Source organism: Pigmentiphaga daeguensis, from assembly GCF_039523035.1.
GTDB classification, from domain to species: Bacteria; Pseudomonadota; Gammaproteobacteria; order Burkholderiales; family Burkholderiaceae_B; genus Pigmentiphaga; species Pigmentiphaga daeguensis.
The window spans coordinates 110991-166867 of the sequence record NZ_BAAAEN010000012.1; the positions used below are offsets into that span (position 1 = coordinate 110991).

Sequence of the window (55877 nt, forward strand, 5' to 3'; positions counted from 1 at the left end):
GCCCTATCATGCCGGTGGCCCCGGGCCGGTTCTCGACCACCACGGGCTGGTGCCAGGCCGCCTGCAGGCGTTCGCCCACCAGGCGCGCCAGCACGTCGGGCGGGCTGCCCGGCGGCAGGGGGACGATGATGCGCATCGGCCGGGACGGGTAGTCCTGGGCACAGGCCGGGCCCGAGGCCAGGGCGGTCGTCAGCAGGGCCGCGAATACGCTACGTAACGGGGGCATGGCTGGACACTCCGTGGAAGAGGCAACCGGGCGGTCTCAGGCGGCGGCCGAGACCGGGGGCAGGAAGACGACGCCGTACTCGCGCGCCGTCTGCACGACCTCGGCGGGGTTCGACATATTGTGGATGCGCTGGTAGAGCTCGACCAGCCTGCCCGACGGGGCGGCCCAGAACAGCGCCGTCGCGGGAGCGCCGGAGTTGTTGTAGAAGGCATGCGGGATGCCGCGCGGCATGCGCACCAGGTCGCCCGCGCCGGCGCTCTGCTGCCGGCCGTCCAGGATGAGATCGATGCGGCCCGACAGCACGAAGATGTACTCGTCCTGGTGGGGATGCACGTGCGGCGGCACGAAGGTCTCGATCGGGAAGGTGGCGTGCCACGAGAAGCTGTCCTCGGACATCTGCTTGGGCACGTACACCTGGCCAAGGATGTTCCACGACACGCCGTCGATGCCGGTATGGGCGCGGGTGATGTCGGGCGTTTCGTTCCTCATTGCGGGACTCCTTGCTTGCCCGTCAGGCGATCGAGGGTCGATTTGACGAGCGGGTTGGTGGACGAGAACCGGGGCTTGAAGGATTGCCGGGCGCGGGCCAGGTCGTCCTCGTCCCAGTAGCCGATCAGGATGCCGCCCTCGGAGATGCGCGGCTGGACTTCCACCGATTCGATCGCGGCGTCCGGCACGGTCACGCGCTGGCGGGGCCGCAGCGCCCAGCGGAACAGGGCCTCGTGCAGGCGCCGCCGCGCCTGCTCGTGCTCGGGCGCCTGGGAGGCGCCCAGGTCCACGAACTCGTCGGGGTCGGACGCGAGATCGAACAGCATGGGCCGGTAGCCCTCGAACAGCACGTATTTCCAGCGCCCGTCGAAGATCATGCGCATCCAGGCGTCGCGCGGAGCGGTGCCCAGTTCGATGCGGGCGTCCTGGAATGCGTAGTCGTACTCGCACACCACTTCCCGCCGCCAGTCGGCCGGGCGCCGGCCGAACAGCAGCGGGCGCAGCGAGCGGCCGTCCATGACGTGCGGCACCGGCGCGCCGCCGCAGACATCGAGGAAAGTGGGCGCGATATCCACCGCCTCGATCAGGTCGGTGCAGCGCGAGCCGCGGGTGGCGTCGGCGCGCGCGTCGGGATCGTAGACGATGAGCGGAACCCGGATGACGGGCTCGTGGAAGAGATCCTTTTCCCCCATCCAGTGGTCGCCCAGGTAGTCGCCGTGGTCGGAGGTGAACACGATCATGGTCGTATCCATCAGGCCGGCTGCTTCCATGAACGAGAACAGCACCCCCATCTGGTCGTCGATCTGCTTGATCAATCCCATGTAGGCGGGAATCACCGCCTCGCGCACGCCGTCCTGCGAGAAGGTCCGCGACACCCGGTGCCTCATCATGGCGGCATATACCGGATGCGGATCCTGGCGCTCGGCCTCGCTGCGCACCACCGGCGCCACATCCTCCGGACCGTACATCGAAGCGTAGGGCTTGGGCACGATGTAGGGCCAGTGCGGCTTGATGTACGACAGGTGCAGGCACCAGGGCTGGTCGCCGGCCTCCCGCATGAAGTCCATGGCCCGCCGGGTCATGTAGGGGGTTTCGGAGTGCTGCTCGGGCACGCGCGCGGGCAGCCGCGAGTACTTCAGGAACCAGCCCGAGCGCGCCTGTCCGTCGCTGTCGGTGCCGGTGTTGGCCCAGGCCTCCCAGGGGTTGTCGCCGTCGCAGCCGTTGCGCCGCAGGTAGTCGTTGTAGGCGGGGTCGGGGTCGTGGCCCGAGTAGGGGTGGATGCCGTCATCGCGTTCGTAGGGGTCGAAGCCGCATTCGCCGATCCGCACGCCTACCGTCGAATCGGGGTCTATGCCCAGGCGGGACATGCCGGCAAGGTCGGCCCGCATGTGCGTCTTCCCGACCAGCACCGAGCGCACGCCCAGCGGCCGCAGGTGATCGCCTATGGTCATCTCGCCGGCCTTGAGCGGCACGAAGTTCCAGCTGGCGCCGTGGGCCTGGACATAGCGTCCGGTGTAGTAGCTCATGCGCGACGGGCCGCAGACCGGCGACTGCACGTAGGCCCGCTCGAACAGCACGCCGCGCGCGGCGAGGCGGTCCAGGTAGGGGGTCATCAGGCGTGGGTGCCCATAGCACGACAGGTAGTCGGCCCTGAGCTGGTCGCACATGATGAAGAGAATGTTCTTCACGCGCTTGGACAATTGCGCCTCCGGGAGTAAGGTTTGGCCGTGCTCGTTACGGGCAATCCTAGGCCGCGCCGCGCGGACATGCTCTTCGCTTTTTTTGATATCGATTACTTGGGGTTATCACCCTCCGGACGATGCGCCTTCAACAATTGCAGCTCCTGCTCGTGCTGGCCCAGACCGGCAGCCTGCGCGCCTCGGCCGAGATGTTGCACGTCTCGCAGCCGGCCCTGACCAAATCGCTGCGCCAGCTGGAAGACGAATTCGGGACCACGCTGGTGCTGCGCACCGCCAAGGGGGTAAGGCTGGCGCCGGCGGGCGAGATGCTGGCGGCCCGGGCGGCCACCGTGATGCGCGAACTGGGGCGGGCGCGCGAGGAGATCGCCTGGCACACCGAACATGCCCAGGCCAGCGTCACCGTGGGCCTGTCGCCGGGCGGCGCCATCCTGCTCGGGCCCGGCGCCCTGGCGCGCTTCCGGGCGCGCTGGCCGCAGGTGCGCATACGGCTGGTCGATACGCTGTATCCGCGCATGTTCGCGCAACTGCGGGCCGGGGAACTGGATCTGGCGATCGGGCCGCTGCCGGTCGAAGGCGCACGGCGCGACCTGGCCATCCAGCCCATCTTCACGAGCCGGAACCTGATCGCCGCCCGCTGCGGGCATCCGCTGGCGGACCGTACCCGGCTGGCCGACCTGGCCCAGGCCGCCTGGGTGCTGACGGGACCGGCGGGCGGGCCGGGCGACCCCCGGCGGATGGATTTCGAGTCGCGCGGGCTGCCGGCGCCCGACGTGCGCCTGGAGTGCGAGTCGTTCTCGACGCTGTTGGCGATTCTGCCGGACCTGGACATCCTGGGCGTGGTGCCCGAGGGATTCTTCCAGCGGCATGGGCCGGCGATGAATCTCGTGGCCCTGCCGATCGCGGACGACTTGCCCGCGACCACGATCCACCTGGTGGCACGGGCCGACGCGCCGCTGACCGTCCCGGCCCAGCGGCTGTACGAAGCGTTCGAGCAAGAGGCGCGCGGCCTGCGCGCCGACGTGCAGCCGGCGCGCGCCCGGCGGCGCAGGGCCTAGCGCGCCGGCGCCGGCACCCCTTCGTTCTTCGGCCACAGCACCCACAACCGGGTCGGCTGCTTCATGCGGCCGGCCATTTCCCCGGCCTCGTCGCCGAACCCCCAGAACAGGTCCACCCGGGCCGGGCCCTTGATGGCCGTGCCGGTGTCCTGGGCCAGGGCCACGACGTTCATGGGCTGGCGCGAGGCCGGCTGGGTGGTCGACAGGAACACTGGGCTGCCCAGCGGCACGATGGACGGGTCCACGGCCAGCGAGCGATGCGGCGTCAGGGGCAGCCCCATGGCGCCGCGCGGTCCCTCGGACGGGTCGGCCACGGCTTCCTCGCGGAAGAACACCACGGCCGGGTTGGCGTTGAGCATTTCCTTGACGCGCGCCGGATTGCGCTGGGCCCAGGCTCGTATGCCCTGCATCGATGCCTGCGCCGGCGTCAGTTCCCCTTTGTCGATCAGCCACTTGCCGATCGACACGTAGGGATGGCCGTTGTGGTCGGCATAGGCCACGCGGATGGTGCTGCCCTGGCCGGGGCCGTTGTCGAGCATCGCGCGGCCAGTGCCCTGCACCTGCAGGAAGAAGGCATCGACCGGATCGTTGACCCAGACGATGGCCGGCGGCTGGCGCTCGGGCCGCTCGATTTCCCCGCGCGTGTCGTAGGGAACGACGCGCTTGCCGTCGAGCTTGCCCCGCACGCGCTTGCCCACGAGTTCCGGGTACAGGCCGCCCAGGTCTATGGTCAGCAGGTCGGCCGGGACCGCGTAGAGCGGCCACTGGTAGGCGCCGCCGCGTTCGCGCGAGGCATGCACCAGCGGCTCGTAGTAGCTCGTGGCCAGGCCGGAGGCGACTTCGCCGCCCGGGCCGCGTACCGACCACGGCTGCAGCCACTGTTCCATGAAGGCACGCACCTGGTCCGCCGAGGGCGTGGCCGGCAGCTCGCGCGCGGCCGCGCAGACCTGCTGCCACGCATAGGGGTCGGCCATGGGAGGCGCGGTGTTGGAGACCGGCCGGCCCGTGCGCAGGATGATGGACCGGCAATTGGCCAGGAACGGACGCCAGATCGCCTCGACCGTATCGGTACGCCAGCCCGGCAACTGCTGCCAGGTCCCGCGCACGAAGTGCTTGCTGCTTTGCAGGGCGGGCTTGCTGGCCGGCCGGGGAACGGGCGGGGGCAGCGGCCGCGCGCTGTCGGGCACCGGCGGAGGCGCTACCGTGGCTGGCGGGGCGGTCACGGCGGGCTGGGACGGCGCCGTGCCTGTGTCCTGCGGGGCCTGGCCCGTGCCGGTCGGCTGCGCGCATCCGGCCACGGCCGCGGCCAGGGCGAGCGCGGACAGGGGGAAGCGGTTAAATTGGCGGCAATGCCAGTTCCTGGCAATGAACTCGCGAAGGGACATTATGTGGTTGCTCCTGCTGGAAGCGTTCCTGGCGCTTTCCATACTCATATTCATCGTGGTGTGGACCATGCGAGGCAGGGTCAATCCCCCCCCTACGCGCTCCGCGCGCCCCCCAGGGGGCGATGCGAACGGACCGGCAAAGCCGGATCCGCCGCATCCTGTGTCCCCACCGTTGCGTTCTGGGACAGATGCCGGCGAGGAGTAGGGGCGCTCATCAGTGCAACGTCCGGGGCATGGCCAGGACGAATTCGGGGATGTCGACCTCGAAGGGCATGCCGTTCTCGCCGACGCAGTGGTAGGTGCCGCGCATGGTGCCCACCGGCGTCGAAAGCGGGCAGCCGCTGGTGTATTCGAAGCTTTCGCCGGGCTGCAGCAGGGGTTGCTGGCCCACGACCCCCAGGCCCCGGACTTCCTGCTCCTGCTGGTTGCCGTCGGTGATGATCCAGTGGCGGCTGATCAGCTGGGCGGGTTCGGATCCGGTGTTGGTGATGCGGATGGTGTACGCAAAGACGTATTGCAGCTTGCCGGGGTCGGATTGATCGGCCAGGTAGCGGGGCTGTACGGTAACCGTCAGTTCATGAGATTTCATGCGTGCGCCATAGGGGTCTGACAAGCTTCTACAATGGGAGGCATCCGGCCGGGCCGGCATCCGCGGGCATGGCGTCCGCCGGGATGCCGGGCGGGCCTGCTCCTGCAAACGGAATATCTTATGCCAGCCTTCACCATTTCCGGGCCCGCTTCCACGCGTATCGCCCCCAGCATTCTATCCGCCGATTTCGCCCGCTTGGGGGAAGAGGTGCGCAATGTCGTGGCCGCCGGTGCGGATTGGATACATTTCGACGTGATGGACAACCATTACGTGCCCAACCTGACCATCGGCCCCATGGTCTGTGAGGCCATCCGCCCCCACGTGCAGGTGCCCATCGACGTGCACCTGATGGTGGAGCCGGTGGATGCGCTGATCCCGATGTTCGCCAAGGCCGGCGCCGACGTCATCACCTTCCACCCCGAGGCCTCGCGCCACGTCGACCGTACCCTGGCGCTGATCCGCGACCACGGCTGCCAGGCCGGGCTGGTGTTCAACCCCGCCACGCCCCTGGACTGGATGGATTACGTGATGGACAAGCTGGACATCGTGCTGCTGATGTCGGTCAACCCCGGCTTCGGGGGCCAGAGCTTCCTGCCTTCCACGCTGGACAAGCTGCGCCAGGCGCGCACGCGGCTGGATCGCTGGCAGGCGGAAACCGGCCGCGTCATCGCGCTGGAGGTCGACGGCGGGGTCAAGGCCGACAACATCGCCGCCATCCGCGCGGCGGGCGCCGATACCTTCGTCGCCGGGTCGGCCATCTTCGGCAAGCCCGACTACGCGGCGGTCATCAAGGAAATGCGTGCGCAGATCGCCAAGGGCGATGCGTCCTACGCCTGAGCCGGACCCGGCAAGCAAGGAGCCAGCATGAGTTTTCGCGCCGTACTGATCGATCTCGACGGGACCCTGGTGGATTCCGTGCCCGACCTGGCGCGCGCGGCGAACGTCATGCGGGTCGAATTCGGACTGGTGCCCCTGCGCGAGGACGTGATCGCCACCTTCGTCGGCAAGGGCATGGAGAACCTGGTGCACCGCGCGCTGTCGGGCAGCCTGGACGGCCGCGCCGGGCAGGAGCGTTTTCCGGAGGCACTGGATGTCTTCCGCCATGCCTACCAGGAGGTCAACGGCGAGACCGCCCGCATCTTCGACGGCGTGCTCGAGGGCCTGCAGGCCATGAAGGCACAGGGCCTGCGCATCGCGGTCGTGACCAACAAGCCGGCCGAGTTCACCGGCCCGCTCCTGGAGCGGATCGGGCTGCGCGCCTATTTCGACGCCGTGGTCAGCGGCGACAGCGTGGCCCGCAAGAAACCGGATCCCGACCCCGTGCTGCATGCGTGTGAACTGCTGGGCGTCACGCCGGCCGAGGCCGTGGTGGTGGGCGACTCCATGAACGATGCGTCGGCGGCCAAGGCGGCCGGTTGCCGCGTGCTGCTCGTCCCCTACGGTTACAACGAGGGGCGGGATGTGCATGCCATCGAGTCCGATGGTATAGTTTCCACGCTCGTCGACGCGGCACAATGGATTTCCCAGTCGCAGGTCCTGTCCCGCACCACGGTGGTTCCGCCGGCGTCGTTCTAGTTTCTTCCCAGGGTCTTTTCCCGCACATATGGTTGCCATGACTCGGTCGTCCGCTCAAACCTGCGCCTGGTGGCGCTGGTGGCGTTCGTCTGCCGGGTGGTGGTGATTCTCTCCGGCCGTAAGCCAGCGCGCTAAGCGGCCCCTAGCAAATCCCGATACGAATCTCCCCGCCCGAGTCCTGCCGGACCGTCGGGGCATGTCTGCTCGTGCGTTCCGGACAGGGGCCGGCGGAACTCCAACATTCCACGCGATACGAGGCAAGCATGACCGAAGTCGAATTCCAGGCCCTGGCTTCCCAGGGATACAACCGCATCCCGCTGGTGTCCGAAACCTATGCCGACCTGGATACCCCGCTCGGGCTCTATCTGAAACTGGCCCAGAGCGGGCCCCGGCGCGGCGCCATGAGCTGCCTGCTGGAGTCCGTGGTGGGCGGCGAGCGTTTCGGGCGCTACTCCTTCATCGGCCTGCCCGCGCGCACCTTCATCCGGGCGCGCGGCCGCAACGTCGAGGTGGTGACCGACGACCAGGTGGTCGAGCGCCACGAGGGCGATCCGCTCGCTTTCATCGCCGAATACCAGAAACGCTTCAAGGTGGCGCTGCGTCCCGGGATGCCCCGTTTCGTGGGCGGCCTGGCCGGCTACTTCGGCCATGACATGGTCCGCCACATCGAACCCCGGCTGGGCCCCTGCACCAAGCCCGACCCCGCCGGCATGGGCGATCCGGTGCCCGACCTGCTGCTGCTGTTGATCGACGAACTGGCCATCATCGACAACCTGAGCGGGCGGCTTTACCTGATGGTCTACGCCGACCCCGGCCAGCGCGAAGCCTATGCCCGCGCCCGCACCCGCCTGCTGGACCTGCGTGCCCAGCTGCGCCGCCCGGCCGAGATCCCGTACAGCCAGGCCAGCATGGTCACCGAGACCCGCCGCGACTTCCAGAAGCCGGACTACCTGGCGGCCGTGCGCAAGGCCAAGGAATACATCGCCGCCGGCGACCTGATGCAGGTCCAGGTGGGCCAGGTCATTGCCAAGCCCTTCCGCGATTCGCCGCTGTCGCTGTACCGGGCGCTGCGCTCGCTCAATCCCTCGCCCTACATGTACTTCTGGAATTTCGGCGACTTCCACGTCGTGGGTTCCTCGCCCGAGATCCTGGTGCGGCAGGAGGCGGTGCAGGAACAGGGCGAGACCCGCAGCCGCGTCACGATCCGGCCCCTGGCCGGCACCCGTCCGCGTGGCGGCACGCCCGAGGAAGACCTGGCGCTGGCCGAGGAACTGCGCGCCGATCCCAAGGAGATTGCCGAGCATGTCATGCTGATCGACCTGGCCCGTAACGACGTCGGCCGCATCGCCGAGATCGGCTCGGTGCAGGTGACCGACCAATTGGCGATCGAACGCTATTCGCATGTCATGCACCTGGTGTCCAACGTCACCGGGCTGCTGCGCCGGGACATGAGTTCCATGGACGTGCTGCGCGCGACCTTTCCGGCAGGCACGCTGTCCGGCGCGCCCAAGGTGCGGGCGCTGGAACTGATCGACGAACTGGAGCCGGTGCGGCGCTGCGTGTACGGCGGGGCGGCGGGCTACCTGAGCTACGGCGGCGAGATGGACCTGGCCATCGCCATCCGCACCGGCGTGATCAAGAACGGCATGCTGTACGCGCAGGCGGCCGCCGGCGTGGTGGCCGACTCCGAGCCCGAGAAGGAATGGGCGGAAACGGAGGCCAAGGCGCGGGCGGTGCTACGGGCGGCGGAGCAGGTGCAGCTGGGATTGGACGATCCGGTCTGAAGGGCGCCTGCCTCTCAATCCGCCGGCGCCACCGATACGCCCTCGATCCGGTGGCGCTCCAGGGCCTCGGCCACGAAGCCGGACGCCTTGGCCTCTTCCACATAGGTCCGCAGCACCCGGATGGCCTCGTCGCCGCGGCCCTTGGGCAGGCCCATGGCCTGACGTATTTCCATGAAGCGCCCGGGCAGGAGGCGCAGCCCGCCGCGGGCCGCCATGTCGGCCTCCAGTTGCTGGCGTACGCCGGCGGCGACGTCGGCGCCTTCCTTCACGAAGACCTCGACCACCGATGGCGACGTGGGCGCGCGCAGCAGCGTGGCGTGCTGGAGCGCGCGGGTCAGGAACAGGTCGTAGGCGCTGCCGCGGCCGACCACGACGGTGGTGCCCTCGGCGTCGACTTCGTCGTTGCTGCGCAGCGGCGAGTCATGAGGCACCAGGTAGCATCCCTCGATGATCACGTAGGGAGCGGTAAAGCCTATGCCTTGCCCACGCTCGGGATCGATGGCGAAGAAGCCGACGTCGGCCTCTTCGTCGGTGACCGCGCGCACGGATTCGCCGGCGCTCTTGAACACCTTCAGTTCGATGGGCAGGTCCAGCCGGCGCGCCAGTTCCCGCGCCAGGTCGACCGATACGCCGCGCGGGGTGTCGCTGCCCGCGTCCAGGGAGGCGAGGATGGGATTGCCGATGTTGATGGAGGCGCGCAGCACGCCGGTGGGGGCGAAGGCGGTGCGTACGTCGGGAGTGATGGGCATGGTCAAGCGTTCGCGAGTTGAGAGAAATCGAGGCGGGGCGGGCAGCACAGATCGATCTTCGTCTGCTGCAGCGTCTCGCTGAACCAGGCGCCGATTTCGGCGGCGCGTTCGCCCACGTAGACGGGGCGGCCGTCGGCGTCCAGGCGCATGCTGAGGTCGTGGCCCGGAACCAGCAATGTGCCGGGCCGCCGCTTCCAGAGCTGCCAGATCGTTTCCAGGCTGCGGGCGCTGGCCTGCGCGTCGTCGGTGTCCGCCACGCTCATGCTGAGCAGTTCGGCGCGGTTCTTGGCCGCGTCGCCGGTGAACAGCACCGGTTCCTGCGCATCGGTCAGATAGAACAGGAGATGGCCGGGCGTATGGCCCGGGGCCGCGATGGCCTGCAGCCCGGGCAGGAAGGTTTCGCCGTCGCGCACCCGCCGCACGCGCGGCGAGGCGCATAGTTCGCGTACGTAGAGTTCGGGGATGGGGTTGAAACCGGGCGGCTGGGCGGCGGCCCAGCTCAGTTCCTCGTCGCCGATCCAGACGGTGGCCTGCGGAAACAGCGTGAAGTTGACCGCATGGTCGTAGTGGGCATGGGTCAGCACCACGTCGGTGATGTCGGCCGGCTGCACGCCGCGGCCGGTGAGCGCCTTCAGGATGGGCTTGCGGGCGCCGAAGGCGCCGACGTCGACGAGGATGTTGCGGCCGTCGGCGCGAACCAGCGTCACCGTGCTCCAGCCCAGCCCGCCGTGATGGGTGGCGCGTCCAGGGTAGCCCTGGACCAGGACATCGACCGTTGTCATGTTCATTGCATCCTGATGTTCGCGTCCCGGATCAGACGCCGGTACATGCCGAGTTCGGTGGCGATCAACTGGCCGAAATCCGTCGGGGAGCCGGCGACGATCTCGTAGCCGCCCTCGTCGGCCAGCCGCTTGACCACATCGGGTTCACGCATGGCTGCGGCCACCGCATCGTTCAGTGTCCTGACGATGGCCGCATCGGTGCCGGCAGGAGCAAGAATGCCCTGGAACTGCGTGATGTGGAAGCCCTTGTAGCCGAGTTCTTCCATGGTGGGAACATCGGGCAGCGCGGGCGAGCGGGTCGGGCCGGACACCGCGAACGCGCGCAGCTTGCCGCCGTGGATATGCGGCACGGCGGTCACGATGGTGTCGAAGGTAAAGGACAACTGTCCGCCCAGGATATCGGCTAGCGCCTGAGCGTTGCCCTTGTAGGGGACGTGGGTGAGTTCGGTCTTGCTCATCAGCGCCAGGAGCTCTCCGGCCAGGTGGCCGCCGGCGCCGATGCCGGCGGAACCATAGCTGAGCTTGCCCGGCTGCGCGCGCGCCGTCCGGACCAGGTCGTCCAGGCTGCGCAGGGGCGAGGCCGCGGGCACGACCAGCGCGTATTGATAGCTGGTCAACTGGCTGACGGGCACGAGGTCCTTCACCGGGTCGTACGGCACCTTGTCGTACAAGGACGGGTTGACGACCAGCGGCCCGCTGGCATCGGCCAGCAGGGTGTAGCCGTCCGGCTTCGCCTTGGCGACGAAGTCCGTGCCTATCATGCCGTTGGCGCCCGGCTTGTTCTCGACGACGAAGCTCGCGCCCAGGCGGTCCGAGAGTTTCTGGGCGACCACCCGCGTGGTGATGTCGGCGGCGCCGCCGGCGACGTAGGGCACGATGACCCGCACGGGCCTGGATGGGTACTTGTCCGCGGCGTGCGCGTGCCCGGGCAGTGCCAGGGCCAGCATCGCCAGCGTTGCCAGTGTCTTCATGTCTTTCTCCTTGGTCTGGCCGTGGCGCTAGCGGGGCCCGGCGTAGGCGGCCAGCAGGGCGGCGGTGTCGGCATCGAGCTCGATGCCCTCCGCGCGGCTGCGCGCCAGCCGGCCCAGCTCGATTTCCCCGGGGACGATGACGGGCTGGCCGGGGTCGACCGGCGTGCTGCCATGCAGGATGGCGGCGAAGTCGTTCATCCGATCGGCCAGCCAGGCGGTGGAGCCGAGCCGCCGCGTGTCGATCAGGATGAAGAAGTGCCCCAGGTTCTGCGGTTGGTCCGGCGCCTCGACCCAGGACTTCACGTGGGTCAGGTAGGCGGCGTTGGAAAGCAGGCCGGCGAACAGGTCCACCATCAAGGCCAGGCCATAGCCCTTGTGCCCGCCTATGGGGAGCAGGAAACCGTCCAGGGCGGCGGCCGGGTCGGTGGTGGGACGGCCGGCCTGGTCGGTGGCCCAGGTGTCGGGAATGGACTGGCCCTGCTTGAGGGCGCGGCGGATCTTGGCGCGCGCCACGACGCTCATCGCCATGTCGAGCAGGAAGGGATCGCCGCCCGGGTTGGGCACTCCGAATCCGATCGGGCTGTTGCCCAGCCGGGCGTCGCTTCCGCCCCAGGGGGCGATGGTGGTGGTGGCATTGCTGCCGATGATGCTGGCGAACCCATCCTGGGCGGCGATCAGCGAATAGGGCGAGACCGGACCGAAATGGTTGCTGCCGCGTGCGAACGCGACACCCACGCCGCATTCCGTCGCGGCTTCCATGGCCGCGCGCAGGGCATGCATGCCGACCAGCGGGCCGACACCGTTGCCGCCGTCCACCAGCCGTAGCGCGGGGGCCACCGTGTGCACCGTCACCTGGGCGCGCGCGGCGATACCGCCGACCTTCAGCCGCTCGCCATACGATTCGAGGCGGCTCAGGCCGTGGGTCGACAAGCCGAACATGTCGGCCAGCACCAGCACGCGGGTGACGTCCCGGGCGTCCTGCTCGGGCAGGCCCAGCGCGCGGAACGCCAGGATGCCCAGGCGGGTCAGCTCTGCTTCGGAATATTTCGTAGGCGGGACGACGTTGGATGACATGAAGCGTTCCTGCGTAGGGGAAGAGTGGGAAATCAATCTGCCGAGATGCCGGCGGCGCGAACCACCGCACCCCAGCGCGCCTGTTCGCTGCGGATGAAGGCCGCGAATTCGGCGGGCCCCTGGCCCAGCGATTCGCTGGAGTCGTGCTGCAGGCGCTGCTGGACCGAAGGCGAATGCAGCGCCTTCAGCGCTTCCTCGTGCAGGCGGTGGACAACGGGCCGGGGCGTGCCGGCCGGCGCCAGCAGGCCGAACCACTGGGAGCTCTCGAAGTCCGGGTAGCCGAGTTCGGCCACGGTGGGAACGTCGGGCAGCACCGCCAGGCGCTTCGAGGCGCCTACGGCAAGGATGCGAATCCGGCCGGCCTGGAACGGCGGCAAGAGGCCCGGCGTGCCGGCGGCCGCGGCGTCGATGTGGCCGGCGATCAGGTCGGCGACCTGGGCGCCGGTGCCCTTGTAGGGAATGTGCGTGATGGCCGTCTTCGTCGTGGACTTGAGCATCTCGAAGGCAAGGTGTCCCGCGCTGCCGTTGCCGGCCGAGCCGTAGTTGAACTTGCCGGGCTGGGCGCGGGCCAGGCGGATGAAGGCGGGAAGGTCCGCCGCCTCCACCCGTTCGGACACCGCGAACACCATGGGCAAGCGCGCCAGCAGGGTAATGGGGGCGAAGTCCTTGTCGACCTGGTAGGGCAGGTCTTTCATCATGGCCGGGTTGACCGCCAGCGTGCCCACGTGGCCAAGCACGATGGTGTAGCCGTCGGGCCGGGCGCGGGCCACTTCGTTGGTGGCGATCGTGCCCTGGCCGCCGCCCTTGTTTTCCACCACCACCGCCTTGCCCAGGCCTTTCGCCATTTCCGTGGCGATGGCGCGGGCGATCACGTCCGAACTGCCGCCGGGACCGTAGGGCACCAGCAGGCGTACGGGCTTGGCGGGCGTCCAGGTGTCGGCCTGCGCCGGACCGGGCGAGGCGGCGGCCAGCAGCGCGCTGCCGGCAAGCAGCCGCAAGACGAGAAGGCGGGAAATCGAGCGTGGCAAGTCTGTCTCCGTATCTGGCTTCGCCCTGGAAGCAAGGCTGTGGACGCATCTTGGGCGACGACCAAACAGGAGTAAAGTGCAAAAATTGGATGGATTCTTGACGAAAACGCATGAAATTCGACCTGGCCGATCTGCGCGCCTTTCTTGCCGTGGCGGACCTGGGAAGCTTCCGGGCCGCTTCCGAGTCCCTGTACGTGTCGCAGTCCGCGCTGTCCCGGCGGGTGGACAAGCTGGAGGATGCCCTGGGCGTCAAGCTGTTCGAACGGACCACGCGCAAGGTCCAGCTGACGACCATAGGGCGCGGTTTCGTGCCGCGCGCCAGGAACGTCCTCAACGAGCTCGAGCATGCGCTGATAGGGATCCAGGATGTGGCCGAGAAACTGTCGGGCGAGGTGACCATCGCCTGCGTGCCGTCGGCGGTGGCCTACTTCCTGCCCGAGGTCATCCGCCAGTACCACCAGAAATATCCGCGCATCCGCATCCGCATCATCGACGAGTCATCGTCCGAGGTCCTGACCGCGGTGGCGCGCGGCGACGCCGACTTCGGGCTGACCTACATCGGCACGCAGGATGCCGAGATCGCGTACCAGCCCTTGCTGAACGAGCCCTTCGTGGTCGCGCTGCGGCGCGACCATCCCCTGGCCGCGCGGCGCACGCTGACCTGGGCGCAACTGGCCGATCACCATTTCATCCGGCTTGCCCAGGGCAGCGGCAACCGCTTCCTGATGGACCAGGCCCTTGCCCATAGCGAGCATCAACCGCGATGGTTCTGCGAGGTCCAGCACGTGCCCGCGCTGGTCAGCCTGGTGGAAGCGGGAGTGGGCATAGGCGTCGTGCCGCAACTGGCCATGCCCAAGGGCCGGCATGCGGCACTGGTCAGCAAGCCCTTGCGCGAGCCGGCCATCAGCCGGGACATCGGCCTGATCCACCGGCGCGGTAGGCAGCTCAGTCCGGTCGCCCAACTGCTTTACGACATGTTGATGAATACCCGGCGCACGGTTTGAGGCGCCGGTGTCATGCCAGGCCGACGCCGCGCATGATCAGTTTCAGCACGGCCGCGACGATGCCCAGCGCGGCCACGCCGCCCGCCCACAGCGCGAGCAGCCAGGCGAGGCGGCGCGGCCAGGCGCGGTGCGCGCCGGCCATCAGTGGTAGCCCTCGCCATGGCGCACCTTGCCGCGGAAGACCCAGTATCCCAGGGCGGTGTACATCAGCACGAACGGGATCACCAGCAGCGCGCCCACCAGCGTGAAGCCCATGCTTTGCGGCGGCGCGGCCGCGTCCCAGATCGAGATGCCGGGGGGAATGACGTAGGGCCACAGACTGATGCCCAGTCCGCTGTATCCCAGGAAGACCAGGGCCAGGGTCAGCAGGAAAGGCGAGGCGTGGCCGTCCCGGCGCAGGGCGCGCAACAGCCCCCAGGTCACCAGCAGCACCAGCACCGGCACCGGCGCGAACCAGACGATGTTGGGGAAGCTGAACCAGCGCTCGGCGATGGGCGGATGCGTGAGTGGCGTCCAGATGCTGATGACGCCGATCACCGCCAGCGTGATCCAGGCCAGCCGCGCGCCGATGCGCCGCATGCGGGCCTGCAGTTCGCCTTCGGTCTTCAGGACCAGCCAGGTTGCCCCGAGCAGCGCATAGGCGCACAGCAGTCCCAGCCCGGTGAACAATGGAAACGGCGAGATCCAGTCGAAGGCGCCGCCCGCGTAGTTGCCGTCGCGCACGGGCAGGCCGTTCAGGAAGGCGCCCAGCGTGACGCCCTGGCAGAACGTGGCCAGCAGCGAACCGCCCGCGAATGCGCGGTCCCACAGCCGCCGCTCATGGTCGCGGGCCTTGAAGCGGAACTCGAAGGCCACGCCGCGGAAGATCAGGCCCACCAGCATCAGGATGAGCGGCAGCGCCAGCGCGCTCAGGATGACCGAATAGGCCAGGGGAAAAGCGGCCAGCAGGCCGGCGCCGCCCAGCACCAGCCAGGTTTCGTTGCCGTCCCAGACCGGCGCCACGGTGTTCATCATCACGTCGCGCTCGTCCTTGTCCGGGAAAAACGGGAACAGGAGGCCGATGCCCAGATCGAAGCCATCCATGATGACGTACATCATGATGCCGAACAGGATGATCACGGCCCAGATCAGCGGCAGGTCAATGCCCATGGTGCGACTCCTCCGGCGCCTCGCCGTCGCCGTCTTCCTGCGCGGCCGACAGCGGCCGCATGGGTTGGCGCCGTTCGCCCGGCCCGCCGCCGGCGTCGCGCCGGTGTTCGGCGGGAGCAGGCCCCTTGGCCAGCAACCTCAGTCCGTAGGCGGTGCCCGCGCCGAACACCGCGAAGTACACGACCACGAACAGCAGCAGGGTGAAGGCCACCTGCCCGGTCGTGTGCTGCGGCGTGGCCGCGTCTGCCGTGCGCAGCAGGCCGTACACCGTCCAGGGCTGGCGACCGATCTCGGTGGTGTACCAGCCGGCAAGGATGGCGGCCAGGCCCGCCGGCGACATCGCCAGCGCGAAGCGCAGGAAGGGCCGCGACGCGTACAGCCGGGACGAGCGCCGCAGCCACAGCCCGCACAGCGCCAGCGCGATCATCAACAGGCCCAGGCCGACCATGATGCGGAAGGTCCAGAACACGATGGTCGAGTTCGGGCGGTCCTCGGGCGGGAATTCCTTCAGGGCCGGGATTTCGCCATCCCAGCTGTGGGTCAGGATCAGGCTGCCCAGGCGGGGCACGTCGACCTTGTAGCGCGTGGTCTCCGCCTTCATGTCCGGCCAGCCGAACAACGTCAGCGGCACCCCTTCGCCCGCCGGCGGGCGTTCCCAATGCCCCTCGATGGCAGCCAGCTTGGCGGGTTGGTACCGCAGCGTGTTCAGTCCGTGCTGGTCGCCCAGGATGGCCTGGATGGGCGCCGCGGCCAGCAGCATCCACATGGCCATCGACAGCATGGTGCGCACCGGCGGGCTGCCGTGCCCGCGCAGCAGGTGCCATGCGGCGGTACCGCCAACCATCAGGGCCGTCGCGAGGTAGGCCGCGGTCACCATGTGGGCCAGCCGGTAGGGAAAGGACGGGTTGAAGATGACGGCCAGCCAGTCCACCGGCACGACCCGTCCGTCGATGATCTCGTGTCCCTGCGGGGTGTGCATCCAGCTGTTCGAGGCCAGGATCCAGGTGGCCGAGATCAGCGTGCCGATCGCCACCGCCAGGGTCGAGACGAAGTGCAGGCCGGGTCCCACCCGCTTCAGGCCGAACAGCATGACGCCCAGGAAGCCCGCCTCGAGGAAGAAGGCGGTCAGGACTTCGTAGGTCAGCAGGGGGCCGGTGATGCTGCCCGCGAAGCGCGAGAAGTTGCTCCAGTTGGTGCCGAACTGGTAGGCCATCACGATGCCCGACACCACGCCCATCGCGAAGGCGACCGCGAACACCTTCAGCCAGAAGTGGTACAGGTCGATGTAGGCCTGGCGCCGGGTACGCAGCCATAGTGCTTCCAGCACGACCAGGTAGCTCGCCAGCCCGATGGTCAGGGCGGGAAAGATGATGTGGAAGGAGATCGTGAACCCGAACTGGATACGGGCGAGCAGCAGGGCGTCCATGGCATCAGGGTATGGTGGAGCGGCGTCGGCGGCGCCTCGTCAGCAGAAGGGCGGCCAGTACCACGACCAGGATCGCCACGCCTATCAGCGTCCAGACGATGAAGGGCTGGACCTTGGCGAGCAGGGGACGGGGACCGCCCTGGCGGGCGATCGCCACGTCGCGGCCGGACACGCGGGACGCGCCGTTGCCGTACTGGGCCAGCACGTAGTTCGAGATGGCGGCGATCTGCTCGTCGGACAGCGCGCTGACGTAGGACTGGCCGTCGAAGCGCGGCATCAGGGCATGTTCGCCTCCGGCGTCGCGCTCGACGCCATAGAGCATGACGGCGACGAGATTGGCGGGGTTCGGCCCGCCGGTGGCCGTGTTGTGGAACAGCGAAGGATAGCGCTGGTTGGCGCTGCCGGAGCCGTCGGCCTGGTGGCAACTGGCGCAGTGGGCGCTGTAGAGCGCCGCGCCGGTCTTCAGGCTGTCGCGCTCGTTGGGGCCATGCGTGCCGCGCAGCTCGGCCTCGCTGCTGAAGGCGCGCCCCTGGGCGTAGGCCGGCCGTGCCGGCGCGCCTTCGTCGGCGACGGGCCGGACCGTACGCAGGTAGGCCACCATGGCCTGGAGATCTTCCGGCCGCAGGTGCTGGAAACTGTTCTCGACCGCCTCGGCCATGGGGCCGGCGGCCTGGCCCTTGCCTGCGGCGTGGCCGGTACGCAGGTACCGGACCAGGTCCTCGTCGCTCCAGCCGCCTATGCCTGAAGCATGGGGCGTGATGTTGGGTGCGTACCAGGCTCCCAGTCCGCTCCCGGCCAGGAAGCGGCTTTCGCGTTCGGCCATCAGCGCGTTGCGCGGCGTATGGCAGGTGCTGCAATGGGCCAGCGCGTTGGCGAGATAGGCCCCGCGGTTGACCTCCTCGCTGGCGCCGGCGTCTGGCTGGAAGCGCTCGTCCTTCAGGAACAGCAGGTTCCAGGCGGCCATGGACAGGCGCAGGTTGAAGGGGAAAGGCAGCCGGGTCCGGGCGACCTCCGTGTCCACCGGTTCGACCCCTTGCATGAAATAGAGATAAAGCGCGTGCACGTCTTCGTCGCTGATCGCGGTATAGGCGGTGTAGGGCATGGCCGGGTAGAGATGGGCGCCGTCCGCCCGTATTCCCTGGCGCAGCGCGCGGGCGAACTGCGCCTCGGTGTAGTTGCCTATGCCGGCCGTCTTCGATGGCGTGATGTTGGTCGCATAAATGGTGCCCAGCGGGGACTCCACGCTGTAGCCGCCCGCATACGGCTTGCCGCCCTTGGCCGTGTGGCAGGCCGTGCAGTCGGCGGCGACGGCCAGATAGCGGCCGCGTTCGATCAGGGCAGCATCCGCCGGCGCGCCGGGCGCCGGTGCCGGCTGCGCGGCCACCGCCGCCGGCATGCCGAGGACCAGCGCCGCGATGGCCGTGGCGCGGCGGGCGGAACGCAACGGCCATGTCGTATGCGTGCGCATCCTAGCCTCGCCCCAGTTCCCGTTCGATGGAGGCCGCCGCCTTCAGGCCCAGGGCCACCATGGTCAGGGTGCTGTTGACCACGCTGGCCGACGGCATGGCGCCGCCGCCCGGCAGCCACAGGTTCGGATGGTCGTGGGCCCGGCAGTCGCCATCCACCACCGAGTCCCTGGGGTTCGCGCCCATGATGGTGCCGCCCATGATGTGGTTGTTGGCGTTCAGGTCCGGCGTGATGTGGAACTCCACCGCGTCGAACAGGCTGCCTATGTGTTCGAGCTGGCGGCGCGAAGCTTCGGCGCCCTTGCGCACGTAGTCGCCCACGTCGTAGTGGATGTCGGGACAGGCCAGGCCCAGCGGATCGCGCCGGGTGATGCTCAGCGTAAGCCTGTTGCTGGGATCCGGCAGCGGCTCCAGGCTGATCGACAGGTCCACGCCATAGGCGGTGCGGCGGCGGATCTCGTCGTCCAGCGCCTTGCCGACCAGGCCGAGCTTGAGGGCCTGCGTGGTGGCGGGGCCGACACGCGTGATGTTGTTCAGGATGATCTTGTTGGCCGAGTATTCCGAGCGGAAGGCCCCGTCGCGCGGACCGACTAGGCAACTGCTCTGCGCCGGCCCGCGCCCGGTCCAGATCGGTTCACGCGCGAGGAAGGTGCAGTGGAAGCCCGAGTGATCCATCATGTTGCGTCCGACCTGGTCGGACGAGTTCGCGATGCCGCGTGGGTTGCGTTCATTGGCGGCGAGCAGCAGCAGGCGAGGAGTCTCGATCCCGTTGCAGGCCAGCACGAACATCCTGCCCATGGCCTGGTGCGACTGCCGTTGCGCGTCATACCAGTGCACCGCCGTGATGCGGTTGTTCTCGTCGGTGTCCAGCCGATAGGCCACCGCCTGCTCCAGCACCTTGGCGCCCTTGCCCTCGGCGCTGGTCACGTGGTGGATGCCGTTGTACATGGCCGAGATGGGGCAGATGGGCTGGCAGTTGTTGTTGCCGCAGCAGGCGGGACGGCCATGCCAGGGCTGCGTGTTGCGCGCCTGGGGAATGGGCACGGAACGGTAGCCGTGGGCGTTGACCACTTCCGCGAAGCGCCGGTCGCCATAACCCCAGGGGATCATGTCCATCGGATAGGGCCGGCTGCGCTCGGACGGTGATTGCAGCGCGGGATCGTTGGGACCGGCCACGCCCATGCGGTCCTCGGCTTCGCAATAGAAGGGCTCCAGCTCGTCATACGAGATCGGCCAGTCGCGTCCGACCCCATAGGCGCTCCGCATGCGCAGGTCCACGGGCAGATGGCGCCAGCACGATGCGGCCCAGTGCCAGGTCGTGCCCCCCACCACGCGCAGGTAGCCCTGCTGGAAGCCGCCGCCGCTGGGGCCGGTGGTCAGCACGTAGTCGTTCTTGGGGAAGTACAGCGGCGCGGGGGCCAGCGGGGATTGGGGAAACAGTCCCTGGAAGTCGGACCCCACGCGATTGAAGAAGGGCATGTTGCGCCAGTTCTCGACCGCCTGGCCGCGATCGATCCGCGGGCCGGCCTCCAGGACCAGCACGGCATGGCCCTGGCCGGCAAGCTGGTCGGCGATCATGGCGCCGACCACGCCCGAGCCCACCACGACGATATCGGCGGAGGCATTTCCCTGGGCGTCGAAGGAGGGCGTCTTCATCGGCCTTCCCCGGACGGGGCGCCCTGGGGCGTGGAACGAGGCGGCGCCGGGGGCCGCGTGGTCGGAACGGGAAAGCCGGTCGTGGGCGCTTCGGGGCCGGGACGCTCCACCGGGGGCGAGACGCCTATCGGAGGCGGGTCGGCCACCCACCAGGCGGGACCGTAATTGCAGTAGGTCGGCACGGTCTGGGCGTCCTGGACGGGGCGGTACATCAGGGCGTCGCGATAGGCCACGACGGTGGCCCTGCTGTCCGCGCCCACCGAGCCCGTGTACCAGGCCGCGACCACGGCCAGCGCGGTCTCGCGCAGGCCGGCCTCGGTGGCGCGCTGCAGCAGCGATTCGGGTTCGGCCGCATCGCCAGCCAGGCCGGCCAGCTTCGCGGCCTGTCCCGGGAAGTCCGCGGAGGCCTGGCGCATGGCGTCGTAGATGCGTCCGGCCGTTACGGGATTCAGGTCGCCGTGTCCGGTCATGGCTTGCGAGAAGCGCAGGAAGGACTCCTGTTCGGGGGACAAGGCGGCGGGGCGGGATGCCGCGCTACCCGAGGCGGGGGCGGCGCCCGAGGCCAGGCGCAGCAGCCAGGGACCGCCCAGCAGGGCCGCCAGCGACACCGCCAACATCTGCCGGCGAGCCGTGTCGCAGCCCCGCACGCCCGGCTGCGGCGTGAAATCGGACCGGGGCCTGCCCGGCTTGGCGTCGCTCATGCCATCTCCTTCGGACTGGATGAGCGGCACCGCCGCGCCACGTCGGGACGTTCCGCGGGTTCGCTCGTAGCGGACGGCAAGCAAGCGGCATGCCGCGGCGCCGCACCGGCCCCGACCCGCGCGGCGGCCCCCGGAAAGAGCCGGGGTGCGGACCCGGCGCCGGGCCGCGCCGCGGGCCGGCCCATGCAATATTTGCCGCCGGCCCTGGAGAGGATTACACGGCAGCCGCTTCGGTCGAGCTTGCGAAACGCGCCGCCGCGCTCAGCACCGCGAGTATCGACGCCACGACGATGTTGGCGTGGCGGCCCGCGCCGTAGCGGGTCCCCGGAACGCCGGGCAGGGCGGCCTCGACGACGGCGAAGGCCTGGGCGTCGGCGCCGGCTCCCAGGCTGCGCTCTTCGTAGCCATCGATGCGCAGCGGCACGCCGAGCGCGTCCACCGTCGCCGCGATGGGCCCGTTGCCGGTGCCGCACAGGCGGCGCACGCGCCCCGTCCCGTCCGCCACTTCCAGTTCGATGCCCTGGCCTGCCTCGGCGTCGAACAGCCGGTGGCCGCGATAGACCAGCGAGCCGCCCTCGGCGGTCGGCGCCAGATAGGTGCGGCTGAACAGCGCCCACAGTTCGTCGCTGCCGAGCTCCGTTTCGCTGGCGTCCGCATGCTTTTGCACGATGGCGCCGAACTCCACCTGCATGCGGCGCGGCATGACCACGCCACGGTCGCGCTGGAGCAGGAAAGCGATGCCGCCCTTGCCCGACTGACTGTTGACGCGGACGATGCTGTCGTAGGTGCGACCCAGGTCGTGCGGATCGATGGGCAGGTAGGGAACTTCCCAGAAATCGCCTTCGCTGCGCGCCGCGAAGCCCTTGGCGATGGCGTCCTGGTGCGACCCCGAGAAAGCGGTGAAGACCAGGTCGCCGACATACGGATGGCGGGGATGGATGGGCAGGGCGGTGCATTCCTCGGCCACCCGTGCCACGGCGGCGATGTCCGAGAAATCCAGCCCGGGGTGGATGCCCTGCGTGTACAGGTTCAGTGCCAGCGTGACCAGGTCGAGATTGCCGCTGCGCTCGCCGTTGCCGAACAGGCAGCCTTCCACGCGCTCGGCGCCCGCCAGCAGGGCCTGCTCGGCGCAAGCCACGCCGGTGCCCCGGTCGTTGTGGGGGTGCACGGACAGGACCACGTGCTCGCGCCGCTCGATACGGCCGTTCATCCATTCGATCTGGTCGGCGAACACGTTGGGGGTGGCCACCTCCACGGTGGTCGGCAAGTTGATGATGACGGGCCGGCCGGGGCCCGCGTCCCAGGCGCGTATGGCCGTGTTGCACATCTGCAGCGACACCTCCAGCTCGGCCATGCAGAAGGTCTCCGGCGAATACTGCAGGACCCATTCGGTTTCCGGGCAGTCGTCGGTCAGCGTGCGCAGGAGCCGCACGTGGTGCTCGACCATCCGCCGGATCTCGGGCACGGACATGCCGAACACCACCCGGCGCCAGGCAGACGCGATGGCGTTGTAGAAATGGACGATGGCCCGCCGGGCTCCCCGGATGCTGCGGACGGTTTCGCGGATCAGGTCCTCGCGCAACTGCGTGATGACCATGGGCGTGACGTCGTCGGGAATGCGACGCTGGTCGACCAGGTGCCGGACGATGTCGAAGTCGGTGCGCGAGGCGGCGGGAAAGCCGACCTCGATTCCCTTGAATCCCAGCCGCACGAGCTCGTCGAACAACCGCAGCTTGCGGTCGCGGTTCATCGGTTCGAACAGGGCCTGGTTGCCGTCGCGCAGATCGGTCGACAGCCAGACGGGCGCCCGCGCGATGGTGCGCGTAGGCCATTGGCGGCCGGGCAGGTGGACGGGAGGGAAGGGGCGATACTTGGTTTCGGGATGGTCGATCATGACAGGCCTCGGAATGTGGACGCGATCTCCCTGCTTTCAGGTGAAAGCTGCGTCCGGCCGGGGTCTGGGGAGATCAGCGGGTGTCCGTGGTCGTCGTGCGCGCAGGCAGACCCCGGCCGGAGGGCAGGGGCCGTAGTGGCGAAAGCGCGTGGAAGACGAGGTGCATGGGGTCAACCGGATAGTCGATGCCGTCAAGGATAGAAGCGGCGGATCATGGCCGTATTGCGCGTTTTGGCCTTTTCTTGTCGCGAAATGGTCAGTCCAAGGTAGTATGGGCCATGATTTCCCATGCCGCCGGTTCCGCCTACGACTCCACCGCCACGCCCGTGACCGGCGTGGCGGTGGACTACCCGGCCGGCCACGTCATTCCTCCCCACAGCCACCCGCGATCGCAACTGGTCTATGCCATCGAAGGTGTGCTGGCGGTGGAAACCGCCGCCGGCCGCTGGGTCGTGCCGCCCACCCGCGCGGTCTGGCTGCAAGCGGGGGTCGAGCACACCATCCGCGCGCGTGGGGCGGTACGCATGCGCAGCCTGTTCGTCAACGTGGACGCGATCGAGGGCGTGCCCGGAAGCGATTGCGTGATCGACGTTCCGCCGCTGCTGCGCGAGCTGATCCTGGCCGCCACCCTGGTGCCGCCGGACTACCCGGCCGATAGCCGCGATGGCCGGTTGATGCGCTTCCTGCTGGACGAACTGCGTGCCTTGCCGGTGCTGCCGTTCCACCTGCCCTGGCCCGAGGATGCGCGCATCGCGCGCGTGTGCCGGGCCCTGACCGAGGATCCCGCCGCCACCGTCACGGCGCAGCTGTGGGCAGCCCGGCTGGCGATGAGTCCCAAGACTTTCCATCGCCACTTCCTGCGCAGCACCGGCGTGAGCTTCGGCCGATGGCGCCAGCAGGCCCGGCTGCTGCTGGCGCTCGAGGCGCTGGCCCAGGGCCTGCCGGTGCTGCGGGTCGCGTTCGATCACGGCTACGAGAGCCAGAGCGCATTCGCGGCCGCGTTCAAGCGGCAGTTCGGCGTGCCGCCGACGGCGTTCTATCGCTAGGGTTGTGCGAGGCCTCTTTTGGCGTGGGCAGGCCCGAGGCATGCCGGTGTCATGCTCCGTCCCCATTTCTTCCGTTCGACAAGCGAAACGCGGACGCGCTAGAATCCTCGCCGGAGCAGAAACGCGCACATGGCCGCGGCTCCCGACTCACCTCAAGACATGAACCGCATCGTTTCGAACCAAGCAGCTCAGTGGTGGCGCTTCCGCTAGGAAGCGGCACGTCGTTGCGGTTCGAAAACTGCACCCTGCCGCCGTAACCGGTGGCAGGTCGCGATTTCACACAGCTCCTCCGGCACGGCGGCTCCCGATCCAGGAGATTGTCCGTGCATCCAGCAGTACCTCCCCTTGCCAGCCGACCCCCCGCACACGCGCTTCGTGGCTCGTCGCTCGCGTGGTGGCGCCCGCTCTCGTGCGGCGCGATCGCCGACGTGTTCCCGGCCACCGGCCTGTTCGATTCCACGGGGAGAGCGGCATGCTGCTAATGATCGATAACTATGATTGAGGTCCACTGACCTCCATCGTCATCCATTGAGTACATCTAAACCATTGTTTTTAAAGGGCTTACTGTCTACCAAGCGCTTCCAAAATCTGGACAAATCCAGTCCCATTGTGTGTAATGGAGTGTGTAACGGGTCGATTTGGAGGCGTTATACACATGGCACTCACAGCACTCAATCTTCTCTCCGCACGCAAAGTGGAAACGGCGCAGCCCAAGCCCAAGGTGTACCAACTCCGGGACGGAGGCAGCCTCTTTTTGCGCGTTCAACCCAATGGCTCCAAACTTTGGTGGTATCGCTACCGGCTGGGCGGCGCCGAGCAGGTGTACTCGATCGGGGTGTACCCGAAGATCACGTTGGAGGCGGCTCGTGCTGAACGTGACCGGGCAAAGGCGTTGGTCAAGAAGGGTCTTGATCCGATCGTGGAGAAAAAGGCGGCGATCGCGCTCCAGGCCGACACATACGAGCGCACGTTCGAGACCGTTGCTCGGGAGTGGATCGTCAGCAATGCCCACTGGAGCGAGTACTACACCAACCAGGTCACCCGCTACCTTGAGAAGGACGTTTTTCCCCGGATCGGCAAGCTGCCGATCAGCACCATTAGGGCTCCGCATCTGCGTCCCATCATCAAGGATGTGGCTGCTCGTGATGCGAAGACTGTGGCGATCCTCATCCGCCAGTGGAGTGGACAGATCTTCAGCTATGCGGCCGCCCAAGGTCTCTGCGAATTTGATCCTGCCGCCTTGCTCAAGGGGCTGGTCAAGCGCCCTCAAGTCCGCCACAACCCTCCGCTGACGTGGGCTGAGATCCCGGACTTTCTGAATCGAGTGGACAACGAAGGGGGGTATCGAACGACGGTGCTCGCCCTCATGTTGATGGCCTTGACCTATGTGCGCACGGTCGAACTGCGCAAGGCATCATGGGAAGAGTTCGATTTGGACAATGCCATGTGGTCGATTCCTGCCGAGCGCATGAAGATGCGGCGCCCCCATCTGGTTCCCCTGTCGCGGCAGGCAGTGGCTGGGCTAAGGGAGCTTCATGCTCTAACTGGCGGTGGAAAGGTCTTGTTCCCGAGCTACAGGAAGCCCGGACAGGTGATGTCGGCAACGACGCTCAACCAAGCACTCAAGCGCATGGGCTATGCCGGGCGGTTTTCGTCCCACGGGTTCCGTTCGACCGCCACGACGATCCTAGGGTTGCTGGGATATCCCGAAAAGCGGGTTGATCTCCAACTTGCGCACTCCAAGAAAAACAAAGACTCCTCGCGTGCCCCCTACGACCACACGAAGTTCGTGGAGTCGCGCAAGGTGATCATGCAGGACTGGGCCGACATTCTCGACGCATTGCAGGCAGGGAAAAGCGTTGAAGATGTCACGAAGGCCTTTGGTCCCATGTCGAAGCGTAGAACTGCACTGCTCCGGGTTATCGAGCGCGAGTGATGCCTGCTACTCGGCGGGACAGTGCCATGGGAGAAGTTATATGGGGTTGCGCAGTCGAATGATGAAGGACTACGGCGGACAGCCAGGACCTGCTCAAACAGAGTCTAGATGAAGGTAACGTTGCCACCTCCACGCCCAATAGCGGCGCAGTTAGACTGCACCATCCTTGGCGACCTTCAGGGCTCTACGCTCGAACCGCTCTGAAACAGGGTTGGCTTGTTCGGCGGGCTGCTGCAGGTGCGTCACGATCTCGTAGGGGCCGTCGGCAAGTGGTCGCATGCAAATTCCCCATCCATGGGCCCGCTCTATGCGTGATTGCGCGGATACCCCGACGCCATAACCGGCCGCGACCCATAGCGCCATCATCTCGAAAGATGTCACCTGCTGAGTATGCTGCTCGTCCGCAGGCATAAAGGACGACAGCCGCTGATCCAGTAAGGGGCAGTTCTCTGCCTCCCAGCGAAACACAGGTTGGCTTAGCAGTTCGGCAATCGTGACCTTCCCCTTGTCCAAGAAAGGGCGTTTCAATGGCATCGCGACGGCCAGGCTCTCGCTCCACAGAGGCCGCCCCTTCAGGGACGGATCATTCGACTCTTGGAGAGATAGCCCTGCGTCGTAGCGGCCTTCGCGGAGTCCTGCCGCCAACTCGTCGCCTGTGATCTCAAAGAACGCGATGATGACTTCCGGCTCTTCGGCACGTTGCAACGCGAGCAGTGCCGATAAATGCGATGACGGTACGCCAGGCGCTATGGCAAGTTTGAAGCAGGAAAACTGGGTGGTGTGGACCGGCCAGCCTTTCGTAGACACTCGGACGCCATAATTGATGGCAATGACCGAGGTGTTTATGGGCAACAGCAAGCAGTACACGGATGAGTTCCGCGCAGAGGCGGTGAAGCAGGTAATCGAGCGCGGCTTTACAGTCGTGGACGTAGCCTCCCGGATCGGGATTCCCAAGCACACACTGTACGGCTGGGTGCAGGCGGCCAAGAAGACGGTGCGTGCACCGGGCACTATCGCCGTGCTGAGCGATTCGGCTGAGATTCGCCGGCTCAAGGCCGAGCTGCGGCGGGTGACCGAGGAGCGCGACATCCTAAAAAAAGCCGCCGCGTACTTTGCCAAGGGGTAAGGGCGAAGTACGCGTTCATGCACGCGCACGACCGGGAGTTCCGTCTGGTAGCGATGTGCCGGGTGTTGGGTGTGCAACGCAGCGGCTACTACGCCTGGCTGCACCATGGCGCCAGCGCTCGCGAGCGCGAGGACCAGCGCCTGCTAGGACTGATCAAGCATCACTGGCTGGCCAGCGGGACCGTGTATGGCTATCGCAAGATCACCCTGGATCTGCGCGAGGCCGGCGAGCACTGCAGCCGGCACCGTGTCCTGCGTTTGATGAAGGCCGAGGGCCTGCGTGCGCAGGTCGGGTATGGCCGCAAGCCGCGCCATCGCGGTGGCCCCGTGGGCTTGGTAACCAATGTGCTCAACCGGGACTTCGCGCCGCCCGCTCCGAACAAGGTCTGGGTCACGGACATCACCTACATCCGCACTTACGAGGGCTGGCTGTTCCTGGCAGCGGTGATGGATTTGTACTCGCGCCAGATCGTCGGCTGGGCCACGGCGCCGACGATGACCAGTGACCTGGTGTTGCGGGCGTTGGTGGCAGCGGCGTGGCGCCGCAAGCCTGGGCCTGGGGTGATGGTCCACTCCGACCAGGGCTGCCAGTTCACAAGCAGCGATTGGCAGTCGTTCCTGAAGGCACACCGGATGGTGCCGAGCATGAGTCGTCGCGGGAACTGCCATGACAACGCAGTGGCCGAGAGCTTCTTCAGCGTATTGAAGAAGGAGCGGACCAAGCGAAGGATCTATCCGACACGGGCCACTGCTGCATCGGACGTGTTCGACTACATCGAGATGTTCTACAACCCCATCCGCCGACATGGTTCCGCTGGCGGACTGTCACCGGTAGAGTTTGAGAGGCGCTACGCGCAGAGCGGCGACTGAGTGTCTACGGAACTCTGGCCGGTCCAAAGCCGTGCTCCACGGCGATCAACCGTTGTCGCTGCTCGATCGCGTCATCATGGAATTCCTGTACGCGACCACAGGTGGTACAGACCAGATGGTCGTGGTGCATCCCGTCGTCCAGTTCGTAGACGGCCTTGCCCGACTCGAAGTGCGCCTGCTTGAGCAATCCGGCGTGCTGCAACTGCGTCAGCACCCGGTACACAGTGGCCAACCCGGCCTTATGACCTTGCTCGAACAACAGGCGAGCCAATCCCGTGCATCAGCACTCGTCGCAGCACGTGTTGTGCAGACCTTCCCTAGGAAACTCGCCAACCAAACTGCCAGAGAAGAGTTGAATCGATGTTTACTCAAGGGGCGGTGGGTATAAGTTTCAGATGGTATGGGAGATGAGGCCGACCGTCCCATTTTTGACCACTCTATTTTGAGTGAGTGCCGCATCATTGGGACGTAATTCGACGCTCTTTGTCGGAGCAGAGTCACCGTCGCCAAAACGCTTGGATGCGGCACCCGCATCAATATCGGAAGGCTTTAGAGTTGTGGCAGTGCTGTGCCGCTGCTCAAACCGGGAAAGAAGGTGGAGCAGGATTTTTCGATAAACTGCATCGCCCTCGTGGGCATCTTCCATTCCGACATCGATGTTTGGATTGTCGTTGACCTCAATGACAAACGACTGCTCTCCAGTGGATTTGATGTCAATACCGTAGAGTCCATCGCCGATCAGATTTGCCGATCTACTTGCCAAGTCCAGTATCGATAACGGAACGTCCGACAACGGGACAGATTCGACACGTCCCTCCTGGAACTTGCCATTGGCGGCGTGCTTGATGATTTGCCAATGGTCTTTGCACATGTGGTAGCGCGCTGCGAATAGTGGCTTGCCATCCAAAACACCGATACGCCAGTCGAAGGGCGTATACATGAACTCCTGTGCCAGAATGACATCGGATTCTTTGAGCATTTCACGCGCGATTTCCACCAATTGAGTCGCGTCCTCAGCCTTTTTAACGCTGAGACTAAAGGCGCCATCAGGCACCTTTAGTACCACCGGATAAGGCAGCAATCTGGCTGCTGTGTTAAGGCTGTGCTTGCTTAACAAGAACGTCTGAGGTGTCGGCACGTCGTGGCCTTTCAGAAGCTCTGCAAGATATGCCTTGTTGGTGCACCGCAAGATCGACGTTGGATCGTCAATCACAGGCATGTTGGCCATTTCTGCCTTGCGGGCAAACTGAAACGTGTGTTCCGATACTGCAGTCGTTTCCCGGATGAACAAGGCATCGAATTGCGTTAAGCGAGAATAATCTTTCTTTTCGATCAATTCGACAGAAATATCCAGATCTTCTCCAATATCGACAACTTTGCTCAATGTTTTCAGGTTCGATGGAGGCAGGGGGTCTTTCGGGTCATGCAGTATGGCGACCGCCATGCGATAAGTGCGGGGTCGCGGGACCGGATTCCAGGTCCTTCGGGTGAACTTGGCAAGGCCTCGCAAAAAGACGCCATCCTGTTCTGCGCTGATATCCGCAGGCTTAAGTGGCTGTAAGGCCGCGACCTCCCACACTTCCGACTTGGCTGCGCGCTCCACTTCAATCTCTAACAGCGGGCACTGAAACATTTCGAAGCTCTTACGGGCAAGATTGGCAAGCTGTGGGTCCTCGATTTCTCCGAAGAATACGTGCAGAGTGAGGCTTCGTACTGATCGAGGAACTTCTTTTAGCGGGCCGACAAGGGAGTTCAGCATCGGTAGCATGCTTGCCTGCTGCTTGCGGCGCCCGAGATCCAGGATGGTTTCGACACTCGGAGTCACCCGATCTCCGCGAGCTTCCGCGAGTAGCGAGCAGTAGTACCCGACACTCAGGTAGCTGTAGCTTCGACACAAATTAATGATCTTTCGTGGCCGGCTTCGTATTCGGGGGCCATCCGCAAGGAAATTTTCTGCCGTGACGACCTCCATGCCTGGGTCGCTCCAGCGAAAATCGTTTGGTTTCTCGACGATGATGAGATGATCTGAATTCATTGAAAGCCCTCACTGCAAATGATCGTCGCTCCGGCCATCGTTCATGGCCGGCGACAGTTGTGGTGCTCGAACTGCGCGGCCTAGCCAGGCGGCGCTTGATTTGAGTCGAGAGAACGGATTTTTGAGTTATCCGCTTTCTCGGGGACAACTCGCGAGGAAATACCGGGGCGCAGTTGTTTGCGAAAACGGATAGCACTCGCGCCATCGGCGTAGTAATCGGGGATTGGAGCACCAAATGGCGTGTAGCCTAGTGCGCGAAATAGCGCGTGCGCGCGCACATTGTCAATGCGACTCTCCAGGCGCACTTCGGTGCAGCCGTGCGCAGTTGCTGCGCGGGAAACTTCATTTGTGAGAAGGTGGCCGATTCCGGAGCGTTGGCAGCCGCTCTTGACGGCAATCGAATAAAGGCGAGCAATCTGAGATCGCTTGCGCATGAGAATTACCGCACTACCTACGACCATGGCGCCTGCCTCTGCCACCAGTACAATGGCCGAGGCACTCTCTGATAGGGCGCGCCAGCTTCTTCGCGATATTCGATCAAAAGCGAACGATTGTTCTTCAAGCTCTATGAGCTGCTCGATATCCTGGTGGTCGGCCAGCCTAATGCGGGTTTTTGTCATCTGCGTTGTGAAGAACTCGAACTTCGCCTGCGGCGCGTGGGGTACTCAATGAGCACCCATGCAAGAAGCAGCGGAACCACAATGGCGAGAATAGCCAGCATGAAGTGCAGAAACTCATTCAACACGATGAGATTCCAAGTGCTTGGTCGTTGAACGGTTCGCACGCCATTTCTCGATGCGGTTGGCCAAGCGGAAGAACGCGATGAACCCGACGACGACGACGAATACAAAGGTAATGTCCTGGAGAAATTGAGGCACTGGTGGCGTCCGATGGTCCTTGGTAGTCACCTAAACCATACGCCGCGGCGGTCAAGAGCGTCGTAAATTCGGCATAAAGTCTCGCCCTGTAGGCGGTGCCGCGAGGCGTTCCCGTAACACTGACTCCCCGCCGCAGGGGCTTCGCAAGCGGCACCCCTCATCAAATTTACGCAGAAGTTATGACGCGACCAAGGACTTAGGCGAATACTGCTGCATGGCAATTTCGCCATTCGATTGCGAAAAAGAACATGCGCGCTCAAATCTTCAAATCCCTGGCGGGCGTCGCTGCGGTATGCGGCGGTGTCATGGTTGCTACGCTGCCGTCTGTAGCAACCGCACAAGTCACTGGCAGCGTGGCCTTGACTTCCGACTACGTGTGGCGAGGGTCTTCCCAGACCCGGGAGAAGCCCGCCATTCAAGGGTCGTTCAAGTACGCCCACGACTCCGGTCTCTATGCCTCAGTGTGGGGCTCGAACGTCAAGTTCAAGCCCGACAACGGCGCGTCGAGTGAGTTCGACATCGCGCTGGGCTGGAGCGGCAAAGTCGCTGAGGACTGGGCGCTCGACGTCTACTACCTGCGCTACCAGTACCCGGGCTCCGATGTGAACCTCAACTGGAACGAGGTCAATGCCGCCGTGACGTGGCGCGACAACTACTGGGTCGCGGTCGGGCACTCCACGAACGCCATGGCAAGCAAGACCACCGGCACCTATGCACTCGTGGGCGCCCGCTACCCGATCAACGACACATGGCGGGTCGAGGGAACCCTGGCGCGCTACTTCCTCGACAGCGCTTACGCGAAGAGCTACACCCACGGCTCCATCGGCGTCGTATGGGCGTTCAAGGCCCCCTTCGAGGCTCGTCTGACGTTGCATGGCACCGACTCGGCGACCAAGCAACTGTTCCCCGGCATGGCTGGCTCGCGCGCCGAGTTTGCCATCCAGGCGTCTTTTTGACGGAGCGCCTGATGAATGCAAGTTTCATTGAACCAAGCGATGGAGCCCGACCATGACTGAGTTTCTTCTCGTATTCGCCCTCGCGATTGCCCTGGGCTGGCCGCTTGGCCGCTACCTGGCCGCAGTGATGCGCGGCGAGCCGATGCGTGGCGACGGGCTTTTCCTTTGGTTGGAACGGCCGTTGTATGCGCTCATCGGCACCAATCCCCAGCGCGGCATGAGTTGGCGCGGCTATGCGAGCGCCTTCGTGCTGAGCAACCTGATGCTGGCCGTCATTGTCTGGCTGATTCTGATGACCCAAGCCTGGTTGCCGCTCAACCCGAATGGCGCGCCCAACATGAGCTGGGACCTGGCGCTACACACCATGGTCTCGTTCCTGACCAACACCAACCAGCAGCACTACTCGGGGCAAGCGCAACTCTCCTATCTCGCGCACATGACGGGCATCGTGACGCTGCAGATCATCACGCCGATGATGGGGCTGGCGCTCACTGCCGCGACGCTGCGTGGGCTGTTCGGCGGACGCAATGCGCAGGCGCGCAAGGCCGAAAGCCATGAGCAGGCACCCGTGGACGTCGGCAACTACTGGGCCGACGTGATCCGCCCCACGCTGCGTTTCATGGTGCCGCTGTGCCTGGTGTGGTCGGTGCTGCTGACCAGCCAAGGCGTCCCGGCCACGCTGGCGGGCGGCCCGGTGGTCGCGCCCGTCGACGCGACGGTCGAGATGAAAGAGCAGAAGATCCCGCTCGGCCCGGTTTCGCCGATGGTGGCGATCAAGCAACTCGGCACCAATGGTGGCGGCTGGTATGGCCCCAACAGCTCGGTGCCACTGGAAAACCCGACGCCGCTGTCCAACCTGCTGGAAACGCTGGCACTGATTCTCGTGCCCGTGGCGGTCGCTTTCATGATTGGCCCGTTCACTGGACGGCGAAAATTCGCAGGCATGGTATTCGGCACGATGCTGCTGATGTCCGTGGCTTCCGCAGGTTTTGCCATCTGGTCCGAAGGGCATTCCTCGACCTCGTCGGACATCGCACTGATGGAGGGCAAGGAAGTGCGTCTCGGGGCCGAGCCATCTGCACTGTGGGCCGCGCTGACGACGCAGACCTCCAACGGCTCGGTCAACGCCATGCACGATTCGCTGGCACCGCTGACTGGCTTGGTCACGATCAGTGACATGCTGATCAATGCCATCTGGGGCGGCATCGGCAGTGGACTGCAACAGTTCCTGACGTATCTGCTGCTTGGCGTGTTCCTGGCGGGGCTGATGACCGGACGGACACCCGAACTGTTCGGCCGCAAAATCGAAGCGCCGGAGGTCAAGCTGCTTGCGGTTCTCGTGCTGCTGCAGCCGCTGGTCCTGCTAGGACTGACCGCCATCACGTTGTCGGTGCCGAGCCTGGCAGGAAACTCGAACCCTGGGTTCCACGCCATCAGCCAGGTGTTTTATGAGTACACCTCGGCCTTTGCCAACAACGGTTCTGGCTTCGAGGGATTGGGGGACGCCACCGTGTGGTGGAACGTGACGTGCAGCTTCGTGCTGGCCGCAGGCCGCTATCCAGCGCTCATCATTCCCCTGATGATCGCCGCCATGCTCGCACGCAAGCGCCAGGCCCCGGAGAGCGCGGGCAGCCTGCAGATCGAAACCCCCACATTTGCGCTCACGCTGATCGCCGTCATTGTCATCCTGACGCTGCTTCAGTTCATGCCTGTGCTGGTGCTGGGGCCTGTGGCCGATCACCTGACCCTGGTTGCGCGTTGAGGAAAACATCATGAGCAATACAACCTCTCAAGAAAACCCAGTCCGCACGCCGCGACTGGAAGAGCGCGGGTTCGTCCCCGCACTGATCAACGCCTTCATCAAACTGGCGCCGCAGCACATCATCAAGAACCCGGTCATGGCCGTGGTCTGGCTGGGCACCCTTGTGACTGCGGTGGCCACGCTGGCCGGCTGGGCGCAGCCTGGCTTTGGCTGGGCGGTGACCGTGATCCTGCTGATCACCGTGCTGTTCGGCAATTTCGCCGAGGCGGTGGCCGAGTCACGGGGGCGGGGCCAAGCCGCCTCGCTGCGCCGTGCTCGCAAGGACCTGATGGCGCGGCGGCTCGACAAGGCTGGAGGCGAAAAGACCGTGCCCGCCGCGGAACTGCGGCCCGGCGACCTCGTCGTGATCGAGGAAGGGCAACTGGTGCCGGCCGATGGCGAGATTGTTGAAGGCCTGGCTACCATCAACGAGGCCGCCGTCACCGGCGAGTCCGCGCCCGTGCTGCGCGAGGCCGGCACCGACCGCTCGGGCGTGATCGGCGGCACCAAGGTGCTGTCCGATCGAATCGTCGTTCGCGTCACAGCCGAGCCGGGCAACAGCTTCCTTGATCGCATGATCGCTCTCGTAGAAGGCTCGAACCGGCAGAAAACTCCCAATGAAGTCGCCCTTGGCTTGCTTCTGGGTGTGATGACGTTGACCTTCCTGATCGTCGTCGTGACCCTGCCATTTATCGGTGGGTTCGTCGGCGTCGAGGTGAATGTGGTGCTGCTGGTCGCCCTGCTGGTGTGCCTGATCCCGACCACCATCGGCGGTTTGCTGCCGGCCATCGGCATCGCCGGCATGAACCGCGCCCTGCAAGCCAATGTCCTGGCCAAGTCCGGCAAGGCCGTGGAGGTGGCGGGTGATGTGGACGTGTTGCTTCTGGACAAGACTGGCACGATCACCTACGGCGATCGCCAGGCCACGGCCTTTCATCCGATGGCCGCCGTGGATGTGGCGCAACTGCGCCAGGCCGCGCTACTGGCCTCTTTGGCCGATCCGACGCCTGAAGGCAAGTCCATCGTCAAACTCGCACGGGAGATGGGCGAGAAGCTGGCCGACCCCGATGGAGCGCATTTCGTGCAGTTCACCGCACAGACGCGGATGTCTGGTGTCGATCTTCCCGGCGACCGCGTGATCCGAAAAGGGGCGATGGACGCGATTGTCAAGCACGTCAAGCTTCTCGATGGTCACGTGCCCGCAGAGCTGGAGGCTCGCGTCACCAGTGTCGCTCGCAAGGGCGCCACGCCGCTGGTGGTCAGCGATGGCCGGCATGTACTGGGTGTCATCGAACTGTCGGACGTCGTCAAGCACGGAATCAAGGAACGCTTTGCCCGCTTGCGCGCCATGGGCATCAAGACCGTCATGATCACTGGCGACAACAAGCTGACGGCGGCCAGCATCGCTGCTGACGCAGGCGTGGACGACTACATCGCGGAGGCAAAGCCGGAAGACAAACTTGCGCGCATCCGCGCCGAGCAGTCCGGCGGCCGTCTTGTGGCGATGGTCGGCGACGGCACCAATGACGCGCCGGCGCTGGCCCAGGCCGACGTGGGGCTGGCCATGAACTCCGGCACCCAGGCGGCCAAGGAAGCCGGCAACATGGTCGATCTGGACAGCGACCCGGCCAAGCTGCTGGCGGTGGTCGAAATCGGCAAGCAGCAGCTCATCACACGCGGCGCGCTGACCACCTTCTCGTTGGCCAACGACGTTTCCAAGTACTTTGCCATCCTGCCGGCTCTGTTCGCTGCCTCCATCCCGCAGATGGCAGCGCTCAACGTCATGAATCTGAGCAGCCCGACCAGCGCGGTGCTGTCGGCATTGATCTTCAACGCCATCATCATCCCGCTGCTGATCCCTTTGGCGCTGCGTGGTGTGCGATTCAAGCCCTCCACATCGACCCAGTTGCTGCGCAGCAACATGCTGATCTACGGTGTTGGCGGTGTCTTGCTGCCCTTCATCGCGATCAAGGTCATCGACGTCTTGATTTCAACCTTGTTCTCTTTCTGAGGAGTTGATCATGTCGACTCAACGTACAACCACCATCATTCATTCGCCGGCGGTCTCGGACAAGGGCCTGCTTCGCGGCTCCCTGGGCCTTGCGGCCTTCGCGCTGGTCGCCCTCGGCCTGCTTTATCCGCTGGCCGGAGTTGGCCTTGGTCAGGCGCTTTTCCCCGAAACTGCCAACGGCAGTCTGATCGAGCAAGGAGGCAAGATCCTCGGCTCGGAACTGGTCGCTCAGCCGTTCGCTGGCAAGCAGTACTTCCAACCGCGTCCATCCGCAGCCAACTACGATCCAATGGCGGTAGCCGGCAGCAACCAAGCGCGAACCAATCCGGAGATGCGCCAGCGTGTCGAGGAAGCACGAGCCGCCGTGGCTGAGCGGGAACACATTGATCCGAACGCTGTTCCTGGCGATCTGGTCACGCAGTCTGGCGGGGGGATCGATCCACATATCAGTCCGGAAGCGGCTGCCGTCCAGATCGCGCGTGTTGCGCAGGCACGCGGGTTGCAACCAGGCACTGTTGAAGGGCTCGTTGCACAGTACACAGAGGACAAGCAGTTCGGCGTGCTGGGACAGAGGCGAGTCAACGTGCTGAAGCTCAATCTCGCCCTGGATACGCATCAGGCTGCCTCTGCGACACCCTCGGGTGCGCAGTCCGAATCGGCGGTTCCCCAACGATAAGGACGGGAGGCGTATGAGCACGTTGAGCAAGCACCTGGATGAAATCGACATCCTGCTGGAGCGCAAAGCCGCGAGCAAGCGCGAAGTCTTCCAAGTCATCGGGCAGCACATGCAAACCGCCCATGGAGTATCGGCAGAGTCGGTTGAATCGTCGCTCCTTCGCCGTGAATCGGCTGGATCAACGGCACTTGGTTGTGGCGTAGCGATTCCGCATGCCCGTGTGAATGAGTTGGAGCGGATTCGTCTGCTCTACCTCAGGGTGGTTCCGGCGCTCGCGTTCGACAGTCCAGACGGTGAGCCGGTTTCGGACATCGTGGCCCTGATGGTCCCTGCGCCAGCGACGCAGGAACATTTGGACGTGCTTGCTCTTGTCGCTTCACTTTTTTCGGAGAAGGCGTTCAGAATGGCGCTGCACAAATGCGAGGAACCGGGTCAAGTCATGGAAGTCATTGCGAACTGGCCGAATTGAGAGGAGCGCAGCAAAGAAGCCATACTGTTGATGCCTCAGGGTACGAGGGATCATCAGTGATGTGCGTGGGCATCGCCTGCGAGGCCGGTCGCATTGCCGTCACGACGAGCGCTAGGCCTGGCGGGCGCTTGTTCCAATCACTTTTTCCCGCTAACGCCATGGGCCGGGCGGTGGTCCTCATGTTCTGTGCTGGATTTCGGCAACCCATGCGGATTGTCATCAGCGGCGTTCGCGCCTTGGATCTCGCGCTGTTACTGGGACGGGGTCACAGGCGGGAAGTGATCCTGCTATTTCAGCCGATGCCCGCGACTGCTTTGGCCGCCCTTGCATTGCATCAGCCATAAATCGCTGCCTTGCTTGCAGACTGTCAATTTCCGACTTACCGTTCTAAATGCACAGTGATCTTAAAAGGTAACCATGGGGGCTGAGAATACAGAAAAGGCTGACGCTCTCGTTGGGGAACTACGGCGCCAGGCTGCGGGCAGACTGACCGTCTTCCTGGGCGCTGCCCCCGGCGTAGGGAAGACCTACGCCATGCTGGCCCGTGCGCGAGACTTGCATCGCCAGGGGGTCGATGTGCTCATCGGGATCGTTGAAACACATGGCCGCGGTGAGACTCAGGCGATGGCGGATGGTTTGCCCCAGCTTGCAAGAAAGAAGGTTGAGTATCAGGGACGCACGCTCGAAGAAATGGACCTCGATGGCCTCTTGGCGCGCAAGCCCGCCATAGCCCTCGTAGACGAGCTGGCGCATCGCAATGCGCCCGGCAGTCGCCATGAACGCCGCTGGCAGGACGTCGAGGAACTTCTGGATGCAGGCATTGACGTGTATACCACGGTCAACATCCAGCATCTGGAGAGCTTGAATGACGTGGTGCATCAGATAACCGGAATTCGCGTGAGCGAAACCGTCCCTGATGCGGTGTTCGAGCGATTGCGAGACATTCGACTGGTTGACCTGCCTGCGCAGGAACTAATCGAACGCCTCAATCAGGGCAAGGTCTATCTGCCGGAACAAGCGGCTCAGGCTCTTCAGGCATTCTTCTCCCCCTCCAACCTTACGGCGCTCCGCGAGTTGGCGATGCAGACTGTCGCTGATCACGTGGACATCGATTTGCGTGAGAAGCGCACGGCTCGCGGACTGGCCGATATCGCCATTCAGCGCCATGTACTCATTGCCATCGATGGCAAAGGCCAATCCGAGTACCTGGTGCGCGCCGGCGCGCGGATCGCCGAACGCCGCGGGGCGCCCTGGTCGGTGGTGGCCGTCGATACAGGGAACTCCGCTGACGCGGCTCTTCATGCCGAAGATCTCGACCGCGCAGCATCGCAGCTCAATTCAATGGCTCGAGCCGAGCAACAACGTCAGATGGAACTTGACAAAGCCTTCGCTCTAGCTCGCAGCCTGGGTGGTGAAACAGAGTTGCTGCACAACACGGACATCACGCAAGCACTGCTGGATGCCGCTGCTGCGCGAAGGGCCCGCTCCATCGTGATCGGTCGCACGCGCGAGCGTCCGATCGCCAGGATGTTCAATCGAACGCTGACCCAGCAACTGCTGCAAAGAGGAGCCCGTTACGAATTAACCATTGTCAGCACGCCGCAAGCGAGACAAAAGGCGCGGGGTTTCCATAGCTTGACGGGTGAGCGTCTGGCCAAGGGCGAACCTACGCTGATCATGCTCGCCACCCTGGGGGCTATTGCTGCAGCGTTCATTGCGGAACGCTTCGTCGGACTTGAGGATCTGTCCACAGTCTTCCTGGTGGCCGTCTTGTTGGTGGCAGCCAGGACCCGTATGGTCACGGCCGTCATCACATCGATGCTGTGCTTTGCCGCTTATGACTTTTTCTTCATCGAACCACGCTTTACGTTTGTCATCAGCGCTCAGCGAGGTGTGGCGACTGTCCTTCTGTTCATGGCTGCAGCATTGATTGCTGGACGGCTTGCTTCGCAATTGAGAATGCAGGTCGTTTCATTGCGTGTGGCTAACACCCATGCCACGGCCATGCAGAACCTGGCTCGGCAATTGTCCAAAGCGGCCGATCTTGGACAGGTCATTTCCGCCAGCTTCTCCGTACTCCAGTCCAGTTTGAACGCCCAGGCATGGCTGCGCATCAATGGTGAATCTGGCCCAGCCGCAGTCCAGGGCGAACTGTCAGAGAAAGATATGGTCGCCGCCGACTGGTCTCAGCAACATGGTCAGGCCAGTGGCCGCTATACAGACACGCTGACCAATTCCGCTTGGTGGTTCTTGCCGATTCGCTCCGATCAGGACACGATCGGCGTCGTGGGATTGCGATTTCCTTCGGCGATGGGGCGGCTCTCATTCGAGCAGCGGCGTCTGGCTGAAAGCATGACGGAGGACATCGGTCAGGCAGCGCTGCGCGCCCGGCTGGTTTCCGAACTTGAGGTGGCCCGAGTCACGGGCGAGACGGAGCGGTTGCGCTCGGCCTTGCTGTCGTCTGTGTCCCACGACTTGCGCTCACCACTCTCTTCCATGATCGGTGCGGCCGAGAGCCTGTCCCGCTATGGCAAGGATATGAGTTCAGAAGATCGTCAAAGTCTGCTGGAAACGATCAGTGTCGAGGGTGAGCGACTGGATCGCTACATTCAGAATCTGCTGGACATGACTCGCCTCGGCCAGCAAGGCCTCACCTTGTCGCGTGATTGGATTGGTGTGGATGAGTTGATCGGTTCTGCCTCGCGGCGCCTGCAGCGTTATGAGCCGACAGTAAAGGTCGAAAGCGACATCGATCCCAAGATCGGCCTCATCCACGTTCATCCTGCATTAATCGAACAGGCCATCTTTAATGTCATGGAGAACGCAGCCAAGTTTTCCCCACCGGGCGAACCGATCCGCGTTCAGGCCAGACCCGCTGATGGCAATGCAGTCCTGATCGACATTTCGGACAGCGGGCCTGGCATCCCGGAGGACGAGCGACGCAGGATCTTCGACATGTTCTACAGCATGGAGCGCGGTGATCGCGGAAAACAGGGGACGGGCCTTGGCCTGACGATTGTGCAGGGCATTGTGGGTGCCCATATGGGAAAAGTAGAAGCGTTGCCCGGTCCGCAGGGACGAGGCACATTGATTCGGCTGACGTTGCCCATGGGCGAGCAGCCGAGCGAGGAATGAGACCATGAGCGCAGCTATCGATTCCGCGCCCGCGCCGCGCGTTCTTGTGATTGACGACGAGCCGCATATTCGCAAGTTCATCGACATCAGTCTGCGATCGCAAGGCTATCTCACGTTGTTGGCTGCGACGGGCCAGGAAGGCTTGAGCATGCTCGCGGGGAAAGGGGCTGACATCGTCGTGCTGGATCTCGGACTTCCAGATCGCGACGGCGAGGATGTTCTGAAAGAGCTGCGTCGATGGTCACGGGTCCCGGTCATCGTCCTGACCGTTCGCTCGGACGAGGAGGGGAAAGTCGCGTTGCTCGACGCGGGTGCCAATGACTATGTGACCAAGCCCTTCGGGATCGAGGAATTCATGGCACGCATTCGCGCGTTTCTCAGAGTGAGTGGACTGCGTAGCGAGACAGGACCCATCTACGATGACGGGAATCTGCACATCGACCTTTCCCAGCGCGAGGTAAAGCTCCAGGGCCAGGTCGTTCCCCTCACCCGGAAGGAGTTCGCGTTGCTGGCCCTCTTGGTCGAGCAAGCCGGCCGCCTGGTGCCACAGCCTCAGCTTTTGAAAGAGGTGTGGGGCCCGACCCACGAGGAAGATGCTCACTACCTGCGGATTCTTGTAGGGAAGTTGCGCAACAAGCTGGGGGACGACGCATCGGCACCTACTTACATCGTGACAGAGGCGGGTGTGGGACTCAGATTCGTCGGTAAGGAGCGGATCTGAATGCGTTGAGTTGGCAACAGAGCCACCCAGTCATTCGTGTGCCGCGCAGGAATTTATGCGTATAGAGTATTCGGAATCGTTGTCGGTCGATGAGCGGCAGCACATCGTGAATGAAGTCCTTCTTCATGATCGCGCGCCGGTAGGCGTTGGTATGCCGAGAGCCATTGGACTCAGCGCTCGCATTGACGATATGCTCGTGGGCGGAGTGTGTGGCCGCATCGAGAAGGATCGCTTGTATGTCGAGTATTTGTGGGTAGACAGCCGATTTCGTAGCCAGGGCATCGGTTCTAATTTGCTTCAAGCGGTCGAATCCGCGGCAAGGGATGGAGGTTGCGTCGAATCTCAGATTGAAACGCTATCGAGGAAGACGGCTCGGATTTACTTGGCGAGGGGCTATCGAGTCATGCATCATCTGTGCAACTACATCCCCGGATTGACGCTCATCGTCATGACAAAAGAGCTGGGTGAGTCGCATATCGTTGAGTGCTGATCGGCATTCTTACCACTGGGCGGGCGGTAGGTTTAACCGCTGTATCGCGCGCTTGACGAGCCAAGCCATGGTGATGGTGCCCAACAGATAGATGACGCCCGTCACGTTCGGCATGTTGCCAAATGAGGAAACCATGAATTCCTTGACTTTGAGGTAGGCCCATCCTGCCAAAGATGTCTCGTCAAATAGAATCGCAGCGAGCATAATGGCCGTCGATAGCCAACTATCCTTGCGCTGGCTATTGGCGTGCCTGAGCCCGTTTTGTGATCGAAGCACCGCAGCCCTCACTTGGATTCGCATGGCAAGGAGCACGTGCACCCCAGCAAGAGTCCAGAAAAACGCAGCTGCCCCGCTCATCAGAATCGACCAGAATCCGTTTCGCGGTGCCGCAAAACCTTGCTTAGAAGATTCTTTATCTTCGGCTGCTGGGCTGTGTCAGGCCGACTCAATGCTCGCAGGAACCGGTCGCACAGCCAGTGTGCGTCATACCGACTAATTGTTTCCATCAACGCTCGGTGCCGCTCTTGTCGCTCAGCAAGAGGCATGGTGAGAGCGCGGTGCATGACATAGGCCATGGACTCCTTGTCGTAGGGGTTGACAGCCAGGGCAGCCGGCATTTGTTCGGCATCCCCCGTAAACTTCGAGAGAACCAGAACCCCGGGGGCATCGGGGTTCTGTGCCGCGACAAACTCTTTTGCCACCAAACTCACGCCGTCTCTAAGCGGGGTTACGAGCGCAACCTGCGCTGCTTGATAGAGTCCAGCAAGTTCCTCGCGGCTCAGCGTCCTGTGGATGTAGCGAACAGGCGCCCAATTCAGTTCCCCTATGTCCCCGTTGAGCGCGCCGCACAAGGATTCAATTTCACTTTGAATATCGGTGCAATCAATGTGATCTTGCACAGTCCATCCTGACCGATTTCTCCGCTCATCTGAACAACCCAGCCTTTGCCAAAACAGCTCGCAGCCCCCATCACCCCCAAAACCTTCACCCGCGCCCGCAAGCTGCAGCCGCCGACGCTCTTGGGCGCCCTGCTGAGCTGTCGAGGCGCCAGCGTGCAAAGCGGTCTTCATGGGGTTGTCCTCCTCTACGGTGATGGTGGTGGTATCAGTGGGAAGCGCCGGACGACAGGGGCGTGAAATCCTGGCGTTCCGCGATGAAGTTGGGGCGCGGGGCCAGGCCGCAGAAGGGGGCCACCGGGGTGTTGTGCACGCTGTTGTAGACCACGAAGATGTTGCTGCGCGGCAGCGGCGTGATGTTCGAGTTCGAGCCGTGCATGACGTTGCACTCGAAGAAGGTCACGGCGCCGGCCAGCCCCGTAGGCGCGGTGATGCCGAAGTCGTTGACCAGGCGGGTCAGGCTCTCGTCGTCGGGCACCCCCACTTCCTGGCGGCGCAGCGACGCCTTGTAGTGGTTGTCGGGCGTCGCGCCGACGCACGAGACGAAGCGCTGGTGCGAACCGGGGATGAGCATCAGCGGTCCGTTGTGCGGGGTGTTGGCCGTCAGGCTGACCGAGCAACTGACCATGCGCATGGCGGGGACGCCGTCCTCGACGTGCCAGGTCTCGAAGTCGGAGTGCCAGTAGAACTCCTTACCTCGGAAGCCGCCCTTGTAGTTGACGCGCGACTGGTGGATGTAGACCTCGCCGCCCAGCAACTGGCGCGCGATGGCCACCAGCTTCGGGTGCCGGCACAGCCGGCGCAGCACCTCGCTGGAGCGGTGCACCGCGAAGATCGAGCGCAGCTCGCGGCTGCCGGGTTCGATCACGGCCTCATCCGCGTCCTTGACGGCCTCGTTCTGGCGCAGCCTTTGCAGCTCCAGCAGGGCGGCGGTGATGTCGGCCTCGCTCAGCAGCCCGTCGAAGCCGAGGTAGCCGTTGTCTTCGTAGAACAGCAGTTGCTGCTGCGTCAGCGGGCCATCGCCCGGTTTGCCGTGGACCACCGGGTCCAGGCGTGGGCTGATTCGCGCCTCGGGCGCATGGCGGGAGGGATAGCGGTCGTCCTCGCGGACGTGGGCGGTGTGGGTGGCGCTGTGCATCATGGCCGGGTATCCTCCTGGCCTTCAGTCGCTCAGCGCGTACGCGCCGGTCTCGTCGTGCACTTCGCGGCCGGTCAGCGGCGGGTTGAACACGCACACCATGCGCATGTGCGTGCCCTTGTTGGCACGCAGGATGTGGTGGTCGTGCCGGTTGAGCGCGTAGAGGGTGCCCACGCGGATCGGGTGCGTGACGCCGGTGGCCAGGTCGGTGATCTCACCCTCGCCTTCGATGCAGTACACGGTCTCCAGGTGGTTGCGGTACTGCATCTCCAGCTCGGCGCCGGGCTTGATGATGGTGTCGTTGACCGAATAGCCCATGCCCGCGTCCTTGTAGATCAGGCGGCGGCTGGTCCAGCCTTCGGTGTCGACGTCGGCGGCGGTGCCCAGGATGTCATCGAGGTGTTTGACGATCATGTGAGGAAATCCTTGCTTTCTGGCTTGTTTGTGGGATGGGGCAGAACGGTTCAGGAGGCCTGGCTCAGGGCCGAGCGCAGACCCTGGTCGATGGTGTCGAGCCCGTGTGCGAGCTCGTCCTCCTTGATGGTCAGGCTGGGCAGCAGCTTGAGCACCTGGTCGTCGATGCCGGCGGTTTCGATCACCAGGCCGCGCTCGAAGCAGGCCTGCGAGATGCGGGATGCCAGTGACGCGTCCGTGAACTCGACGCCGTGGATCAGGCCCCGGCCGCGCACGCTGCCATCGATGCCGTGCCTGTTCAGCATGTGTTCGAGAGATTCCTGCACCAGCAGGCTCTTCTGGCCGATGGCCTCCTGCAGCGTGGTGCCGCACCAGTAGCCCAGCGCGGCCGTGGCGGTGACGAAGGCGGGGCAGTGGCCCCGGAAGGTGCCGTTGTGCTCGCCCGGCGCCCACTGGTCCAGGTCGGGCCTGATCAACACCAGCGCCAGCGGCAAGCCGTAGCCCGACAGAGACTTGGACAGCGTGACGATGTCCGGCACGATGCCCGCTTCCTCGAAGCTGAAGAAATGCCCCGTGCGCCCGCAGCCCACCTGGACATCGTCGACGATAAGCACGATGCCGTGCTGCTGTGTAATCTCGCGCAGCCGGCGCAGCCAGTCGACGCTGGCCACGTTCACGCCGCCCTCGGCCTGTACGGTTTCCAGGATCACGGCTGCGGGCAACTCGGTGCCGCTGCCGTTGTCCTGCAGCACAGACTCGAGGTAATCAAGCGTATCTGTGTCCGAACCCATGTAGCCGTCGAACGGCATAAAAGCCGCATGGGTCAACGGAATGCCGGCGCCGGCGCGCTTGAAACCGTTGCCGGTCACCGACAACGCCCCCAGCGACATGCCGTGGAAGGCGTTGGTGAAGCTCACCACCGTTTCGCGTCCGGTGACCTTGCGCGCCAGCTTCAGCGCGGCTTCGACCGCGTTGGTGCCGGTGGGGCCGGGGAACTGCAGCTTGTAGGCCAGCTTGCGCGGCTCCAGGATGGTCTGCTGGAAGCGCTCGATGAAGGCGGCCTTGGCCTCGCTGTACATGTCCAGCGTGTGCGTGATGCCGTCGCGCACCAGGTAGGCCAGCAGGGCCTGCTTGAGGCAGTCGGGGTTGTGCCCATAGTTCAGCACGCCGGCACCGCTGAAGAAATCCAGGTAGCGGCGGCCGTTGGCGTCGGTCATCCAGGCGCCCTTGGCCGATGCGAACACCGTCGGAAAACTGCGGCAGTAGCCGCGCACCTCTGACTCGTGCTGTTCGAAGATATTCATGAAAGCTCCTCTCCTTTCTTGGGACATGGGGACGAACGAATACGCGCCGGACCCGGCGCTGGCGCAGGCTCAGCGCGCGTGGGCAGATTCGTCGCGGGGAATCGGCCCGATCCGCAGCAGGGGTTCGGCCGGGTGATCAATGGGAAACTGGTCGGGGGTGAAGTGGGGTTGCACGGCCAGTGGCGCTCCTAACTGGCGGGCCAGCGCGCCGAACAACGCGCGCGAGGCGCAGTTGTCGGGGGCGACCGTGGCCGTGATCCAGCGTGCATCCCGGTTGGCCGGCAGCTGCCGCCAGGCCGTGAGCATCTGCAGCCCCAGCCCCTGGCCGCAGTAGTCGGGCAGCACGCCCACCTGCCACACGAAGGCCGCCTCAGGCTCGCGCGGTGGCCGGTAGCCGATCACGGCGCCTGCGGACTGGCCTTGGTGCTGTGCCAGCAGGCAGGTGCCGCCGAAGTCGGTAGCCATCAGCAGGTACAGGTATGGGGAGTTCAGCTCCAGCGTGCCGGCGGCCTGCACCAGGCGCCACAACGTGGCGCCGTCGGACGGGTGGACGGATCGGAAATCGAAGACTACGGACAGTCCACTTCTATCTGGAGTGTGCAGACCCGACAGATGATTTGAAAACACAATTAACCTACCGCTCATACGACCTCTCTGCTCCCATTTGCAGCGATGGAACTGCACAAAGAAAGGCAACAGTTGGAAATGCTACTTTGGAGGACGACAGCCCACCGTAAAATTGGTGATAAATTCCCTGAGCTGCCTTGTTTAGGCGGTAACATGAAGCAGGATCGGAACGTTCGACGCTGAGACAAGGCGCCGAGCAACCTCGGTATCTTGTTGGCGTTGCGCCGTCTGGGCCGAGGCCAAGTCCGCTGCAAACTCCGCGCTGGTTGCATGCGGCTGTGCCCAGTTGAGCTGAGCAGCGTTGGCGGCGGCACCGGGCGAATCCACTTTCACTGGTCGTGGTTCGCTTGAACAAGAGAAAGATACGGATTGTTCGGTGGCGAGTTATCGAACAGATGCACAGGGTCTTTGAGAAGATAGCCATGGAGGCGGCGCGCCTTCCGTGGTCCTGCGACATCACATATCCAGATGTTCAGGCCGTTGGGTTGCTTGCGATGCACTTGCAGTCGTTCGAATCGTTTTTGCACCCATTGCCAATCTGACTGCTCCTCCTGTTTGGCCAGCGCACTTACCTGTGGATGTTCCTGCGCATACCGCTGGAACACGCCGGGACTGACCAAGTACGCGGTATCGCTCACCGAATGCACCAGCGCCTTCGCGTCGTTGATGATGAGGCGCCGCGAAGCGATGCCCTTTCGCAGCCACGCCATGAAGTGCTCGCCCGAAGGCTTCGTGGCCGAAAGCGCGGGCGCTGGTGTTTGTGACGAAGGCAGCGCCGCTACCGAGGCTGACTCGGGCACGTCGGGGCGCATGTTGGGCGCATCGTGCGAGGCAGTTTCCACATCCTGCGCAGAGGCCATTCCCACCATCGCCAGCATGTCCTCGACGACATCGGACATGACCTGAGGCTTGGGGGGATGAATAGAAGCGGTGCTTCCAGCTTCTTCCCATGGCAGCGCCTCTTGGCTTGCCGAGGCGGCCTTCGCATCAGCCGTGGGAGGTGGGAGCGACGTATCGGCCTCTTTGTCCGCAGGAGCCGTGTCGATCGCCACCGTCCCGGCGAACGGCGTCGGCCGTTCGCTAGGCTCCCAAATCAGCGCAGGCGCCAGTCGCAACAGGGTGAACGAATGGGACCAGCCGGTGGAACTGGTCACGGTCGTGCGCCAGATCGCCTTGCCGTCGGGCGTCGGCTGCAACATGCCGTGGTCCTGCAGTACGTTGAACACCGCGGTGTTGTTCGCAGGGATGCCATCAATGCCCTGGGACAGCAGGTGCGCGCGGAGCTTGTCCGAGACCGTCTTGCTGACCAGCCACAGCGCGTCCTCGGTGAGCCAGCCATCGGAGGCTTCTGGCTGATTCAGTTTCAGCTTTTCCTTGAGCAGGTACCGCAGCCCGTCGACCAGCTTACGTTGGAGCGAGTGCTTGGGCGCGGCCATGGCGCGCGCGGGATCGCCGCCCAGTTCTTGGGCGACAGAGGCGCGGTCGGCCTGCACCACCAGTTCCCCCAGCACCCCGGCGTGCTCGTACTGTCCGGCCAGGACGTAGAGCAGCGGCGCCCACAGGGATGGATAGCCACTGAGCCAGTCCAGTAGATCGCGATCGAGCAGTTGCCGGTAGAGCAAGCCTGTTGCGGCGCTGTGGAGCCGGTACTCGCGATCGTCGCGGTAGCGGAAGCGGTACGGTTGGCGCAGTGGGCCGTGCCACGGGTGCCAGGTGCAGCCGTCGGCCAGTTCGACGTGCAGATCGACCGCCACCTTGCCGATGTCATGGAGCAACGCGGCATAAGCGACGGCCGCAGTCCAGGCTTCGGCCTGCGCCGCCTGGTCTTCGGGGCTGGCCCCGACGGGCAGCAAATGGGACTGCCGCAGCTTCAGGCTGTAGGCGACGATTTCCAGGCCATGGTCGAGCATGCCGCCGGGGTATGCGTGGTGGTGCGCTTCGGAGGCTGGGAACGCCTGGACCAGTTCGGCGTAGCGTTCCAGTGGTGTACGGTACAAGGTGGCGAACTGCCTGTGCGAGAGCGAGGTGCGCTGCCAGATGTGTTCCAGCAGCTTCTGCCGGCGCGGGGTGGCCAGCAGCGATGCAGCCGACTCCGGCCGCATCAACCCTTTCGGGGGTTCGACGGCGGGGGCTGGCGACGGCGCGGCAGCGACCGGGGGCCGTTTTCGCTGGAACAGGGAGAGCATGTCGGTGTCCTGATGGCGGGCCGGGTGGGAGGCCTTTTCGCCTTTTCGCCTTTTCGGGGTAGGGCCTTTCCCCTTGCACCCCATTCCCTTCCCGTTTCGACCCTTTGGCCTTTAACCGTTTCGGTATAGCGGGGTCTGGGTTGCGGCTCCAGCGTCAATGCGGAACCCGCACGAATGGATTGGACGGCGACCTGGCGCTGGCCCCGGCCTATGCTGCCGGGACGCTACACCGCCAGGTAGGTTCCCACTCTGGCGACTAAGTTGACAAAGGCGACAAAGGCGACTAGAGTGAATCCTGTCTCAAACCTACCTGGGAGCTGACCATGCCCACTGCGATCGAATTCATTGCCGACCGGCTGCCGCGCGTCACGGTGGAGGATGTGCGCCGTTTCGCGAATACCGTCGAAATCCGGGATGCCAAGGCTTTCGCGGCCGAGTTGCAGGCGTTCGTCCACGAGCGTGTGGAGGCGGTGAAACTACCCGCCAGCCTCGAAGGCGAAACGGTGAAGCAGTCCCTGGCACGCAAGGCGGCCGCACTGCGTGCCGACGCGCGCTGGGCACCGAATGAAACCGACGTCCAGCGAGGCCGCGCCGTGCTGCTGGAAACCTTCAATCAGCCGCACAACCTGCCGTTGGCTGAGTACGCCAAGCTGGCGGACAAGTCGCGCCAGCAGATCTACAAGGACATCCTCGCCCGTCGGCTGCTGGCGCTGAACGTGGGGCCGCGCGGCCAGAAGCTGCCCGACTGGCAGCTCGACCCGGTGAAGCAGCAGTTGACGCAGACCGTGCTCCAGGAGGTCGAGGGCATCGACCACTGGACGATCTACCGCGCGCTGTCCGAACCGCTCGAAGGCCTGGGCGGTCTCTCGCCGGTGGATGCGGTGACGCATGGCACGATCGACGACGTGGCCGAGGCCGTGTTCAACGTGCTGGGCGTTCAGGTGCATTGACGCGAGACCGCTATGAGCCACGAGCTGCTTTCGTTCCTGATCGATGCCGGTGAACTGCTCCAGCACGTGAGCCGCACCGCCTATCGGGGCAGCCCGCTGTACTATGGCCGCAGCAGCACGAATCGCTACGATGACCCGGCAGGGGCCTATGGCGTGCTCTACCTGGGGCGCGACCTGCCCACGGCGCTGATGGAGTCGGTGTTTCACAAGCACCGGTGGCTCGCGGACACGAGACGCTCGATCGCGCTGAAAGAAGTTCAGGGCCGGATGGTGCGCGCCGTAGGGGCGGTGGCCAACGTGCTTCTGGCTGATCTCACGGCGCCGGGCGTCATGGCGGGCTACTTCGGCTTGAATCTGGAGCAGTTGGCCAGCCGCGACTACACACACACCCAGCACGTGTCCGCCCAGGTGCATGCGATGCTCGGTGACGACGGCCAGCCACTGTTCGACGGGGTGCTCTATCCGTCGCGCAACAACTATCCCGCCACGAGCATCGCCCTGTTCGAGCGTGCGGGAATGAAGGTCAGCGTCATCGAGGACATCGACCTGGTTGACCATGTGGATTGGCCGCGTTTCGTTGCCGCCTATCGCATCGGCGTGGAACCTGACCCCGGCCCGGTGGAACCGGATGACGAAGCGTCCTGACGCAGCAAGAGAACACATTGAAGCCCAAACAGAATGAAATGAAGCAAACTGGAATAGGTATTCCTCAGTAGCAGGAGACAACCATGAACACCACGTCCCGCATCAGCATCGCAGAACGCCTCGGCCGCGCCGTTGGCCGTGGTTGGCGCGCCTATGCGCGGGGCGAACGGCGGGCGTCGAACTGGTTGGTGTCCAAGGGAGTGCCAACGGTTGGCACCACCGCGCTCGTGTGGGTAGTCAAGCTAGCCGCGCTTGGGGTGCTGCTCTATGCCTCCTTCTGGCTGGCACTGGTACTGGTGGGCCTATTGCTGGTAGCGCGCGGCCTTGGCAAAGGCGGTGATGACTTCTCAATGCCACGCGACGAACTGCGCCATGGAGAAGCTGGGTTCGGCTTGTATTCGTCGGATGGGTATCGTCTTGATCCGCACGACCCCAGCGATCCGTACGACGATTAGTCAAAGTGCCCGGTACCTGATTCTGTTTTGCGGAAGAGGAAACGATAGACACGTATCTACAGAAAGTTGCCTCTGGATTCAGCCTCACCGAAGCACCCTGTTGACCCCCGACGACGTACTCTCCTTGGCGTCCTTTGAGCCCGTCGCAAGATTCTGCGCAAGCGCTCCGGCTTTCACGCCGGCCCACCCCAAAGCAGCGAGCCAAAACGTCGGCAGGACCAAGAACATCGTGCCCATGACGAAGTTCAGGAGCATGTCCCCGAACGCATTGTTCAATCCCACCAGTGGGTCGAAGTTGTTGTGCGGCCGGTTCCAGCCCCAGCCCCACCCATAGAGCGCGTCGAGGATAGTGCTGTCGATCCAGCGTGCGAGCTGGAACCAAAAATCCACGAAGAACAGCGCGAACTGCACGACGCTGACGGTAACAACCGTCTTCAGGTCGTAGGTGCCAATGACCAGCACGAGTGGGATGCAGATGACCAGCGCCATTTTGAGCAAGGCGAGCACCATAGGCAGTGCCTGGCGAACGACGTCCATGGCAGGGAACGCGGCGATTCCCCCAACGGCCATTCCTACGTCGCCGGCCGCGCGCGTGATGACGTTCGGCAAGGTCTTGTCGATCTGGCCACCGTAGTCCGTATAGACACTGCCCTGGTTCAGCTTCTGCTGTCTCGGTGCAGCGATGGTGCGGATCACGGAGTCGTCCACCTCGGCGCGGCTCAGGAACCCAGCCCAGCCCGCCACCCGTGTGAGTAAATTTGGGTCCACCTGACCCAACAGCCGCGCCCTCAGGCCGTTGCTGCCATCAGCCCACCACTGCCGGCAGCTCGGGTAGCCACCGCCGCTGGACACCTGGGCCAGCCCGGCATCACGGTTGCTGTCGTAGGGCCAATCATCGCGTGGCGTGCTCGACCGATAGTTGTCGTAGTAGCCGGCTGTGTCCGTGAAAAAGCGCGAACCAATCCAGGTCACGTCGTGCATCTGTGCGTCATCGAGGGTCGGACGCTGCATGAATAGCTTGGCGCGGGCCGGCCCGTAGCAGTCGTGCGTGAAATCCGCGACCTCCTGAGCCAACACTGGGTCGTCGATGCGCGTGGCGTCGATCTCCATGCGCATCTGCCGTAAATCAGTGCCGCAAGGGATCGCCGCCACGGACGCACCCGTAACCGCACGCGAGAGCGCGTGCATGAAGGCCCACCACACCGGCAGCTTGGCGCTCTGGTTGTTGAGCGTCGAGAAAGACTGCGACCAGCCCGTGTCGGTAGGCTGCGGCACGCTGACCTGGCACTGCGCCGAGCGCGAGCTGTCGTACTGGATGGTGTTGAGGTCCACGTCGATGAATGGAATGCCAGCGAACATCACCACCACGATGGCGACGAACACCCGGTTCTCAATGCGCGCAGCCGACAGCACGCCCTTGTTGCCTTCGTCCGCGCCTTCCGCGCGGGCCTTGAGCCATTCCTGCACGATGATCGCCACGAAAGGCAGCGCGAATACCCCGCTGGACACCAGCACGGCCCATATCCCGTTATGGACGATCCAGGAGACGAGGGTGAGGTAGTACTCCAGGTAGTCGGTCGTGAAAAGCGTCATGGCCCGAACCTCCCCTCAGCCCTGCATCAGCAGGCTGGCTTCCAGCGCCACGATGGCGATGACACTGGCGATCTCGCTGCGCACCAGGCGGCGCCGTGCCTGCCCATCCGCGTTGTTCTGGGCCTCGCGCGCCAGCAACCGGCGGCGCATCCAGACCCATCCATAGGCTGTCGCGCCGTACAGGCACAGCCGCCACACCAGGAAGTAGCCCGCGGCAGCGGCCAGCCACTGCTCCCAGCCGGCAACGCTGCCGACCAGGTAGATGCCGACCACATTGGCTCCCACGGCAGTCGCGACGATCACCACCGTCCATAGCAGCGCCTTCGCCGCGCGCTGGCTGAACAGCCAGCGCCGGCGCAGCCAGTTCGCGCGCATCGGACTCATGGTCGGCCTCCCGGGTTGCCCTTCTGCAACTGGTCGAGGCGGTCGGGCACCGGGTCGCCCTCATAGACGCCGCGCGAACCCGCCGCGCGCGTACCGTGGCGCTGGATGATGGCCATCGGCGAGTTGTTGGCCAGCTCGCGGCGCAGCTCCAGCTCGGTCTTGAGGTTGAGGATCTCCTGATCGAGCGTGCTGCTCTCGTGGTTCACGGCCTCGACGGCCAACTGGTTGGCCGCCACGTTGGGCTCCTTCTTGCCCGTCAGCAGGGTCCGCTGGAGCAGCAATGCCTTCTCCAGCACCGACGACAGCGCGACCTCGGACGCCAGGCGTCGCGCGAGCAGGTCTTGGTCCGGCTCGTCGCGCAGCGCCTCGACGACGCCGCGCGTGATCGGCAGCGAGCTGCTACCCGCCTCGCGCAGGTTCTCGAACGTCGTGTTGCGCGTGCCCGAGATCAGTTCCTGCAGTGCTTCCAGCTTCGCCTCGTATTCTTCCTGGATCAGCGGCGTCAGCCCGACACCGGGCACCGTCTCGGTCTTGGTGCAGGAGTCGCAGGTGCGCTGCACCTGTTCTCCGAGGACCCGCGTGGCCCATTCGGTCGCTTGCTGCGGTGACGTCCAAGTTTGGCATGACAGGCTCGCGCAGCTGGCTGCTGCAATGGACGACGTGTCGGTCACGCCACGGCCGTTGACCAGGTTGTAACCCGCGCGGGTGACATCGCCGACCACCCGGATAGCGGGCTGGCCTGCGCCGCCAGCATTGCTGCCGCCCACCCAGGACACGCCGTCATTGCCCCGGCGCGTCTCGGCCTGCTCAATCGCCGACACGGCATCCGTGCTCGACACCGCATCGCGCAGCGCCATGCCTTCGGCCATCTGGCTCCAGCCAAGCTGGCCGCCCGCGGTCTCGGCCATCTTCTCGGCCATGGCGCGGCACGTCAGCTTCGAGCGGTCGAAGTCCAGCCGAGCCTGCAGCACGCCATTCGTGAGCAAGTTGTACAGGCCAGGATCGGCGCGCTGGATGATCAACGCAGGCAGGGATGCCACGGCACTCGTGGCGCTCTGGATCACGTTGCCCATGATCTGCTGGAAACCATTCGTGATGCCGTTGAGCTGATTGCGCAGCGTGGTCTGAATGCTCATGTCGCCGCAGATCAGGTTGCTGTTCCACCCCACGCCGACCCCGATCGAGCGCATGCCGGCTGCACGGCCCATGGACACGGCGCTGCCGCCGCCGATTGAGTACATGACGTCATCGCCGATGACGGGGCCGCTGTTCTGGTATCCGACCTGTGCCCATGCCAGGCCGCAGACCAGGGCGAGCGCGCCGGCCAGTGCCGTCGGACGCAACAGGCGGTACGCCATGGTGGAAAGATTCGTCGGTTCAGGACGCTTCATCGCCGTACCCTCATTGGAAATCGACGCTGCCAAGGAACACCTGCCCACGGCGTTCACAGCACGCATAGGGCCGCCACAGCGCCCAGGCGTAATCGCCTTGCTGGGCCTGTGTCAGGGCGCCGCTGCGCGGGAAGACCGAGCAAGACGAGGACAGGACGGGTGTGAGTTCCTGCCACTTGCCTGTCGAGGCATCGCTCTCCATCAGCGCGCCAGCCGGCCAGTAGCCATCGCGGGCGTTGGCGAGCAGCGGCTGGTACACGTGCAACTGCCCGCGGCGAGTGACGACATCGCCGGCACGCTGGGCCACCACAGCGCCAGCCTTGTGGTCGTCCGTCTGGTGCAGGAATCCTCCGCGCGGATACACGTTGCCCCAGAGGTTCAACGTCGAGCGCGCGCCGATCTCGCGCATTCCGGGGACCAGTGCCTCGGGGTAGGCCATCTCGGGCACGTTGTAGCGCCAGGCCAGCGTGTCCAAGGTGCTGAGCAGATACGGCATGAACGCCGTGCCCGCGCCCTCGCAGAAGTAGCCCGATGAGGAGACGAACTGGTTGAACACCTCGACACCGGGATGCCCGATGACATCCGCGTTCTTGAATTTGGCGAGGTTGTTCTCGTGGTCTTCGTTGGTGGTGCCGTCGCCTCCGGCTTGGGCCGACGGGTTGGGTGTACTCATCGCCCGGACTTCGACCCAAGGGTTTTCGCCGGTGTTGCTGTAGCTGGAGACGACCGCATCGGGGATGTAGTGGCGCACTTTGACGGACGTGCGCACCGTGCAGCCGGTCCAGGTGCAGTAGAGCCAGTAGCAGATGCCCACCACCCGGTAATCGAGGCACTCTGGCGATGCCACCGAGCCGACGATGGTCGCGGTGTTGAGCGCATAGCTGCCCGTGGCGCTGAGCATCAGTACGGACGCCACACCAGCACGCAGGCGGCGCAACAGGTCGAATGGGCGGGTCACGGCTGGGCCCTCCGGTGCTGCTCGATGCGCGCGACGGCGCGGGCCACATCCGGTTCGCCATAGACGACGTAGCGTTGATCCACCACGACAGCCGGAATGCTGGTGATGCCCAAGCTCCATGCGTCGGTGACGCCCTGGTAAGCGGAAGCGATCCGGCGTTGGAGGTCGGTGCCGCCGGTGTTCAGCCGGTGCTTGACGATGGCGGTCGCCTGCTCGGGTTTGGTGGGCAGTTCCGCAGAAAGCCCTGCTTCAATCCGGTGTGCTTCGTCCAGCTCGATCAGCCGCTCGCTGCCCATGGTCTTGACCGGATGGCGGCTGTCGGTGATAACCAGCACATCGGCAGCGAATGTGGCCGGACTGAAGACACCCAGGGACACCGGCAGTGCAACGGCCAGGCCAAGGGCTCGCCAGCCTAGCGCGAATCTGGAAAAAGATGCTGGCATGACGCGTGCCCCGGAAGTTGATCAGGGCCATAGTCAAACGCCGAACCCGGTGCGGCCCCAACAAACAATGCGCATCGCGGACACCCCGCATACCTGCTTGCTTCGCGGCAAGGAAGAGGCGGAGGCCGAAGCCCCCGCTGTGATCAATGAAGCGATGCGCTACAGCAGGCTGTGCTCCGCGAAGGAGTACGGAATTCCCTGGCCGACGATGATGTGGTCCAGTACCCGAACATCGATGAGCGCCAGCGCGGCCTGCAGTTGCTGGGTCAGCGCGCGATCGGCGTTCGACGGCTCAGTGGCTCCGGAGGGATGCTGGTGCGAAAGAATGACCGCAGCGGCATTCAGCTCCAAAGCGCGCTGCACGATGACTCGCGCGTGCACCGTGGCCGAATTGATCGTGCCTCTGAACATCGGCTCGTAGGCCAGCACCTGGTGCAGGCTGTCCATGAACACAACGACGAATACTTCGTTGGGCTCGGCGACCAGCTTCAGACGCAGGTAGTCTCGCACGGCTGCTGGCCGGTCGAGGCGGGGGCCAGCTTTGAAAACCCGCATTTCCAGCAGCGCGATGGCTTGCTGGATGATCCAGTCTTCGTGCTGGGCTGCGACGACGGAAAGCGACTCCACGCAAGAGTCATTGACGGCGAAAGACATGACGAACCTCCGGGTGATGAGAACGGAGGCGCATGCCCAGGGAGGGCAAGCCCTCCTGGGGATGGGAACAACGGAACAAGATGCATCCACCATCGCGGTGGCGGTGGTCGTTCGCGGCCAGGATGCGAGGCGAACGGGGAGCGATCAGCGCAGAGGACTGCGCCGTAGCCTCAAGGACCGCAGGCTACCTGGGCATGTCGCCGACAACGTCGGCAGGCATTTCGGTGGTGGGTGTGGCGGCCGAGTCGTCAGCCGACAGCATGTCCATGGCCGACAGCAGGGAGTCACCCTCGATCGGCCCTTGCAGCAGGATTGCCTGGCCCGTCTGGCGATCGTGCAGCCGGATAGATGGCGTGGCGGTCACGCCGCCCTTTGTGGCTTCCTCGGCCTGGGCGCGGATCACCGCATCCGGCCGCTCGCTTACCAGACAGTGCTCGATGGCGGGCGTGAGATCGGGATAGCGCAGGCCGTCGGGCAGGCCTTGACCATCGCTGCGCGTATGGACATAGACCCATTCGATGGCCCGCCAGAAGGCAGCATGCCCGCCGGCTTCGGCAGCGCATTCGGCCAGGCGTGCTTCGGCTGACGCGGCCGGCTCATGCGCGGCCAGCGGCTGGTGATGCCATTGCAGGGCAACGTCGGTGTTGGCGGCCACCCACTGCTTGAGCTTCGGAAAGTAGTCCCGGCAGAACGGGCACTCCAGGTCAGCATAGAGTGTCAGCGTAAAGCGGCCTTCCGGGTTGCCCATCTGCCACGGCGGCCCCGCCACCTGCGCAGCGCTGTCCGGGGCGGACGACTGCGTTGAGGATTCGCCGGGCAACCGGGAAGCGAGCCAGATCAGCAGCAGCGCCACCAGGGCAACGGCCAGCGCCGAAGACCAGCGGGACCGCCGGTGTCGGCGGCGGAATGCCTGTACTTGCATCGGAATGGGAGGGCGTTTTGGTTCCATGACGTTCTCCGGCTACTGCGGCAAGTCGAGGGCCGGCG

At 64.9% G+C, this 55877-nt stretch carries 54 protein-coding genes and 1 pseudogene (2 of these 55 cut by a window edge); 19 read left to right on the top strand and 36 right to left on the bottom strand.

Annotation, left to right across the window (positions count from 1 at the left end; all coding sequences use genetic code 11):
* The 3 genes in view from ABD104_RS16285 to ABD104_RS16295 are tightly spaced (at most 36 nt apart) and all read right to left on the bottom strand, a layout consistent with a single transcriptional unit that may run on beyond the window.
* Positions 1–226, bottom strand: partial view of a Bug family tripartite tricarboxylate transporter substrate binding protein gene (locus tag ABD104_RS16285; RefSeq protein WP_087840691.1) — the 5' portion only. 746 nt of this gene lie to the left of the window's left edge; only the first 226 of its 972 coding nucleotides appear in the window; its start codon is at positions 224–226; its stop codon lies beyond the left edge, outside the window.
* Positions 227–262: 36 nt separating this feature from the next.
* On the bottom strand, positions 263–715 hold the full coding sequence (locus ABD104_RS16290) for a cupin domain-containing protein (protein WP_087840690.1): 453 nt from the start codon (positions 713–715) through the stop codon (positions 263–265).
* On the bottom strand, positions 712–2415 hold the full coding sequence (locus ABD104_RS16295) for an alkaline phosphatase family protein (RefSeq protein ID WP_343927838.1): 1704 nt from the start codon (positions 2413–2415) through the stop codon (positions 712–714). The genes ABD104_RS16290 and ABD104_RS16295 overlap by 4 nt, the downstream gene beginning before the upstream one ends.
* A 119-nt stretch (positions 2416–2534) precedes the next feature.
* On the opposite strand from ABD104_RS16295, the gene ABD104_RS16300 reads away from it, so the two are divergent.
* Positions 2535–3470, top strand: a complete 936-nt coding sequence (locus ABD104_RS16300; protein WP_087840688.1) for a LysR family transcriptional regulator — start codon at positions 2535–2537, stop codon at positions 3468–3470.
* Here ABD104_RS16300 and mltA read toward each other — a convergent pair.
* Entirely contained in the window at positions 3467–4855 is a 1389-nt protein-coding gene (gene mltA, locus ABD104_RS16305) for a murein transglycosylase A (RefSeq protein WP_343927839.1), read from the bottom strand. The genes ABD104_RS16300 and mltA overlap by 4 nt on opposite strands.
* A 214-nt stretch (positions 4856–5069) precedes the next feature.
* Complete coding sequence (apaG, locus tag ABD104_RS16310; protein WP_087840687.1) at positions 5070–5444, bottom strand: Co2+/Mg2+ efflux protein ApaG; 375 nt, start codon at positions 5442–5444, stop codon at positions 5070–5072.
* A 120-nt stretch (positions 5445–5564) separates the two neighbouring features.
* Here apaG and rpe point away from each other — a divergent pair, with 120 nt between their 5' ends.
* From rpe to ABD104_RS16325, 3 genes are all read left to right on the top strand, one after another.
* A complete protein-coding gene (gene rpe / locus ABD104_RS16315) occupies positions 5565–6281 on the top strand; it encodes a ribulose-phosphate 3-epimerase (protein WP_087840686.1) in 717 nt (238 codons plus the stop codon).
* Positions 6282–6308: 27 nt separating this feature from the next.
* Positions 6309–7019, top strand: coding sequence for a phosphoglycolate phosphatase (locus ABD104_RS16320; protein WP_087840685.1), 711 nt, complete (start codon positions 6309–6311; stop codon positions 7017–7019).
* Positions 7020–7282: 263 nt separating this feature from the next.
* Entirely contained in the window at positions 7283–8803 is a 1521-nt protein-coding gene (locus ABD104_RS16325) for an anthranilate synthase component I family protein (RefSeq protein ID WP_338616304.1), read from the top strand.
* Between the two features lie 14 nt (positions 8804–8817).
* Here ABD104_RS16325 and ABD104_RS16330 read toward each other — a convergent pair whose 3' ends face one another.
* The 5 genes from ABD104_RS16330 to ABD104_RS16350 are packed head-to-tail and all read right to left on the bottom strand — an operon-like array spanning position 8818 to position 13407.
* On the bottom strand, positions 8818–9552 hold the full coding sequence (locus ABD104_RS16330) for an ABC transporter substrate-binding protein (protein ID WP_338616303.1): 735 nt from the start codon (positions 9550–9552) through the stop codon (positions 8818–8820).
* Between the two features lie 2 nt (positions 9553–9554).
* Complete coding sequence (locus tag ABD104_RS16335; RefSeq protein ID WP_343927840.1) at positions 9555–10334, bottom strand: MBL fold metallo-hydrolase; 780 nt, start codon at positions 10332–10334, stop codon at positions 9555–9557.
* Positions 10335–10336: 2 nt separating this feature from the next.
* Positions 10337–11305 carry a Bug family tripartite tricarboxylate transporter substrate binding protein gene (locus tag ABD104_RS16340; protein WP_343927841.1) on the bottom strand — a complete coding sequence of 323 codons (969 nt, stop codon included), beginning with the start codon at positions 11303–11305 and terminating at the stop codon, positions 10337–10339.
* Positions 11306–11332: 27 nt separating this feature from the next.
* The gene (locus ABD104_RS16345; RefSeq protein ID WP_338616299.1) at positions 11333–12379 is read right to left on the bottom strand and encodes an Ldh family oxidoreductase; all 1047 of its coding nucleotides are present in this window, start codon (positions 12377–12379) and stop codon (positions 11333–11335) included.
* A 32-nt stretch (positions 12380–12411) separates the two neighbouring features.
* Positions 12412–13407, bottom strand: coding sequence for a Bug family tripartite tricarboxylate transporter substrate binding protein (locus tag ABD104_RS16350; RefSeq protein WP_425543337.1), 996 nt, complete (start codon positions 13405–13407; stop codon positions 12412–12414).
* A 110-nt stretch (positions 13408–13517) separates the two neighbouring features.
* On the opposite strand from ABD104_RS16350, the gene ABD104_RS16355 reads away from it, so the two are divergent.
* Complete coding sequence (locus ABD104_RS16355; RefSeq protein WP_338616297.1) at positions 13518–14411, top strand: LysR family transcriptional regulator; 894 nt, start codon at positions 13518–13520, stop codon at positions 14409–14411.
* A 10-nt stretch (positions 14412–14421) separates the two neighbouring features.
* On the opposite strand, the gene ABD104_RS16360 is transcribed toward ABD104_RS16355, so the two are convergent.
* The 7 genes from ABD104_RS16360 to ABD104_RS16390 all read right to left on the bottom strand — a co-directional run bounded on the left by ABD104_RS16360 (position 14422) and on the right by ABD104_RS16390 (position 22703).
* Complete coding sequence (locus ABD104_RS16360) at positions 14422–14553, bottom strand: DUF2474 domain-containing protein (RefSeq protein WP_343927842.1); 132 nt, start codon at positions 14551–14553, stop codon at positions 14422–14424.
* Positions 14553–15560 (bottom strand): cytochrome d ubiquinol oxidase subunit II, encoded by a 1008-nt coding sequence (gene cydB, locus ABD104_RS16365; protein WP_338616295.1) that lies wholly within the window; start codon positions 15558–15560, stop codon positions 14553–14555. The genes ABD104_RS16360 and cydB overlap by 1 nt, the downstream gene beginning before the upstream one ends.
* Positions 15550–16986 carry a cytochrome ubiquinol oxidase subunit I gene (locus ABD104_RS16370; protein WP_338616293.1) on the bottom strand — a complete coding sequence of 479 codons (1437 nt, stop codon included), beginning with the start codon at positions 16984–16986 and terminating at the stop codon, positions 15550–15552. Before ABD104_RS16370 ends, cydB begins: the two co-directional genes overlap by 11 nt.
* Positions 16987–16990: 4 nt before the next feature.
* Complete coding sequence (locus ABD104_RS16375) at positions 16991–18430, bottom strand: c-type cytochrome (protein ID WP_343927843.1); 1440 nt, start codon at positions 18428–18430, stop codon at positions 16991–16993.
* 25 nt (positions 18431–18455) lie between these two features.
* Complete coding sequence (locus ABD104_RS16380; RefSeq protein WP_338616290.1) at positions 18456–20108, bottom strand: GMC family oxidoreductase; 1653 nt, start codon at positions 20106–20108, stop codon at positions 18456–18458.
* Complete coding sequence (locus ABD104_RS16385; RefSeq protein WP_338616288.1) at positions 20105–20809, bottom strand: sugar dehydrogenase complex small subunit; 705 nt, start codon at positions 20807–20809, stop codon at positions 20105–20107. Before ABD104_RS16385 ends, ABD104_RS16380 begins: the two co-directional genes overlap by 4 nt.
* A gap of 214 nt (positions 20810–21023) precedes the next feature.
* Positions 21024–22703 carry a 2-isopropylmalate synthase gene (locus ABD104_RS16390; RefSeq protein ID WP_343927844.1) on the bottom strand — a complete coding sequence of 560 codons (1680 nt, stop codon included), beginning with the start codon at positions 22701–22703 and terminating at the stop codon, positions 21024–21026.
* Between the two features lie 278 nt (positions 22704–22981).
* Between ABD104_RS16390 and ABD104_RS16395 the strand changes: the two genes are divergently transcribed.
* Positions 22982–23749, top strand: a complete 768-nt coding sequence (locus ABD104_RS16395) for an AraC family transcriptional regulator (protein ID WP_338616285.1) — start codon at positions 22982–22984, stop codon at positions 23747–23749.
* Between the two features lie 655 nt (positions 23750–24404).
* On the top strand, positions 24405–25685 hold the full coding sequence (locus tag ABD104_RS16400) for a tyrosine-type recombinase/integrase (protein ID WP_343927845.1): 1281 nt from the start codon (positions 24405–24407) through the stop codon (positions 25683–25685).
* 150 nt (positions 25686–25835) lie between these two features.
* On the opposite strand, the gene ABD104_RS16405 is transcribed toward ABD104_RS16400, so the two are convergent.
* Positions 25836–26543, bottom strand: a complete 708-nt coding sequence (locus ABD104_RS16405) for a LysR family substrate-binding domain-containing protein (protein WP_425543338.1) — start codon at positions 26541–26543, stop codon at positions 25836–25838.
* Between ABD104_RS16405 and ABD104_RS16410 the strand changes: the two genes are divergently transcribed.
* Positions 26530–27680, top strand: a protein-coding gene (locus ABD104_RS16410; RefSeq protein WP_225546713.1) for an IS3 family transposase whose coding sequence is annotated in 2 segments (ribosomal slippage) — positions 26530–26776 and positions 26776–27680 — 1152 coding nt in all. Because the reading frame shifts where the segments join, the coding sequence is not laid out codon by codon here. The genes ABD104_RS16405 and ABD104_RS16410 overlap by 14 nt on opposite strands.
* Positions 27681–27684: 4 nt before the next feature.
* Here the strand turns inward: ABD104_RS16410 and ABD104_RS16415 are convergent.
* The 3 genes and pseudogenes from ABD104_RS16415 to ABD104_RS16425 form a co-directional block, all read right to left on the bottom strand.
* Positions 27685–27945: pseudogene (locus tag ABD104_RS16415) on the bottom strand (transcriptional repressor); the annotation flags it as partial.
* A 126-nt stretch (positions 27946–28071) separates the two neighbouring features.
* Entirely contained in the window at positions 28072–29715 is a 1644-nt protein-coding gene (locus ABD104_RS16420; protein WP_343927846.1) for a RimK family protein, read from the bottom strand.
* Positions 29716–29795: 80 nt separating this feature from the next.
* Positions 29796–30335 carry a GNAT family N-acetyltransferase gene (locus ABD104_RS16425; RefSeq protein WP_343927847.1) on the bottom strand — a complete coding sequence of 180 codons (540 nt, stop codon included), beginning with the start codon at positions 30333–30335 and terminating at the stop codon, positions 29796–29798.
* 506 nt (positions 30336–30841) lie between these two features.
* Here ABD104_RS16425 and ABD104_RS16430 point away from each other — a divergent pair.
* The 8 genes from ABD104_RS16430 (at position 30842) to ABD104_RS16465 (ending at position 40852) form a co-directional block, all read left to right on the top strand.
* Complete coding sequence (locus tag ABD104_RS16430) at positions 30842–31549, top strand: TorF family putative porin (protein ID WP_343927848.1); 708 nt, start codon at positions 30842–30844, stop codon at positions 31547–31549.
* Between the two features lie 52 nt (positions 31550–31601).
* Positions 31602–33311, top strand: a complete 1710-nt coding sequence (kdpA, locus tag ABD104_RS16435) for a potassium-transporting ATPase subunit KdpA (protein WP_343927849.1) — start codon at positions 31602–31604, stop codon at positions 33309–33311.
* A 10-nt stretch (positions 33312–33321) separates the two neighbouring features.
* Complete coding sequence (gene kdpB / locus ABD104_RS16440; RefSeq protein WP_343927850.1) at positions 33322–35361, top strand: potassium-transporting ATPase subunit KdpB; 2040 nt, start codon at positions 33322–33324, stop codon at positions 35359–35361.
* A gap of 10 nt (positions 35362–35371) precedes the next feature.
* Positions 35372–36037: a potassium-transporting ATPase subunit KdpC gene (gene kdpC, locus ABD104_RS16445; protein ID WP_343927851.1), complete on the top strand. Its 666-nt coding sequence runs from the start codon at positions 35372–35374 to the stop codon at positions 36035–36037.
* A gap of 13 nt (positions 36038–36050) precedes the next feature.
* On the top strand, positions 36051–36506 hold the full coding sequence (locus tag ABD104_RS16450) for a PTS sugar transporter subunit IIA (RefSeq protein ID WP_343927852.1): 456 nt from the start codon (positions 36051–36053) through the stop codon (positions 36504–36506).
* 417 nt (positions 36507–36923) lie between these two features.
* Complete coding sequence (locus ABD104_RS16455; protein ID WP_343927853.1) at positions 36924–39641, top strand: ATP-binding protein; 2718 nt, start codon at positions 36924–36926, stop codon at positions 39639–39641.
* A 4-nt stretch (positions 39642–39645) separates the two neighbouring features.
* A complete protein-coding gene (locus ABD104_RS16460; protein ID WP_343927854.1) occupies positions 39646–40362 on the top strand; it encodes a response regulator in 717 nt (238 codons plus the stop codon).
* A 55-nt stretch (positions 40363–40417) separates the two neighbouring features.
* Positions 40418–40852: a GNAT family N-acetyltransferase gene (locus tag ABD104_RS16465; protein WP_343927855.1), complete on the top strand. Its 435-nt coding sequence runs from the start codon at positions 40418–40420 to the stop codon at positions 40850–40852.
* 9 nt (positions 40853–40861) lie between these two features.
* On the opposite strand, the gene ABD104_RS16470 is transcribed toward ABD104_RS16465, so the two are convergent.
* The 7 genes from ABD104_RS16470 to mobH form a co-directional block, all read right to left on the bottom strand.
* The gene (locus ABD104_RS16470) at positions 40862–41209 is read right to left on the bottom strand and encodes a hypothetical protein (protein ID WP_343927856.1); all 348 of its coding nucleotides are present in this window, start codon (positions 41207–41209) and stop codon (positions 40862–40864) included.
* On the bottom strand, positions 41209–41922 hold the full coding sequence (locus ABD104_RS16475) for a trehalose-6-phosphate synthase (protein WP_343927857.1): 714 nt from the start codon (positions 41920–41922) through the stop codon (positions 41209–41211). Before ABD104_RS16475 ends, ABD104_RS16470 begins: the two co-directional genes overlap by 1 nt.
* 34 nt (positions 41923–41956) lie before the next feature.
* Positions 41957–42889 (bottom strand): ectoine hydroxylase, encoded by a 933-nt coding sequence (thpD, locus tag ABD104_RS16480; protein WP_324529161.1) that lies wholly within the window; start codon positions 42887–42889, stop codon positions 41957–41959.
* Between the two features lie 21 nt (positions 42890–42910).
* Positions 42911–43300 carry an ectoine synthase gene (locus ABD104_RS16485; RefSeq protein WP_324529160.1) on the bottom strand — a complete coding sequence of 130 codons (390 nt, stop codon included), beginning with the start codon at positions 43298–43300 and terminating at the stop codon, positions 42911–42913.
* A 50-nt stretch (positions 43301–43350) separates the two neighbouring features.
* Positions 43351–44604 (bottom strand): diaminobutyrate--2-oxoglutarate transaminase, encoded by a 1254-nt coding sequence (gene ectB, locus ABD104_RS16490; RefSeq protein WP_324529158.1) that lies wholly within the window; start codon positions 44602–44604, stop codon positions 43351–43353.
* 69 nt (positions 44605–44673) lie between these two features.
* The gene (ectA, locus tag ABD104_RS16495; RefSeq protein WP_343927858.1) at positions 44674–45231 is read right to left on the bottom strand and encodes a diaminobutyrate acetyltransferase; all 558 of its coding nucleotides are present in this window, start codon (positions 45229–45231) and stop codon (positions 44674–44676) included.
* A 329-nt stretch (positions 45232–45560) separates the two neighbouring features.
* On the bottom strand, positions 45561–47417 hold the full coding sequence (mobH, locus tag ABD104_RS16500; RefSeq protein WP_324529157.1) for a MobH family relaxase: 1857 nt from the start codon (positions 47415–47417) through the stop codon (positions 45561–45563).
* Between the two features lie 323 nt (positions 47418–47740).
* Between mobH and ABD104_RS16505 the strand changes: the two genes are divergently transcribed.
* The 3 genes from ABD104_RS16505 (at position 47741) to ABD104_RS16515 (ending at position 49467) form a co-directional block, all read left to right on the top strand.
* On the top strand, positions 47741–48367 hold the full coding sequence (locus ABD104_RS16505; protein ID WP_343927859.1) for an integrase: 627 nt from the start codon (positions 47741–47743) through the stop codon (positions 48365–48367).
* A 12-nt stretch (positions 48368–48379) separates the two neighbouring features.
* Positions 48380–49012 (top strand): RES family NAD+ phosphorylase, encoded by a 633-nt coding sequence (locus ABD104_RS16510; protein ID WP_343927860.1) that lies wholly within the window; start codon positions 48380–48382, stop codon positions 49010–49012.
* Positions 49013–49095: 83 nt separating this feature from the next.
* Positions 49096–49467, top strand: a complete 372-nt coding sequence (locus tag ABD104_RS16515) for a DUF3742 family protein (RefSeq protein WP_343927861.1) — start codon at positions 49096–49098, stop codon at positions 49465–49467.
* Positions 49468–49551: 84 nt separating this feature from the next.
* Here ABD104_RS16515 and ABD104_RS16520 read toward each other — a convergent pair whose 3' ends face one another.
* From ABD104_RS16520 to ABD104_RS16555, 8 genes are all read right to left on the bottom strand, one after another.
* On the bottom strand, positions 49552–51060 hold the full coding sequence (locus ABD104_RS16520; protein ID WP_343927862.1) for a conjugal transfer protein TraG N-terminal domain-containing protein: 1509 nt from the start codon (positions 51058–51060) through the stop codon (positions 49552–49554).
* Positions 51061–51075: 15 nt separating this feature from the next.
* Complete coding sequence (locus ABD104_RS16525; RefSeq protein ID WP_343927863.1) at positions 51076–51444, bottom strand: hypothetical protein; 369 nt, start codon at positions 51442–51444, stop codon at positions 51076–51078.
* Positions 51441–52835, bottom strand: a complete 1395-nt coding sequence (locus ABD104_RS16530) for an integrating conjugative element protein (protein WP_343927864.1) — start codon at positions 52833–52835, stop codon at positions 51441–51443. The genes ABD104_RS16525 and ABD104_RS16530 overlap by 4 nt, the downstream gene beginning before the upstream one ends.
* Before the next feature lie 10 nt (positions 52836–52845).
* Complete coding sequence (locus ABD104_RS16535; protein ID WP_343927865.1) at positions 52846–53793, bottom strand: TIGR03756 family integrating conjugative element protein; 948 nt, start codon at positions 53791–53793, stop codon at positions 52846–52848.
* On the bottom strand, positions 53790–54236 hold the full coding sequence (locus ABD104_RS16540) for a TIGR03757 family integrating conjugative element protein (protein ID WP_343927866.1): 447 nt from the start codon (positions 54234–54236) through the stop codon (positions 53790–53792). Before ABD104_RS16540 ends, ABD104_RS16535 begins: the two co-directional genes overlap by 4 nt.
* Positions 54237–54395: 159 nt before the next feature.
* Entirely contained in the window at positions 54396–54890 is a 495-nt protein-coding gene (locus ABD104_RS16545) for a JAB domain-containing protein (protein ID WP_343927867.1), read from the bottom strand.
* Positions 54891–55074: 184 nt separating this feature from the next.
* Positions 55075–55839 carry a DsbA family protein gene (locus tag ABD104_RS16550; protein ID WP_343927868.1) on the bottom strand — a complete coding sequence of 255 codons (765 nt, stop codon included), beginning with the start codon at positions 55837–55839 and terminating at the stop codon, positions 55075–55077.
* Between the two features lie 12 nt (positions 55840–55851).
* Positions 55852–55877, bottom strand: the end of a protein-coding gene (locus ABD104_RS16555) for a conjugative transfer ATPase (protein WP_343927869.1). It continues 2866 nt past the right edge of the window; 26 of the gene's 2892 nt are visible here — the last part of the coding sequence; its start codon lies beyond the right edge, outside the window; the stop codon is at positions 55852–55854.

What these genes read in the sequence shown, in the direction of transcription:
- ABD104_RS16290 (WP_087840690.1), bottom strand. Translation starts at nt 715, where the DNA reads ATGAGGAACGAAACGCCCGACATCACCCGCGCCCATACCGGCATCGAC.
- ABD104_RS16300 (WP_087840688.1), top strand. Translation starts at nt 2,535, where the DNA reads ATGCGCCTTCAACAATTGCAGCTCCTGCTCGTGCTGGCCCAGACCGGC.
- mltA (WP_343927839.1), bottom strand. Translation starts at nt 4,855, where the DNA reads ATGTCCCTTCGCGAGTTCATTGCCAGGAACTGGCATTGCCGCCAATTT.
- apaG (WP_087840687.1), bottom strand. Translation starts at nt 5,444, where the DNA reads ATGAAATCTCATGAACTGACGGTTACCGTACAGCCCCGCTACCTGGCC.
- rpe (WP_087840686.1), top strand. Translation starts at nt 5,565, where the DNA reads ATGCCAGCCTTCACCATTTCCGGGCCCGCTTCCACGCGTATCGCCCCC.
- ABD104_RS16320 (WP_087840685.1), top strand. Translation starts at nt 6,309, where the DNA reads ATGAGTTTTCGCGCCGTACTGATCGATCTCGACGGGACCCTGGTGGAT.
- ABD104_RS16325 (WP_338616304.1), top strand. Translation starts at nt 7,283, where the DNA reads ATGACCGAAGTCGAATTCCAGGCCCTGGCTTCCCAGGGATACAACCGC.
- ABD104_RS16330 (WP_338616303.1), bottom strand. Translation starts at nt 9,552, where the DNA reads ATGCCCATCACTCCCGACGTACGCACCGCCTTCGCCCCCACCGGCGTG.
- ABD104_RS16335 (WP_343927840.1), bottom strand. Translation starts at nt 10,334, where the DNA reads ATGACAACGGTCGATGTCCTGGTCCAGGGCTACCCTGGACGCGCCACC.
- ABD104_RS16340 (WP_343927841.1), bottom strand. Translation starts at nt 11,305, where the DNA reads ATGAAGACACTGGCAACGCTGGCGATGCTGGCCCTGGCACTGCCCGGG.
- ABD104_RS16345 (WP_338616299.1), bottom strand. Translation starts at nt 12,379, where the DNA reads ATGTCATCCAACGTCGTCCCGCCTACGAAATATTCCGAAGCAGAGCTG.
- ABD104_RS16355 (WP_338616297.1), top strand. Translation starts at nt 13,518, where the DNA reads ATGAAATTCGACCTGGCCGATCTGCGCGCCTTTCTTGCCGTGGCGGAC.
- ABD104_RS16360 (WP_343927842.1), bottom strand. Translation starts at nt 14,553, where the DNA reads ATGGCCGGCGCGCACCGCGCCTGGCCGCGCCGCCTCGCCTGGCTGCTC.
- cydB (WP_338616295.1), bottom strand. Translation starts at nt 15,560, where the DNA reads ATGGGCATTGACCTGCCGCTGATCTGGGCCGTGATCATCCTGTTCGGC.
- ABD104_RS16370 (WP_338616293.1), bottom strand. Translation starts at nt 16,986, where the DNA reads ATGGACGCCCTGCTGCTCGCCCGTATCCAGTTCGGGTTCACGATCTCC.
- ABD104_RS16380 (WP_338616290.1), bottom strand. Translation starts at nt 20,108, where the DNA reads ATGAAGACGCCCTCCTTCGACGCCCAGGGAAATGCCTCCGCCGATATC.
- ABD104_RS16385 (WP_338616288.1), bottom strand. Translation starts at nt 20,809, where the DNA reads ATGAGCGACGCCAAGCCGGGCAGGCCCCGGTCCGATTTCACGCCGCAG.
- ABD104_RS16390 (WP_343927844.1), bottom strand. Translation starts at nt 22,703, where the DNA reads ATGATCGACCATCCCGAAACCAAGTATCGCCCCTTCCCTCCCGTCCAC.
- ABD104_RS16395 (WP_338616285.1), top strand. Translation starts at nt 22,982, where the DNA reads ATGATTTCCCATGCCGCCGGTTCCGCCTACGACTCCACCGCCACGCCC.
- ABD104_RS16400 (WP_343927845.1), top strand. Translation starts at nt 24,405, where the DNA reads ATGGCACTCACAGCACTCAATCTTCTCTCCGCACGCAAAGTGGAAACG.
- ABD104_RS16420 (WP_343927846.1), bottom strand. Translation starts at nt 29,715, where the DNA reads ATGAATTCAGATCATCTCATCATCGTCGAGAAACCAAACGATTTTCGC.
- ABD104_RS16425 (WP_343927847.1), bottom strand. Translation starts at nt 30,335, where the DNA reads ATGACAAAAACCCGCATTAGGCTGGCCGACCACCAGGATATCGAGCAG.
- ABD104_RS16430 (WP_343927848.1), top strand. Translation starts at nt 30,842, where the DNA reads ATGCGCGCTCAAATCTTCAAATCCCTGGCGGGCGTCGCTGCGGTATGC.
- kdpA (WP_343927849.1), top strand. Translation starts at nt 31,602, where the DNA reads ATGACTGAGTTTCTTCTCGTATTCGCCCTCGCGATTGCCCTGGGCTGG.
- kdpB (WP_343927850.1), top strand. Translation starts at nt 33,322, where the DNA reads ATGAGCAATACAACCTCTCAAGAAAACCCAGTCCGCACGCCGCGACTG.
- kdpC (WP_343927851.1), top strand. Translation starts at nt 35,372, where the DNA reads ATGTCGACTCAACGTACAACCACCATCATTCATTCGCCGGCGGTCTCG.
- ABD104_RS16450 (WP_343927852.1), top strand. Translation starts at nt 36,051, where the DNA reads ATGAGCACGTTGAGCAAGCACCTGGATGAAATCGACATCCTGCTGGAG.
- ABD104_RS16455 (WP_343927853.1), top strand. Translation starts at nt 36,924, where the DNA reads ATGGGGGCTGAGAATACAGAAAAGGCTGACGCTCTCGTTGGGGAACTA.
- ABD104_RS16460 (WP_343927854.1), top strand. Translation starts at nt 39,646, where the DNA reads ATGAGCGCAGCTATCGATTCCGCGCCCGCGCCGCGCGTTCTTGTGATT.
- ABD104_RS16465 (WP_343927855.1), top strand. Translation starts at nt 40,418, where the DNA reads ATGCGTATAGAGTATTCGGAATCGTTGTCGGTCGATGAGCGGCAGCAC.
- ABD104_RS16470 (WP_343927856.1), bottom strand. Translation starts at nt 41,209, where the DNA reads ATGAGCGGGGCAGCTGCGTTTTTCTGGACTCTTGCTGGGGTGCACGTG.
- ABD104_RS16475 (WP_343927857.1), bottom strand. Translation starts at nt 41,922, where the DNA reads ATGAAGACCGCTTTGCACGCTGGCGCCTCGACAGCTCAGCAGGGCGCC.
- thpD (WP_324529161.1), bottom strand. Translation starts at nt 42,889, where the DNA reads ATGATGCACAGCGCCACCCACACCGCCCACGTCCGCGAGGACGACCGC.
- ABD104_RS16485 (WP_324529160.1), bottom strand. Translation starts at nt 43,300, where the DNA reads ATGATCGTCAAACACCTCGATGACATCCTGGGCACCGCCGCCGACGTC.
- ectB (WP_324529158.1), bottom strand. Translation starts at nt 44,604, where the DNA reads ATGAATATCTTCGAACAGCACGAGTCAGAGGTGCGCGGCTACTGCCGC.
- mobH (WP_324529157.1), bottom strand. Translation starts at nt 47,417, where the DNA reads ATGCTCTCCCTGTTCCAGCGAAAACGGCCCCCGGTCGCTGCCGCGCCG.
- ABD104_RS16505 (WP_343927859.1), top strand. Translation starts at nt 47,741, where the DNA reads ATGCCCACTGCGATCGAATTCATTGCCGACCGGCTGCCGCGCGTCACG.
- ABD104_RS16510 (WP_343927860.1), top strand. Translation starts at nt 48,380, where the DNA reads ATGAGCCACGAGCTGCTTTCGTTCCTGATCGATGCCGGTGAACTGCTC.
- ABD104_RS16515 (WP_343927861.1), top strand. Translation starts at nt 49,096, where the DNA reads ATGAACACCACGTCCCGCATCAGCATCGCAGAACGCCTCGGCCGCGCC.
- ABD104_RS16520 (WP_343927862.1), bottom strand. Translation starts at nt 51,060, where the DNA reads ATGACGCTTTTCACGACCGACTACCTGGAGTACTACCTCACCCTCGTC.
- ABD104_RS16525 (WP_343927863.1), bottom strand. Translation starts at nt 51,444, where the DNA reads ATGAGTCCGATGCGCGCGAACTGGCTGCGCCGGCGCTGGCTGTTCAGC.
- ABD104_RS16530 (WP_343927864.1), bottom strand. Translation starts at nt 52,835, where the DNA reads ATGAAGCGTCCTGAACCGACGAATCTTTCCACCATGGCGTACCGCCTG.
- ABD104_RS16540 (WP_343927866.1), bottom strand. Translation starts at nt 54,236, where the DNA reads ATGCCAGCATCTTTTTCCAGATTCGCGCTAGGCTGGCGAGCCCTTGGC.
- ABD104_RS16545 (WP_343927867.1), bottom strand. Translation starts at nt 54,890, where the DNA reads ATGTCTTTCGCCGTCAATGACTCTTGCGTGGAGTCGCTTTCCGTCGTC.
- ABD104_RS16550 (WP_343927868.1), bottom strand. Translation starts at nt 55,839, where the DNA reads ATGGAACCAAAACGCCCTCCCATTCCGATGCAAGTACAGGCATTCCGC.